The organism is Epilithonimonas sp., from assembly GCF_036780765.1.
Lineage (GTDB): Bacteria > Bacteroidota > Bacteroidia > Flavobacteriales > Weeksellaceae > Epilithonimonas.
The window spans coordinates 1-57,671 of the sequence record NZ_DAIQCG010000003.1 but is presented as its reverse complement, the minus strand read 5'-3'; the positions used below and the strand labels follow the sequence as shown (position 1 = coordinate 57,671).

At 35.4% G+C, this 57,671-nt stretch carries 52 protein-coding genes (1 of these 52 running past the window's edge); 22 read left to right on the top strand and 30 right to left on the bottom strand.

Annotated features, from left to right (window positions below):
- On the top strand, positions 1–631 hold the final stretch of the coding sequence (locus V7P73_RS06785; RefSeq protein WP_333852176.1) for an IS5 family transposase. The gene continues 716 nt to the left of window position 1, outside the view; only the last 631 of its 1,347 coding nucleotides appear in the window; the start codon falls outside the window, past its left edge; its stop codon occupies positions 629–631.
- A gap of 277 nt (positions 632–908) precedes the next feature.
- Here the strand turns inward: V7P73_RS06785 and V7P73_RS06780 are convergent, their stop codons facing one another.
- From V7P73_RS06780 to V7P73_RS06750, 7 genes are all read right to left on the bottom strand, one after another.
- Positions 909–1,061 carry a hypothetical protein gene (locus tag V7P73_RS06780; RefSeq protein ID WP_333852175.1) on the bottom strand — a complete coding sequence of 51 codons (153 nt, stop codon included), beginning with the start codon at positions 1,059–1,061 and terminating at the stop codon, positions 909–911.
- A gap of 92 nt (positions 1,062–1,153) precedes the next feature.
- Positions 1,154–1,696 (bottom strand): PH domain-containing protein, encoded by a 543-nt coding sequence (locus V7P73_RS06775; protein WP_333852174.1) that lies wholly within the window; start codon positions 1,694–1,696, stop codon positions 1,154–1,156.
- A gap of 93 nt (positions 1,697–1,789) precedes the next feature.
- Entirely contained in the window at positions 1,790–2,437 is a 648-nt protein-coding gene (locus tag V7P73_RS06770; RefSeq protein ID WP_333852173.1) for a cupin domain-containing protein, read from the bottom strand.
- 157 nt (positions 2,438–2,594) lie between these two features.
- Entirely contained in the window at positions 2,595–3,365 is a 771-nt protein-coding gene (locus tag V7P73_RS06765) for a type 1 glutamine amidotransferase domain-containing protein (RefSeq protein WP_333852172.1), read from the bottom strand.
- A gap of 94 nt (positions 3,366–3,459) precedes the next feature.
- Positions 3,460–4,026, bottom strand: a complete 567-nt coding sequence (locus tag V7P73_RS06760) for a Crp/Fnr family transcriptional regulator (protein ID WP_333852171.1) — start codon at positions 4,024–4,026, stop codon at positions 3,460–3,462.
- A gap of 21 nt (positions 4,027–4,047) precedes the next feature.
- The gene (locus V7P73_RS06755; RefSeq protein WP_333852170.1) at positions 4,048–4,806 is read right to left on the bottom strand and encodes a hypothetical protein; all 759 of its coding nucleotides are present in this window, start codon (positions 4,804–4,806) and stop codon (positions 4,048–4,050) included.
- An 87-nt stretch (positions 4,807–4,893) separates the two neighbouring features.
- The gene (locus V7P73_RS06750) at positions 4,894–6,831 is read right to left on the bottom strand and encodes an ABC-F family ATP-binding cassette domain-containing protein (protein WP_333852169.1); all 1,938 of its coding nucleotides are present in this window, start codon (positions 6,829–6,831) and stop codon (positions 4,894–4,896) included.
- Between the two features lie 384 nt (positions 6,832–7,215).
- On the opposite strand from V7P73_RS06750, the gene V7P73_RS06745 reads away from it, so the two are divergent.
- Positions 7,216–8,190 carry a deoxyhypusine synthase family protein gene (locus V7P73_RS06745; protein ID WP_333852168.1) on the top strand — a complete coding sequence of 325 codons (975 nt, stop codon included), beginning with the start codon at positions 7,216–7,218 and terminating at the stop codon, positions 8,188–8,190.
- A 261-nt stretch (positions 8,191–8,451) separates the two neighbouring features.
- On the opposite strand, the gene V7P73_RS06740 is transcribed toward V7P73_RS06745, so the two are convergent.
- Both V7P73_RS06740 and V7P73_RS06735 read right to left on the bottom strand, forming a co-directional pair.
- Positions 8,452–8,757 carry a DUF493 domain-containing protein gene (locus tag V7P73_RS06740; RefSeq protein WP_313099534.1) on the bottom strand — a complete coding sequence of 102 codons (306 nt, stop codon included), beginning with the start codon at positions 8,755–8,757 and terminating at the stop codon, positions 8,452–8,454.
- A 76-nt stretch (positions 8,758–8,833) separates the two neighbouring features.
- Positions 8,834–9,388, bottom strand: coding sequence for a ferritin (locus tag V7P73_RS06735; protein ID WP_124801780.1), 555 nt, complete (start codon positions 9,386–9,388; stop codon positions 8,834–8,836).
- 277 nt (positions 9,389–9,665) lie between these two features.
- On the opposite strand from V7P73_RS06735, the gene V7P73_RS06730 reads away from it, so the two are divergent.
- From V7P73_RS06730 to bglX, 5 genes are all read left to right on the top strand, one after another.
- Positions 9,666–12,482, top strand: coding sequence for a SusC/RagA family TonB-linked outer membrane protein (locus V7P73_RS06730; RefSeq protein WP_333852167.1), 2,817 nt, complete (start codon positions 9,666–9,668; stop codon positions 12,480–12,482).
- 4 nt (positions 12,483–12,486) lie between these two features.
- Positions 12,487–13,953, top strand: coding sequence for a RagB/SusD family nutrient uptake outer membrane protein (locus V7P73_RS06725; protein WP_333852166.1), 1,467 nt, complete (start codon positions 12,487–12,489; stop codon positions 13,951–13,953).
- Between the two features lie 78 nt (positions 13,954–14,031).
- On the top strand, positions 14,032–15,420 hold the full coding sequence (locus tag V7P73_RS06720) for a glucoamylase family protein (RefSeq protein WP_333852165.1): 1,389 nt from the start codon (positions 14,032–14,034) through the stop codon (positions 15,418–15,420).
- A 252-nt stretch (positions 15,421–15,672) separates the two neighbouring features.
- Positions 15,673–16,377, top strand: a complete 705-nt coding sequence (locus V7P73_RS06715; RefSeq protein ID WP_333852164.1) for a prolyl oligopeptidase family serine peptidase — start codon at positions 15,673–15,675, stop codon at positions 16,375–16,377.
- A 105-nt stretch (positions 16,378–16,482) separates the two neighbouring features.
- Positions 16,483–18,810: a beta-glucosidase BglX gene (gene bglX, locus V7P73_RS06710; RefSeq protein ID WP_333852163.1), complete on the top strand. Its 2,328-nt coding sequence runs from the start codon at positions 16,483–16,485 to the stop codon at positions 18,808–18,810.
- 135 nt (positions 18,811–18,945) lie between these two features.
- On the opposite strand, the gene V7P73_RS06705 is transcribed toward bglX, so the two are convergent.
- Positions 18,946–19,632 (bottom strand): DUF4197 family protein, encoded by a 687-nt coding sequence (locus tag V7P73_RS06705; RefSeq protein ID WP_333852162.1) that lies wholly within the window; start codon positions 19,630–19,632, stop codon positions 18,946–18,948.
- A gap of 276 nt (positions 19,633–19,908) precedes the next feature.
- On the opposite strand from V7P73_RS06705, the gene secD reads away from it, so the two are divergent.
- Entirely contained in the window at positions 19,909–22,818 is a 2,910-nt protein-coding gene (gene secD / locus V7P73_RS06700; RefSeq protein ID WP_333852161.1) for a protein translocase subunit SecD, read from the top strand.
- A 354-nt stretch (positions 22,819–23,172) separates the two neighbouring features.
- Here the strand turns inward: secD and V7P73_RS06695 are convergent, their stop codons facing one another.
- Positions 23,173–23,583 (bottom strand): hypothetical protein, encoded by a 411-nt coding sequence (locus V7P73_RS06695; RefSeq protein WP_333852160.1) that lies wholly within the window; start codon positions 23,581–23,583, stop codon positions 23,173–23,175.
- A gap of 44 nt (positions 23,584–23,627) precedes the next feature.
- Positions 23,628–24,173, bottom strand: a complete 546-nt coding sequence (locus V7P73_RS06690; RefSeq protein ID WP_333852159.1) for a hypothetical protein — start codon at positions 24,171–24,173, stop codon at positions 23,628–23,630.
- 153 nt (positions 24,174–24,326) lie between these two features.
- Between V7P73_RS06690 and V7P73_RS06685 the strand changes: the two genes are divergently transcribed.
- Entirely contained in the window at positions 24,327–25,544 is a 1,218-nt protein-coding gene (locus V7P73_RS06685; protein WP_333852158.1) for a TCR/Tet family MFS transporter, read from the top strand.
- On the opposite strand, the gene V7P73_RS06680 is transcribed toward V7P73_RS06685, so the two are convergent.
- A complete protein-coding gene (locus V7P73_RS06680; RefSeq protein WP_333852157.1) occupies positions 25,541–26,791 on the bottom strand; it encodes a chloride channel protein in 1,251 nt (416 codons plus the stop codon). The two genes, V7P73_RS06685 and V7P73_RS06680, sit on opposite strands and share 4 nt — an antisense overlap.
- 156 nt (positions 26,792–26,947) lie before the next feature.
- Here V7P73_RS06680 and V7P73_RS06675 point away from each other — a divergent pair, with 156 nt between their 5' ends.
- Both V7P73_RS06675 and V7P73_RS06670 read left to right on the top strand, forming a co-directional pair.
- Positions 26,948–27,271, top strand: coding sequence for a Sec-independent protein translocase subunit TatA/TatB (locus tag V7P73_RS06675; RefSeq protein WP_313099550.1), 324 nt, complete (start codon positions 26,948–26,950; stop codon positions 27,269–27,271).
- Between the two features lie 3 nt (positions 27,272–27,274).
- Positions 27,275–27,829 (top strand): phosphatase PAP2 family protein, encoded by a 555-nt coding sequence (locus V7P73_RS06670; RefSeq protein ID WP_333852156.1) that lies wholly within the window; start codon positions 27,275–27,277, stop codon positions 27,827–27,829.
- A 48-nt stretch (positions 27,830–27,877) separates the two neighbouring features.
- On the opposite strand, the gene rlmH is transcribed toward V7P73_RS06670, so the two are convergent.
- Entirely contained in the window at positions 27,878–28,351 is a 474-nt protein-coding gene (gene rlmH / locus V7P73_RS06665) for a 23S rRNA (pseudouridine(1915)-N(3))-methyltransferase RlmH (protein ID WP_333852155.1), read from the bottom strand.
- A gap of 30 nt (positions 28,352–28,381) precedes the next feature.
- On the opposite strand from rlmH, the gene V7P73_RS06660 reads away from it, so the two are divergent.
- Positions 28,382–29,305 (top strand): YihY/virulence factor BrkB family protein, encoded by a 924-nt coding sequence (locus tag V7P73_RS06660; RefSeq protein ID WP_333852154.1) that lies wholly within the window; start codon positions 28,382–28,384, stop codon positions 29,303–29,305.
- A gap of 200 nt (positions 29,306–29,505) precedes the next feature.
- Here the strand turns inward: V7P73_RS06660 and nhaA are convergent, their stop codons facing one another.
- The gene (gene nhaA, locus V7P73_RS06655) at positions 29,506–30,672 is read right to left on the bottom strand and encodes a Na+/H+ antiporter NhaA (RefSeq protein WP_333852153.1); all 1,167 of its coding nucleotides are present in this window, start codon (positions 30,670–30,672) and stop codon (positions 29,506–29,508) included.
- Positions 30,672–32,873, bottom strand: coding sequence for a RelA/SpoT family protein (locus V7P73_RS06650; RefSeq protein ID WP_333852668.1), 2,202 nt, complete (start codon positions 32,871–32,873; stop codon positions 30,672–30,674). Before V7P73_RS06650 ends, nhaA begins: the two co-directional genes overlap by 1 nt.
- 88 nt (positions 32,874–32,961) lie before the next feature.
- On the opposite strand from V7P73_RS06650, the gene V7P73_RS06645 reads away from it, so the two are divergent.
- Positions 32,962–33,405 (top strand): VanZ family protein, encoded by a 444-nt coding sequence (locus tag V7P73_RS06645; RefSeq protein WP_333852152.1) that lies wholly within the window; start codon positions 32,962–32,964, stop codon positions 33,403–33,405.
- Here the strand turns inward: V7P73_RS06645 and V7P73_RS06640 are convergent.
- The 6 genes from V7P73_RS06640 to V7P73_RS06615 form a co-directional block, all read right to left on the bottom strand.
- Positions 33,386–33,817, bottom strand: a complete 432-nt coding sequence (locus V7P73_RS06640; RefSeq protein WP_333852151.1) for a GNAT family N-acetyltransferase — start codon at positions 33,815–33,817, stop codon at positions 33,386–33,388. The genes V7P73_RS06645 and V7P73_RS06640 overlap by 20 nt on opposite strands.
- A 2-nt stretch (positions 33,818–33,819) precedes the next feature.
- Complete coding sequence (gene proC / locus V7P73_RS06635; RefSeq protein ID WP_333852150.1) at positions 33,820–34,623, bottom strand: pyrroline-5-carboxylate reductase; 804 nt, start codon at positions 34,621–34,623, stop codon at positions 33,820–33,822.
- 190 nt (positions 34,624–34,813) lie between these two features.
- Complete coding sequence (locus V7P73_RS06630) at positions 34,814–35,518, bottom strand: DsbA family oxidoreductase (RefSeq protein ID WP_333852149.1); 705 nt, start codon at positions 35,516–35,518, stop codon at positions 34,814–34,816.
- Between the two features lie 61 nt (positions 35,519–35,579).
- Positions 35,580–36,599: a UDP-N-acetylmuramate dehydrogenase gene (murB, locus tag V7P73_RS06625; RefSeq protein WP_333852666.1), complete on the bottom strand. Its 1,020-nt coding sequence runs from the start codon at positions 36,597–36,599 to the stop codon at positions 35,580–35,582.
- Positions 36,596–37,039: a hypothetical protein gene (locus tag V7P73_RS06620; RefSeq protein ID WP_333852148.1), complete on the bottom strand. Its 444-nt coding sequence runs from the start codon at positions 37,037–37,039 to the stop codon at positions 36,596–36,598. Before V7P73_RS06620 ends, murB begins: the two co-directional genes overlap by 4 nt.
- Before the next feature lie 115 nt (positions 37,040–37,154).
- Positions 37,155–38,363, bottom strand: a complete 1,209-nt coding sequence (locus V7P73_RS06615; protein WP_333852147.1) for a pyridoxal phosphate-dependent aminotransferase — start codon at positions 38,361–38,363, stop codon at positions 37,155–37,157.
- 83 nt (positions 38,364–38,446) lie between these two features.
- Here V7P73_RS06615 and V7P73_RS06610 point away from each other — a divergent pair, with 83 nt between their 5' ends.
- The 4 genes from V7P73_RS06610 (at position 38,447) to V7P73_RS06595 (ending at position 40,491) form a co-directional block, all read left to right on the top strand.
- Positions 38,447–38,902: a DUF1801 domain-containing protein gene (locus tag V7P73_RS06610; RefSeq protein WP_333852146.1), complete on the top strand. Its 456-nt coding sequence runs from the start codon at positions 38,447–38,449 to the stop codon at positions 38,900–38,902.
- Positions 38,880–39,521: a YiiX/YebB-like N1pC/P60 family cysteine hydrolase gene (locus tag V7P73_RS06605; RefSeq protein WP_333852145.1), complete on the top strand. Its 642-nt coding sequence runs from the start codon at positions 38,880–38,882 to the stop codon at positions 39,519–39,521. The genes V7P73_RS06610 and V7P73_RS06605 overlap by 23 nt, the downstream gene beginning before the upstream one ends.
- Positions 39,522–39,726: 205 nt before the next feature.
- Entirely contained in the window at positions 39,727–40,158 is a 432-nt protein-coding gene (locus V7P73_RS06600) for a DUF4395 domain-containing protein (RefSeq protein WP_333852144.1), read from the top strand.
- Positions 40,159–40,182: 24 nt separating this feature from the next.
- Entirely contained in the window at positions 40,183–40,491 is a 309-nt protein-coding gene (locus tag V7P73_RS06595; RefSeq protein WP_333852143.1) for an NIL domain-containing protein, read from the top strand.
- Positions 40,492–40,553: 62 nt separating this feature from the next.
- Here V7P73_RS06595 and murA read toward each other — a convergent pair whose 3' ends face one another.
- The 5 genes from murA to V7P73_RS06570 form a co-directional block, all read right to left on the bottom strand.
- Complete coding sequence (gene murA / locus V7P73_RS06590) at positions 40,554–41,861, bottom strand: UDP-N-acetylglucosamine 1-carboxyvinyltransferase (protein WP_333852142.1); 1,308 nt, start codon at positions 41,859–41,861, stop codon at positions 40,554–40,556.
- A complete protein-coding gene (locus tag V7P73_RS06585) occupies positions 41,861–42,514 on the bottom strand; it encodes a DUF4290 domain-containing protein (protein WP_333852141.1) in 654 nt (217 codons plus the stop codon). Before V7P73_RS06585 ends, murA begins: the two co-directional genes overlap by 1 nt.
- A gap of 113 nt (positions 42,515–42,627) precedes the next feature.
- Positions 42,628–44,316 carry a tetratricopeptide repeat protein gene (locus tag V7P73_RS06580; protein ID WP_333852140.1) on the bottom strand — a complete coding sequence of 563 codons (1,689 nt, stop codon included), beginning with the start codon at positions 44,314–44,316 and terminating at the stop codon, positions 42,628–42,630.
- A gap of 722 nt (positions 44,317–45,038) precedes the next feature.
- Entirely contained in the window at positions 45,039–45,464 is a 426-nt protein-coding gene (locus tag V7P73_RS06575) for a thiol-disulfide oxidoreductase DCC family protein (protein ID WP_333852139.1), read from the bottom strand.
- Positions 45,461–45,922, bottom strand: coding sequence for a heme-binding domain-containing protein (locus tag V7P73_RS06570; protein WP_312763140.1), 462 nt, complete (start codon positions 45,920–45,922; stop codon positions 45,461–45,463). The genes V7P73_RS06575 and V7P73_RS06570 overlap by 4 nt, the downstream gene beginning before the upstream one ends.
- Before the next feature lie 284 nt (positions 45,923–46,206).
- On the opposite strand from V7P73_RS06570, the gene der reads away from it, so the two are divergent.
- Together der and upp are read left to right on the top strand one after the other, a co-directional pair.
- A complete protein-coding gene (der, locus tag V7P73_RS06565; RefSeq protein WP_333852138.1) occupies positions 46,207–47,514 on the top strand; it encodes a ribosome biogenesis GTPase Der in 1,308 nt (435 codons plus the stop codon).
- Positions 47,515–47,596: 82 nt separating this feature from the next.
- The gene (gene upp, locus V7P73_RS06560) at positions 47,597–48,247 is read left to right on the top strand and encodes a uracil phosphoribosyltransferase (protein ID WP_333852137.1); all 651 of its coding nucleotides are present in this window, start codon (positions 47,597–47,599) and stop codon (positions 48,245–48,247) included.
- Positions 48,248–48,308: 61 nt separating this feature from the next.
- On the opposite strand, the gene V7P73_RS06555 is transcribed toward upp, so the two are convergent.
- Together V7P73_RS06555 and V7P73_RS06550 are read right to left on the bottom strand one after the other, a co-directional pair.
- Positions 48,309–48,965, bottom strand: a complete 657-nt coding sequence (locus tag V7P73_RS06555; protein ID WP_333852136.1) for a ComF family protein — start codon at positions 48,963–48,965, stop codon at positions 48,309–48,311.
- Positions 48,966–48,969: 4 nt separating this feature from the next.
- Positions 48,970–50,481 (bottom strand): helix-turn-helix domain-containing protein, encoded by a 1,512-nt coding sequence (locus V7P73_RS06550; RefSeq protein ID WP_333852135.1) that lies wholly within the window; start codon positions 50,479–50,481, stop codon positions 48,970–48,972.
- Positions 50,482–50,571: 90 nt separating this feature from the next.
- On the opposite strand from V7P73_RS06550, the gene aceB reads away from it, so the two are divergent.
- Complete coding sequence (aceB, locus tag V7P73_RS06545) at positions 50,572–52,146, top strand: malate synthase A (RefSeq protein ID WP_333852134.1); 1,575 nt, start codon at positions 50,572–50,574, stop codon at positions 52,144–52,146.
- A gap of 280 nt (positions 52,147–52,426) precedes the next feature.
- Positions 52,427–53,707: an isocitrate lyase gene (gene aceA, locus V7P73_RS06540; protein ID WP_333852133.1), complete on the top strand. Its 1,281-nt coding sequence runs from the start codon at positions 52,427–52,429 to the stop codon at positions 53,705–53,707.
- 113 nt (positions 53,708–53,820) lie between these two features.
- On the opposite strand, the gene glgP is transcribed toward aceA, so the two are convergent.
- Positions 53,821–55,473 (bottom strand): alpha-glucan family phosphorylase, encoded by a 1,653-nt coding sequence (gene glgP / locus V7P73_RS06535; RefSeq protein WP_333852132.1) that lies wholly within the window; start codon positions 55,471–55,473, stop codon positions 53,821–53,823.
- 415 nt (positions 55,474–55,888) lie between these two features.
- On the opposite strand from glgP, the gene V7P73_RS06530 reads away from it, so the two are divergent.
- Positions 55,889–56,668 (top strand): hypothetical protein, encoded by a 780-nt coding sequence (locus V7P73_RS06530; RefSeq protein ID WP_333852131.1) that lies wholly within the window; start codon positions 55,889–55,891, stop codon positions 56,666–56,668.
- The last annotated feature ends 1,003 nt before the right edge of the window (positions 56,669–57,671 follow it).

Sequence of the window (57,671 nt, the reverse complement as noted above, 5' to 3'; positions counted from 1 at the left end):
TACATTGTACACCAAGGTTGTCACACAAAAAAGAAACGATGCCGATAAAATTTACAGCATTCACAAGCCTTTTACCCGATGTATTGCCAAAGGAAAAGCGCATAGCCAGTATGAATTTGGGAATAAGGTAGGTTTGATAACCACCGCCAACAAAGGCAAGAAAATCATTCTCGGGATTAAAGCATTTTTGCAAACTCCTTACGATGGTCACACCATAGAACCACTTTTGGAACAGATGGAAACCGGTGGTCAAAAGCTCCCAAAAGAACTCCTTTACGATAGAGGTGGCAGAGGAAAATCAGAAATAAAGGGCGTGAAAATCTCCATCCCAAGCACTCCAAGAAAAAAAGACACTGCTTATCAAAAGCAAACAAAGCGCAAAAAATTTAGAACCAGAGCGGCAATAGAACCTATCATCGGACATTTAAAAACCGATTTTAGGCTGGCAAAAAATTACTTCCTGGGAGAAACGGGACCACAAATCAATGCATTACTAGCTGCAACCGCTTGGAACCTGAAGAAAATGATGGAACTACTGAAACACAAAATTATTTTCTTATTTTATAAGATACAAATTATGCTGTTTTCTAATCCTGTTTTTAAAAATAAATTAAATAGTGGGTTTTGTTAAGGAACGACTAAATAAAATTAAAAGAAACGTTTCCAATTCGGAAGCGTTTTTTTTGTAATAATTTGGGCGGACAATTCGCGCTGTTCAGGGGTTTCGTCTAGCAAGATTTTTGCAAAATATTGCTAGACCGCTCGCTGCGCTCGCGCCCTTACCATCACGGCCGCAAGGACGTCTTCGAAATTAACAATCCCCAACCAATTGAAGATTTTTTTAATTAACTTCGTTTTAAATTCAACATTTTTTGAGAAAACTATTATTTCCTTTCTATTTTTTAATATTAATTTTTATCGTTAGTTGTAATCCCAAAGAACAAAATCAAACTAATGAAATCGAAACTAAAAACATTGATAAAAAAGACTAAGTCTCGTTTCTTAAGACTTGTTGTGTAATCTGGGCGATTTCTTCCGTCATTTCCAATGCTGAATTTCATTCTACCTTATTACATTCTGTTCAAAATCTCTTTCTTTTTAGTTTCGTAATCTTCGAGAGAAATCAAATCATTGTCTAGAAAAGCTTTCAATTTCAGAAGTGTTTCCATAGGATCTTCTGTTGGTGTCTCTGCTTTTGGCTCTTGCGGTTCTGCAGGCTTTTCTTGATTTTCGTTTGGCGTATTGAGAACAATTCCTCCCGCTGCGGCTCTTCTTTCTTCCAGTTCTTTTCTCTGCGGTATTCTATCATTTCCTCTTCCTTGCCTTGAGCATATTGATAAAGTTTTCTGGCTTGAGATTTTGGAATATAATCTATTGTTTCAATGAATCCCGTGATTGCAGTCATTGTAAAAGTGGAGCCTAAAATAGCCTCGCTAATATGGCTCTCTGCAACATCTTTCCAAAGATAATCGTTGAAATCTGTCACCAATCCAAAGGATTTCGAGCGGAAAAACAAGATTCTTTTATTCGTAAGAACAATAGAATCTGGGGAGATATTGATTGCAGGTTTATTTTGTACTGCGATATACTCTACAGTTTCTCCGTTCGTTAGCAGGTCATTTACTTTTTCTATGATTTTTTCTACAGCTTTCGGGTATTGTTCTTCGTTGAGGTATTTCTTGAGATTATTAATCATTATGTGGATTTTTGTAATTGAGTTTTGTTTAAGTTCTTATCTAATGTGAAATTTTAAAAACCAAACCGAACGACTCTTGTCCATTCAAAAAAATTAACTCAAACCATATTTCTCAACCAACGGCTGAAGCTTTTCCGGATAATAAGTCAATCCGAATTTTTTATCAAGGTCAGCAACTTTTTTAGCAATATCTGGTTCTTCAAAAGTGACATTGCGTTTGATAACTTCGGGGATGATTTTGTGATAGATTTCCTCAAGGTAATCTTCAAAGTTTTGATTAAAATACATATCGACAAGCTTCAGGTCTTCGGTCCCGTTATTCCAAACAACGTGAATAATTCCTCGCGGTCTCAGATGCCAACTTCCTGCAGGAACAGTAACAACTTCTTCGCCCATCAAAATAGAAGCTGTCCCTTCTATCACAGACATCAGCTCATCCAGATTGTCGTGTTTGTGAGGCATTCCTGCAATTTTTTTAGATGCTAAAACTGCTTCTACACAGGAAAATTGCATATTGGTTTGGGAACTGTGTACCAAGGTTCTCATATTACTTCCCATTGGTCCGGCTTCCAAAGGTTCTTTTGGAGGAATCAGAAATGGTAATGGCGGTTTTTGAGTGTTGGCTTCCTTTTTATCTTCTTTTTCATTACAAGAAATAAGAGGCGCAAGAAATAATCCTGCAGTTACAAGTCCTAATTTTTGAATCGCATCGCGTCTGGAGTTGGAATTGTCTTTCATCATTATATTTTTTTGAATTAAAATTAATAATCGTAATCGGTTCTTTTTCAACGAAGTGAATGTACAAAAACAAAATGAATAAATCTAACCTGCTAATTGATGAAAACAAAAAAGCAAAACCAATTTCGGCTTTGCTTTTATATATTGAATGTTGTGAAGTTTATTTCTGTTTCAATTGTTTTAAGATTTCTTCTCCAACACTTTTTGCAGATTGTGGATTTTGTCCTGTGATTAGTCTTCCGTCAGCTACTACGTGATTCTGCCAAAGTCCAGATTTTTCAAAAATAGCACCTCTTTCTTTCAATTGATTTTCCAATAAGAAAGGAACTACATTTTCCAGTTTTACTGCGGTTTCTTCTTCATTAGTGAAAGCATTTATTTTTTTGCCATCAACCAGATATTTTCCGTTTGATAATTTAAGGTTCACAAGAGCAGAAGGACCGTGACAAACCGCACTTACAATGCCATTATTTTCATAGATTTTTCTTGCAATATCTTGGAGTTCTGTATTGTCCGGGAAATCCCACATTGTTCCGTGTCCGCCAGCGTAAAAAATTGCAGCATATTTTGAAGGGTCAACCTCGGAAGGTTTCATTGTGTTTTCAATTTTTGCACGATATTCTTTATTTTCCCAGAATTCTTTGTTCACAGCGTCTTCCAAATTAAGTCCGTCAACTGGTGCTTTTCCACCTTTTGGACTTACAAAATCGATGTCATAACCGGCAGAATGAAGAACTTGCCAAGGATGAGAAACTTCACCAAGGTAATAACCTGTTGGTTCATTTGTGTTTCCTTTTTTGTCGTGACTTGTGACCACGAATAAGATTTTTTTGTTCATAGCTTTTTTGGATTTCTTATTCTGTGCATTTGCAAAATTGAAGACAGAAACAACTGCAAATAAAACAGAGAAAATTAAAACGTTGGTTTTCATTATCACAATTTTAAAATTTAATACTGCAAAATTCTAAAAAAGAGAGACAGAAAGAAAGGATGTAGATCAATGTTTTTTTGTGATGTACATCACATTATTTTGATAACCTGCTGAGAGTTTCTCTGGAAACACCGAGATAAGATGCGATGAGGGATTTTGGAACGCGTTGAAAAAGAGAAGGATAGTTGCTGAGCATTAGCTCATAACGTTCTTTTGCATTGTGGGTCAAAAGTGAAAGAATCCGTTGCTGAAGTGCAATGTAACCGAAGTTTGATTTTTTTCTGAAAAAATGTTCAATCTTATGAAGGTCTGCACATATCTTTTCGCGATTTTCCAATGAAATGGAAAGAACTTCTACATCTTCTATACAATCTATATTAAGAGTAGAATTGGTCTGGTTAAAATAGGCCTGAAAATCGGTAACCCACCAGTTTTCCCAAGCGAACTGAAGAATGTGCTCTTTGCCATCATCAGGATTGATGTGATATGCTTTCAGCAAACCGGAAACTACAAAATGGTCGTTTCTAACAAGCTCACCTTGCTGAACCAAAAACTGATGTTTCTTAAGTATTTTGACAGAAAAATGAGATAACAGATAATCGAATTCTCTATCCGTAATCGGAGTGATTTCTTCGATATGTTTTCTTAGTTTGTCGCTCATTGATTTTGTATTTATAATATTTTAAGCAAGTCCAGCAATGTTTAGTATTTCTATTTTTCCTGTTGTAAGGTTTAACCGAATGTAAACATTACAATTTCCTCCATCCTCCATTCCAATTTTATAAAACTGAAAACTTTCTTGTAAATCATCATCTTTGCAATAACAATGAATACCAACAATCTCTTCATTTTTTTCATTTTTTAATGAAGTAACTTGTTTCAAATAGTCAGAGTATTTTCTCAAATGTTTATTTTTTTGAAACTCATTTTTTAAAATAGTTTCAATTTTCATTAAATCCTTAGCTGTTAAATCAAAGCTTTTATAGCTATTGTCGTTTTCAAATTTTTTGTAATCTGTAAAAACCGCGTAATCTTTGAAGCTTTTAAAATCAATTAAATTATTAACTTTCAAAGTTGTTTTCTCGATTTTCATCCTATCAGGAGCTTCCCCATCTGTAAATTCTATAAAACCATTTTTAAGAACAGCAGTTTCGGCTTCATTATAATCAAGTTCAAAAGGGAAGAAATTAATTGTATCGTTTTTAATTTTCAATATTCCTTCGAAGCTTTCTTCTTTACGGTGATTAGTTTCTTTTAAATAATCATTGAAGATATAGGAGCTGTCAGAAAAGATTATGAAAGTCCTATTGATTTTATTAAAGTTAGAAAACTCTTGTTTGGCAATCAATAATGTGTCTTTTTGTGTTATTCTTTCAGATATTTTTTCAAGTTTTTTACAACTTAAACATAGAAAGAGAATTAATAATCGATTGAATTTCATTGATTTTAATTAATAATTCAAATATCTTAAATTATTCTTTCCAAACAAAAAATCCATTCATTTTGAATGGATTTAAATATTTTAAAATTAATTCTCTAATTGACTTCCAAGATATTCCCATTCTTGAAGCGTCAAATCCAATTCTTCTTTGGTTTTGTTATAAGTTTCCAAAACTTCCTCAGAAGGATTGTCTTTGGTAAAAGAACTTTCGAATTCTTCAATCTTAAGTTCTAATTCTGAGATTTTTTCTTCTACTTTTTTAAGTTTATTTTGGATGTTTTTATGTTCCTTACTAACTATGGTTGTAGGTTGAGTGTTGTTGGTTGCCGGTTTTGATTCCTGTATTTTTTGTCTTGGCTCTTCAACTTCTTCCTGATGTAACTTCGCTCTTTCTGCAGAGACTTCTCGGATGCTTTCTTTTTGTCTGTATTCCAAGTATTCATCAATGTTTCCAAGGAATTCTTTCATTTTTCCATCACGGAATTCGAAGATTTTGTCTGATAAACCTTGCAGGAATTCACGGTCGTGAGAAATCACAATCAAAGTTCCTTCATATTTCTGAAGCGCCAACTTGATAATCTCCTTAGACTGAATGTCCAAGTGGTTCGTAGGCTCATCCATAATCAACGTATTGAACGGACGAAGCAACAATTTACAAAGTGCTAAACGGTTTCTTTCGCCTCCGGAAAGTACTTTCGTTTTCTTCGTTACATCCTCGCCTTGGAATAAGAAAGAACCCAAAAGGTCACGAACTCTCGGTCTCGTTTCTTCCGTTGCGGAATCTTCCGCTTCCTGAAGCACCGTTTTGTCCGGTGTCAAAACTTCTTCTTGATTCTGTGCAAAATAACCGATACTTACGTTGTGACCAAGATTCCATTCTCCGGAATAATCTGTGATATCGCCAGCAAGAATTTTCGCCAAAGTCGTTTTTCCTTGTCCGTTTTGTCCCAAAAGAGAGATTCTGTCGCCACGTTCTACAAAGAAATCTACATTGTCAAAAATCTGTTTGTCGCCGTAAGCTTTTCCTAAATTTTTAGCTTCGAAAATTACTTTTCCTGGTGTTACAGAAGGCTGAAAACGAATATTGAATTTAGATACATCTTCATTCTCCACTTCGATGCGTTCTACTTTTTCCAATTTCTTAATCAATGACTGCGCAAAAGATGCTTTGGAGGCACTCGCACGGAATTTATTGATTAATTCCTCGGTATGTTTTATCTCTGCATCCTGATTTTTCTTAGCCTGGATGAGTTTTTCTTTTCTGTCTTTTCTTAGTTCAAGATATTTGGAATAATTAGCCTTATAATCATCAATTTTCTTGTTGTTCACATCGAAAGTTCTGTTACAAGTAGAAGTCATAAACTGCTTGTCGTGGCTTACCAATAACATTGATCCGGGATAATCTTTCAAAAAGTCCTCCAACCAAATGATAGATTCCATATCCAAGTGGTTGGTCGGCTCATCCAGAAGCATCAAATCGTTTTTCTGAAGAAGCAGTTTTGCCAATTCGATTCTCATTCTCCAACCTCCGGAAAACTCGTCGGTTATTTTGTGAAAATCACTCGCTTTGAAACCTAATCCAAATAATATTTTCTCTACATCGCCTTCCAGATTATACGCATCGTGATTCATTAACAAATCATTCAAATCCGTCATTCTGTTGATAAGGTCTGTGTAAGCATCACTTTCGTAATCGGTTCTTGTCGCCAATTGATTATTGACTTCTTCCAACTCATCTTTCAAAGCATTAATTTGCTCAAAAGCCTGCATTGTCTCATCCCAAACGGTTCTTCCTTTTACAAAATCTAAATCCTGTTTTAGAAATCCGATGGTGATATTACCTTCTGGCACTACATTCCCTTCGAAGAAGTTGATTTCTCCGGAAAGAATTTTGAGAAGCGTAGATTTTCCGGCTCCGTTTTTCCCGACCAATCCAATTTTATCGCCTTTTTTGATGGTGAAATTGGTGTCTCTGAAAAGATAATTTCCTGCGTGATGTAAGCCTAATCCCTGAACCGAAAGCATTGTATTCTATATTTTGTTTGAATTTGCAAAAGTAGTGAAATATGATGGAAGTTGGAAGATGGATGTTGGAAGTTTTTATTTGGTTAATAACTAAGGTGTTATTGAAGGAAATAGATGGCTTCGAGAGCCTCAGCCTGACAAGCATTAATCAAATATTGTCAACTATTTTTAATGACAAAAGTTGATTGGACAACAAATCTGCAGCCAGACTTGAGCGGAAATCCTTTTTTGCTTGTCTTCAAGTTCTATTTATCTGAAAGTTTCTGCAAAAAAGATTGGGAGCGGAAGGCGGATGAAGCTGCTCAAATAATTTAGCTAAATGTATCAATTGCTAGAGTTTCGACATCCAAACAAATCCTTATCTTTGCAAAAATCTTAAACAAAATGAGCAAACCGATTACTGAGTTCATAGAAAAATATTATTTGCACTTCAATGCAGCAGCATTGGTAGATGCTTCCAAGGGATATGTTGCGCATCTTAAAGATGGCGGGAAAATGATGATTACGCTTGCAGGTGCGATGTCCACCGCAGAATTAGGAAAAATCTTGGCAGAGATGATTCGTCAGGATAAAGTCGATTTCATTTCTTGTACAGGCGCAAACCTTGAAGAAGATTTGATGAATCTTGTAGCGCATTCTCACTACGAAAGAGTTCCCCATTACAGAGATCTTACGCCGCAAGAAGAGTGGGCACTTTTGGAACGAGGTCTGAACAGAGTAACTGATACTTGTATCCCTGAGGAAGAAGCGTTCAGAAGATTGCAAAAACATATCTATGAGATTTGGAAAGATGCAGATGATAAAGGAGAGCGCTATTTCCCACACGAATATATGTACAAAATGATTTTGTCTGGTGTTCTTGAGCAGTATTATGAGATCCCAAGAGAAAATTCCTGGATGATTGCTGCGGCAGAGAAGAATTTGCCAATCGTGGTTCCGGGATGGGAAGATTCTACAATGGGTAATATTTTCGCATCTTATTGTATCAAAGGAGATTTGAAATTCTCTACAATGAAATCGGGAATCGAATATATGGCATATTTAGCTAATTGGTACACGAAAAACTCAGGTGGAAAAGGCGTTGGATTCTTCCAAGTGGGAGGTGGAATTGCTGGTGATTTCCCAATCTGTGTGGTTCCAATGCTTTATCAAGATATGGAAATGCACGATATTCCTTTCTGGAGTTATTTCTGTCAGATTTCTGATTCTACAACATCTTACGGCTCCTATTCCGGAGCGGTTCCGAATGAGAAAATCACTTGGGGCAAACTGGATATTACGACGCCAAAATATATTGTGGAAAGTGATGCAACAATCTGTGCACCATTGATGTTCAGCTACATTTTGGAGAATTCTTAATTGAATTAATCATATAATAAAAAAAGCGTTCAAATTATTTTGAACGCTTTTTTATTTTAAACTGATGAGTTGTTAGTCTAATGAATTGATTAAAACCAAATATCTATAACCAAAAATAGCTTTTTGAAATTTATTCAGTTTTGTGAAATCTCTTTTGCTGTATTTGGGTAAAATAGCAAGATTTATTTTATTCAGAAATTTAAAAAATGACTTTTTCATAAGCTTAAATTTGATTTTAAAATACAACATTCAAACCAAAAATTACAACATCATAACACCTTCGATGGTTGCTACTTTTTTATAAATGCTGATAACTTGGTCTGCATCCAGTACAAAACAATCAATAGAAACGGAAGTGTATTTTCCTGTGGAGCTTTCTTTGTTGGATAAAGTATATTTCAAATTATCGAAAGCCCTTAAGATTTCCGTAATTTTCTCAGGATCACTTGTCACAATGAATTTGAAGAGGTATTCTTCCGGAAAGTTATGTTGTTCTTCCAGTTTTTCTTTCAATGATTTGTAAAACTCTTCTGGATTTGCGTGATTGCTATCTATGATATCTGCCATCTAATTTTAAGTCTTGGGTTAATAAAAAAATCTCCGTAAAAAACGGAGACCAAAGTTAGTGATATTTATTCTTCTTTTAAGAAGGATTTTCTGCGGTTGCTTCCTGAGGTAATGAAACTTCATCTGCGGCGGCTTCCAAGGCTTTGTCCAAAGTAAATAAGGATTCGTCCGTAGCTCTGTCTCCACCAGCGATTTTCAATTTGTCAATCAATTCAAGGGCTAACTTTTCTTCTTCAATCTGTTCTTTTACAAACCACTGCATAAAATTCCAAGTGGCCCAGTCTTTCTCTTTAAATGCCAGATCTACTATACTGTAAATGGCTGTGGTATTATCTACCTCGTGTTGGAAGACCTTATTAAAACAGTCTGTAAGATTTTGAGGATTTTCTGGTGGAGCAGGAATTGCTTCTACTTTAGCTTCGCCACCTCTGTCTAGAATGTAGCGCATGAACTTAATCATATGATTTCGTTCTTCCTGAGAATGTCGATACAAGAAATTAGCAATTCCGCCATAACCTTTTACATCTGCCCAACATCCGTACGAAAGAAATATTTGTGAAGCGTGCGCCTCTTTTGTCATTTGTTTGATCAATGCATTTTGCATATTGTTAGACAATCTGTTAGTGTTCATAATTTATATGTTTAGTGATTTTTGTTGATGTTAAAAAACCAAGACGAGATGTGTTTAATATAATACCTCATTTTGAGTAATTAAAGTCTTGATTATGTTAAATAGACAAATATTGAGCCACAAATTGGGGAAATAATTTTTTATTAAATCATTGATTCGTTATAAATCAATGGTGTAAATATTTGATTTTCAATATTTTAAAATTTTATGTTAAAATTAACATTGTGGTTACAAAAAGATATATATTCGGTGTAAGAAAATAATACTTAAGAATATTATGAGAAAAAATTATGTAAAATTACCATTGTTGATTGCTGCTTTGTACTTTGGCGGTGATTTGCATGCACAATCTACACAGGACACTGTTTCGAAAGAAAATAAAATCGAAGAGGTTGTTGTGATTGGTTATGGTACAAGAAAAAAAGTAGATAACACTACTGCGATTAGTTCTATTGGAGCGGATGAAGTTACCAAAACAAAAGTTCTAAACGCTTCACAAGCGATCCAAGGAAAAGCTGCTGGTGTTCAAATAACAGCATCTGATAATCCTGGTTCTACGCCTACAGTTATGGTAAGAGGTTTAGGAACTGTGACGGGAGGAAGGGAGCCTCTTTTTGTTGTAGACGGAATGTTTACAAATAACATTAACAATATCAACTCAAACGATATCCTTTCTTATGATATTTTGAAAGATGCTGCTGCTCTCGCAATCTATGGTAACCGAGCTGCAAACGGAGTAATCATCATTACTACTAAGTCTGGTAAAGGAAAGCTGAGTGTAGAATATGATGGAATGGTGGGTGTTAGAAATCCTTTGAAAAAGGTAAAAATGGCTAACGCTCAAGAATTTGTTAATTATAATAATATTGCAAATAGCTACTTAGCTACACCAGGTAGATATTTTTCTACTGATCAGCCATATAATACAGATTGGTTCAAAGAGATTACTAGAACAGGAATTTACAATCAGCATAACTTATCAGTATCTGGATCATCTGAAAGTGCAAAATATTTCTTTAGTTTAAATAATTATGATGAACAATCAATTCTAAAAGGTACTGATTACAATAGAACTACTTTTAGAACGAATAACGAATTCAAACTATCTAAAAGAATTACTTTATCTCAGAATCTAAATGTTTCTTTTACCAATGTAACACCTAAGCCTTTGAGTGCTTTTACCAATGCTTACAAACAATCTCCATTGGTTCCAGTTCGTTATCCATCGGGTCAGTATGGTATTCCATTTATTGATGCTAATGGAAACTACGCAATGTCAGGTTCTAGATTTAATAATGTTGGAAACCCAATAAGCCAATTAGACTTCAATAATGAGAAGAATAAAACTATGCTTATGCAAGGGATGTTAAAGTTGGACGTGGAAATTATGAAAGGACTGAAATTTACCTCTAATTTTAACGGAGAGTATTCCAATTTTAAATCTTACAACTTTACTGACGCATTAGGTATTTTCCTTGCAGGAGATCCTAATCGTTTGGCTTCGCAATATACAGATAGTGCGAGAAACACGTTAAGTAACACAAAGCGGGATTATTATAATTGGTTGTTATCTAATGTTTTAAATTATAATAGAACCTTTGGTAATCACAACATTGATGCGATGATTGGTACAGAGGCTTCTGTAAAAAATGGTGAAGATGAGACTTTTATTTCAAGAAAAAATCTAGGAACAGTTTCTAATTATTGGAATCTTGATGGTCAAAATTATATTAATGATATTGTAACTCTTAATTCAAAACAAGGAAATAGAAATACAACAATTTCTTATTTTGCAAGAGCTCAATATAAATTTATGAACCGTTACCTTTTAAGTGCTACGGTGAGACGAGATGGATCATCTCAGTTTGCCGAAGGTAATAAATGGGGTACATTTCCGTCATTCGGAGCTGGATGGATTATCTCGGAGGAGTCTTTCTTGAAAGATAGTTTTTTCAACTTATTGAAGTTAAGAGGAGGCTGGGGTAGATTAGGAAACCAAAATGTTCCGTTAAATTATTTGCCAATTTCTTCTGGTACTTCTTATAATTACGCTTTTGGTGGCAATGCCGTAAGTAATGGTGTGACAATCAATAAAGGGTTAGATCCAAATTTAGGCTGGGAGATTACGGAGGAATCGTCATTAGGATTGGATTTTGGTGTTCTTAATAATCGTCTAACAGGTACTTTTGATGTTTATGATAGAAAAACAACAAATCTGATTCTGGGTGTTAAAAATTTTATCACATCTGGACAAAATATTGAGTTTTTTTCTCACGTAGGATCTGTAACAAATAAAGGTTTTGAAGCATCTTTGAATTGGGCAGATAAAGTAGGAGAAGATTTTAGTTATTCTGTTGGAGCAAATTACTCGTATAATCAAAATGAACTGACAAGAGTAAATGATTCTAATATATCCCAAATATCAGGAGGTAGTTTAGGTAACGGACAATGGACTAAATTGTTTAATAACTCGACAGTAGGTCATGCTTTAGGAAGTTATTATCTTTGGGAAGCAGATGGTTACGATGCTAATGGAAATCTTAAATATAAAGACATTGATGGTGATGGTGTAACTGGTTCCGCTGATGCTGATGACAGAAAGTATTTTGACTCGTATATTCCTAAATCTACTTTGGGGTTGAATATTTCCATGAATTATAAAAACTTTGATTTTAATCTTAGTGGTTATGGTGCATTTGGTTTCAGTGTTTACAATGGTAAAAAAGCACAGAGAATTTCTGGCGAAAACATTGAAGCTTCTGTAGCAAATGACTTCTGGACCACTTCAAATACTAATGCAGGTAATCCAAGACCATACACTACCATTCCAATTGCTTCAACATTCTTCTTAGAAAAAGGAGATTATTTTAGAATAAATAATATTTCTGTTGGTTATACTTTCAAAGATGTGGTAGATTATGTAAAATCAGTTAGATTTTATGTAAGTGCAATTAATCCGATAATTTTCACAAAATATTCAGGATATACGCCTGAATTAAGTGGTGATGGAAATCCATATGGTTCTGCAGGAGTAGAATTGGATTCTTATCCAGCACTTAGAAGTTTTGTATTTGGTTTAAACGTTAATTTTTAAGAAAATGAAAAAGAAATATATAATAATATCAGCACTTGTTCTTACAGGATTGTTTAACCAGAGCTGTAGTGAAGATTTTATAGATGTTGCACCAACAGAGCAAGTAAGTGCAGAAGATTTGTCGCTTTATAATAATAATGAAGGAGCTACAAATTTCGTTAACTCTATCTATGCTAAATTTTTGGATTGGGATATGAGTACTTTCTCATGGATTGGTGTTACCTCTATCACTTCTGATGATGCAGATAAAGGTAGTACGCCGGGTGATACTGGATCGGATAAAGATATTTTAGATGCTTTGACATTTACACCATCTACTCCGTCATTTGAAAGTTTATTCTCGTCTAATTATCAAGGGATTAATAGGGCTAATCAAGCACTAAAATATCTTCCTCAACTTACTAATGCTGATCAAAATTTAAGAAACAGATTAACAGGTGAAGCCAAATTTCTACGAGCTTTCATGTATTTTACCTTAGTAAGATCATTTGGTGATGTACCTCTAATTGACCACGTTCCTGTATTAGGAAATGAAGAGGATGTGGACATGCAGTTAACAAGAAAGAGCAAAGAAGAGGTTTATGCTTTTATTGAAAAAGATCTACTTGACGCGGCTGCCGCTTTGCCAAATAAGTCAGAGTATGGAACTGCTGATATTGGGCGAGCTACTAAAGGAGCTGCACATGCACTTTTAGCAAAAGTCTATTTGTATCAGAAAAAATGGCAATTAGCTGTTGATCAATGTAATTTAGTAACTGGGTATTCTCTTACACCTAGTTTTATTGAGATTTATAAAGTAACAGGTGAAAATAATGCAGAATCTATCTTTGAAATTCAAGGATCTGGTATTGAAACCGGTAAGGGAATTCAGCAATATACACAAGTTCAAGGCGCTAGAGGAACTGGCGGTTGGGGCTGGGGCTTTAATACACCAACTCAAAACCTATATGATGCCTTTACAGCGGAAGGGGATACAGAGAGAAGGGACGCTACAATTATGAAAAGAGGAATGACTTTGTATGATGGTAGAGTGGTTGGTGCAGATGCAGATAATCCTTATTACAACTATAAAGCTTATTCTTCCGCATATACAACACAATCTTCTACTGATACAAATATTCGTTATCTAAGATATGCAGAAGTTTTATTAATTAAAGCTGAAGCCTTGAATGAGTTAGGACAAACGTCTGCAGCAATTCCTTTGTTAAACCAAGTAAGACAAAGAGCTAAAATTAATGATACTACAGCTTCTTCTCAAGCAGATGTTAGACTTGCAATTTGGAAAGAAAGAAGATTGGAGTTAGCATTTGAACATGACAGATGGTTTGATTTGGTAAGAACTGGTCAGGCAGAATCTGCCATGGCCGCTAACGGTAAAACATTTATTGTAGGTAAACATGAAGTGTTCCCTTTACCTCAGACATTTATTACTGAAGCCAAAGGGCGTTCTAAACAAAATCTTAATTACTAAGTTAGAAGTTTTTAATATTTTCAAAGAGGAGAGTTTTGGTCTCCTCTTTTTTTTAATTTTAATATGAAATAGGACCTTATGAAAAACCTACTATCAATATCAATCATATCCTTATCAGTTTTACTTTCCTGCAAAAATACTCAGGTCTCAAAAACATTTACAGAAACAAAACCGATTTCAAAAAAACTCACCGACAATCAACTAATGAACAAAGTTCAAAGTGATGCACTAAAATATTTTTGGGACTTCGCAGAGCCTAATTCATTATTAGGGAGAGAGCGTTATCACGAAGACGATATCTATCCGGATAATGACAAACATGTGATTACAACCGGAGGGTCAGGATTTGGGTTGATGACAATTTTAGTTGGTGTAGACAGAAAATTCATTCCTCGCCAGGAAGCTGTAAAAAGACTGACTCATATTGCGGATTTCTTAGAAAAAGCAGATCGTTTCCACGGCGCTTGGTCGCATTGGATTAATGGTGAAACAGGAAAAGTTGTTCCGTTTGGAAAAAAAGATAATGGCGGGGATTTGGTAGAAACAGCTTTTCTTACTCAAGGAATTATCTGTGTTCGCGAATATTTCAAAAACGGAAATACAGAAGAAAAAGCACTTGCTGAAAAAATGGACAAACTCTGGAAAGGGATAGAGTGGAACTGGTACACAAAAGGCGGAGAAAAAGTACTGTACTGGCATTGGTCTCCATCGTACGGTTGGGAAATGAATTTCCCACTACAAGGCTATAACGAATGTCTCATAACCTATGTTTTAGCAGCGTCTTCACCCAATTATTCCATCGACTCCGAGACTTATAACAAAGGCTGGTCAAGAAACGGAACTTACACAACAGACAAAACCAAATACGGATTACCACTTTATGTAAAACACAACTATGCAGAAGAATTCGGGGGGCCATTATTTTGGTCACAATATTCCTATTTAGGTTTGGATCCAAGAGGACTTTCCGACAGATATGTAAAAAGTTACTGGGATTTAAATAGAAATCACGTCCTTATAGATTACAAATATTGCGTAGAAAATCCATTGAATTACAAAGGTTATTCCGAGAAATATTGGGGACTGACGGCTAGCTATTCAAGGAACAAAGATGGTTCCGTTGGTTATGCGGCACATCAACCTATGAAAGAAGATTTCGGAGTAATTACTCCCACGGCTGCGTTGAGTTCTATGCCCTACACACCAAAAGAATCTATGGCTGTTTTAAGGTTTTTGTATGATGAAAAACCAAATTTCATTGGACAAGCCGGACCATATGATGCAACTTCCATCAATTTTAATGATTGGACCACACCTCGCTATCTCGCTATCGATCAGGGAACTATTGCACCAATGATAGAGAATTACCGCACAGGATTATTGTGGTATTTGTTTATGAACGCGCCTGATATTAGAGAAGGACTCAAAAAAATTGGATTTAAGTCCACAGAACATAAAATCCAATAGCCAAAAAGTAGTATCTTTAAACACTAAAAATCATTGTCTCAATTTGAAATAATATAAATTTTCAGGAGCTATTTCCCGCTTTCCACTATATCTTTTTTTGTTTAGAAAATTCAGTCATAGAGAATAAATTATCAACAAAAACAAAAAAAGGATGCCGTTGCAATCGGGGCTATGGCCTTAGATATACAATAAAAATTCAACAATTTATAGAGAATTCAAAACCTCAAATAACTTATTTTGAAAATTAAAAAAATGAAATTAAAAAACATCATTCTTCTCTTACTTGGGTTTTCATCTTTTGTAACAGCACAGGAAATCAAAGCCGAATTCAATAAAGAAGTCAAAATTCAGAAAAAGTTATCCTACATTCTGGATATTCCAAAAGATGTCAAAACCAAAATTCCTTTAATTGTTTTCCTCCACGGTTCCGGTGAAAGAGGTAATGATTTGGAAATGGTAAAAGCGCACAGTCCGTTTACATACAGAAATTTGATCAAAGAACCTGTTGCGATTTTAGCGCCTCAGTGTCCAGCAAATACTTGGTGGGATACAGACGCAGTTTATTTCCTCATCAAAGAGATTTCAGAAAAATATAAGATTGACAAAGACAGAATCTACCTCACCGGATTGTCAATGGGCGGTTGGGGAACTTTGAAATTGGCTGGTGAACATCCCGAAATGTTTGCAGCGGTTGCATCAGTTTGCGCACCGACAGACCGAGTAATGTGGGCTAATATTCAGAACTACAAAGATATGAACCTGAAAATTTTCCACGGCGGTATGGACGATGTTGTTCTTCCGGAAAATGCTTTCAACTTCTATCAAAAATTACATCCAATTAATCCAAAAGCAGAATTAACGATTTTCCCAAATGACAATCACAATTCTTGGGATTCCACCTATTCTGACCCAAAATTATGGGAATGGATGTTATCTTTCAAGAAAATTAAAAATTAAGAAAAATTAAAAATATAAATGAAGTCGCTATTGCCATCATTGATATCAAATATTGATTGTTAGTAAGCGATTCCATATGACCTTTAAAAATAATAAATATAGCATATGAAAAAGTTTGTAATTCTAGCTGCCTTGGCGTTATCGCCATTCTTTTTGGCGCAGGAATTGGTGACTAAACCGGTTCAGTCTTATCAAACCGAAAAATACCAGTCTAAGAAAAAAGTTTTCGTAGATCAATTGATTTCCAAAATGACTTTGGATGAAAAAATCGGTCAGCTAAATCTACCTTCATCAGGTGATTTTACGACTGGTACAGCCCAAAGTTCTGATATTGGTAAAAAAATAGAACAAGGCTTGGTTGGAGGTTTATTCAACATTAAAGGTGTTGATAAAATCCGCGATGTACAGAAAGTAGCAGTGGAGAAAAGCCGTCTGAAGATTCCAATGATTTTCGGGATGGACGTTATCCACGGATACGAAACTTCTTTCCCTATTCCATTAGGTTTAGCGTCATCTTGGGATATGAATTTGATCCAAAGATCAGCTCAGATTGCTGCTCAGGAATCTACAGCAGACGGAATCAACTGGACTTTTTCTCCAATGACCGATATTTCCAGAGATCCAAGATGGGGTAGAGTTTCTGAAGGTTCTGGTGAAGATCCATACTTAGGAAGTGAGATTGCAAAAGCAATGGTTTTTGGGTATCAAGGGACAGATCTTTCAAAAAATAATACAATGCTAGCTTGTCTTAAACACTTTGCACTTTATGGTGCGCCAGAAGGTGGACGAGATTACAATACGGTTGATATGAGTCACGTATCAATGTTTAACAATTATTTTCCGCCTTACAAAGCTGCCATTGACGCTGGAGTTGGTTCTGTAATGGCTTCTTTCAATGAAGTGGATGGCGTTCCTGCAACAGCAAACAAGTGGTTGATGACAGATGTTTTAAGAGATCAATGGAAGTTCAAAGGTTTTGTGGTAACAGATTACACCGGAATCAATGAAATGGTAGATCACGGGATGGGAGATTTGCAACAGGTTTCTGCATTGGCAATGAATGCAGGTGTTGATATGGATATGGTTGGAGAAGGTTTCCTTAAAACTTTGAAAAAATCAATCTCTGAAGGAAAGGTTTCTGAACAAACGGTGACGGATGCAGCAAGAAGAATTCTGGAGGCAAAATATGACCTGGGTCTTTTCGACGATCCTTATAAATATATAGATTCCAAAAGAGCTCAGAAAGAAGTTTTCAGTCCAAAACATTTGGAAGCAGCAAGAACTATTTCTGCAAATTCTATGGTTTTGATGAAAAATGACAAGCAAGTTCTTCCGCTTAAAAAATCTGGAACGGTTGCTGTGATTGGTCCATTGGCAGACAACTCAGTGAATATGCCGGGAACTTGGAGTGTTGCTGCAAAACATTCTAATTCTATTTCTTTGTTGAGAGGGCTTAAAGAAACTGTTGGTAAAGATGTGAACTTCATTTTTGCAAAAGGAAGTAACATTTACGAATCTGCAACAATGGAAGAAAGAGCGACGATGTTTGGTAAAACTGCAGGCAGAGACAGTCGTTCTGCACATCAAATCAGAAAAGAAGCTGTAGAAGTTGCAAGCAAAGCAGATGTTATTGTTTTGGCAATTGGAGAAAGTGCAGAAATGAGCGGAGAATCTAGCTCCAGAACAGATATCGGAATTCCGGAAACTCAAAAAGAATTGTTGAGAGAACTTAAAAAAACAGGAAAACCAATTGTTTTAGTTCTATTTACTGGTCGTCCATTAGTTTTAACAGAGGAGTCTGAATTGGCAGATGCTATGCTGAATGTCTGGTTCCCAGGAAGTATGGCTGGATATGCAGTTTCTGATGTACTTTATGGAAAAGTGAATCCTTCCGCAAAACTACCGATGACTTTCCCAAGAAGTGTTGGTCAGATTCCAATTTATTATAACGCAAAAAATACAGGTCGTCCACTGAGTGCAGATCATACAGAGAAATGTACGTTTGATAAATTCCGTTCCAATTATCTGGATGAGTGTAACACGCCACTTTATCCATTTGGATATGGTTTAAGTTATACTCAGTTCAATTATTCTGATTTTGCCGTAAGTAATACAAAACCAACAGGCGATACTTCAATCGAGGCTACAGTTACTTTGACGAATGGTGGAAAATATGATGGAGCAGAAGTGGTTCAGCTTTATATCAGAGACTTAGTTGGAAGCATTACAAGACCAGTTAAAGAACTGAAAGGTTTCCAAAAAGTATATTTGAAGGCTGGCGAAAGTAAAAAAGTAACTTTCAAAATTTCTCCGGAAGATTTGAAGTTCTATAACAGTCAGTTGAAATTTGATTGGGAAGCAGGAGATTTTGATGTGATGATCGGAACCAATTCTCACGATGTGAAAACGACTAGAATCACTTGGACAAAATAAAATTTAATTCAAATTAATATTACAAAAGCCTTTCAGATACAAGTTCTGGAAGGCTTTTTTTATGAAAATGTATGTAACTAATTTGAATGAAAATCAAACTTAATTTTTGTTACCAATTCAAATGATTGATTGTTATTATTTTATAATTTGAGTTCCAAAAGCCTGATTTATCTTGTTGGCATTTTGCTGTTCGTAATTCCCAATGATATTGAATAAACCATTTACAATCTGCTCAGAAGCCAGTTGACTAATGCCATTGCTTGCAAGATTCTGACTTTGGTTTCCAAATAGGCTACCTAGTATAGATGAGCCTTTCAAAGCATTGTTAAGCGTATTTACAAGACCAAATTCATTTAGTTTTGCATCTACCTTCGGTGTAATAGCTGCAATAAGTTGGGATTGTGTCTTTTCTTTCAAAATTTGAGTAGCCATACCAGAACCACCTTGTGCAATTCTTGTAACATCATCTGCCGTCAAACTATTTACGGCGTTGTTTAGTATTGGTTCTGATATATTAGCCGTAAAATACGCAGCATCTGCGATGTATTGTTTTTCTTTTTGCACAATACTACTCAGACCCAAAGATTGTAACGTATTATTAATACTTTTCAGTTGAGATGGTATAGCCTGATCTATCAATGTACTATTCATAAAAGCTTCTTTGTCTTTTAAAGTAGCCATACCTTTGGAAATACCTCCCAATAGAATATTTTTTATAATGGTTAATCCAATACTAGATGTTGCTACTGCCATACAAGAATTGGTAACTACTGCACCTGAAACTGCTGCAAAGCCTGCAACTATAAAATATTTAGTTCTCATAATTTTTTTAAATTCAAAATTTGAACCAAAGTTAAGATTATTAGACAAAACGATGTGCCGTCTATTATATCAGAAAATATTGAAATTATGACTATTAATATTTTAATCTTCTACACTGTCAATTTGTTTTATAAAGTCAGGATTAATTAAATTTTATTCGAAAAAAATAAATTTAGATACAAAAAAAAATACATATTCATATTTCTCATTTTCAAATTCTTATTTCCACTATAAATCATTATATTTGCCGACTAAAATTATATATATCGTAAGAAAATGCAAGGAAAAGGACTCGTTACACTAGTTGCCATCGTTCTTGGATTGATTTGTCTCAATGAGCTTCTGCCTTCTTTCTATGCCAATAAAATAGAAAAAGAAGCAAGAGCCGTTGCAGGTGAGAATCAGGTGAAATACCAAGCCGAACTCGACCGACTTTCTAAAGACACGCTTAATTTAGGCTTTACAAAACTGGATTATGCTTCTGCTAAACAGAAAGAAATGAAACTCGGATTGGATCTTAAAGGTGGTATCAACGTATTGCTAGAGATTAACCAAAGAGATTTGGTAAACGATCTTAGTAATTATTCTACTAATGCTACTTTAATAGAAGCACTTAACAGAACGGACAAAGCTCAGAAAAACTCAAGTAAACAATACATCGAGGATTTCTTCACACAGTTCGAAGCTGTTAATCAAGAAAAAGGAACCAACCTAAAACTTGCAGATCCTGAGATCTTTGGTAATACTAATCTTTCTGAGATTAAGTTCAACACGCCGGATGAGCAGGTAAAAAATATCGTAAGAAAAAAAATCGAAGCGTCTGTAGGGACTGCTTATGAAGTTCTTAGAACGCGTATCGACAAAATGGGTGTTACGCAACCAAACGTTCAGAGAGTTCCTGGAACTGGAAGAATCTTGGTAGAGATGCCTGGTATCAAAGATATCGACAGAGTTAAAAAAATGCTGGCAACGTCTGCAAAGCTTCAGTTTTGGGAAGTGCAAATGATGCAGGAAGTTGTTCCTTATTTTTCTCAATTGGATCAATTGGTAAAAGCAAAAGGAGATTCTATCGGAGTTGCAAAAACTACGAATTTGATGAATTTGATTCAATTGAATTCTACACCTGGAAACGCTGTTGCTAATGTAAAATTGTCTGATACTGCAGTTGTAAACAAATTACTTAACAGCGATATCGCCATCAAAGCGAGACCTGTTAACTTGAAATATACTCAGTTTATGTGGGGTTACAAGCCTGAGAATAACAATTCTAATAGCCTTGTACTTTATGCAATCAGAGGTAATATCACTCAAAAAGCGCCAGTTGACGGTGCTGTAGAATCTGCTAATATCAGCTATGACCAATTCGGTCGTATCGTGGTAGATATGCAGATGGATTCTCAAGGAGCTCGTGACTGGAAAGTAATGACTGAGAAAAACAAAGGTAAAGTAGTAGCAGTAACGCTTGATAACAGAGTTTACACAGCACCTTCTGTAAGTAATGTAATTCCAGACGGAAGAACGCAGATTTCCGGGAACTTTACTCAGGAAGAAGCTAAAGATTTGGTTGATGTTTTAGGAGCTGGTAAATTACCTGCAGGTGCAAAAATTGTACAGGCAGATGTTGTAGGTCCATCTCTTGGAGCAGAGTCTATTAACGATGGTATTATGTCATTCCTTATTGCATTTGCGGTAATCATCGTTTACATTATTTTCTACTACGGTGGAGCTGGTGTTTACGCAGTAATTGCGATGACAATCAACTTGTTCTACATCTTCGGAATTATGGATTCTGTAGATGCTACGTTAACGCTTCCTGGTATTGCGGGTATCGTACTATCTATGGCGATGGCAGTAGATGCGAACGTTATTATCTACGAAAGAACCAAAGAAGAATTGTTCCTTGGAAAAGGAATTATGGAGGCTTACAAAGATGGTTTCAAACACGCGATTTCTGCGATTATAGATGGTCACGCTACAACTTTCATCACGGCATTGATTCTTTATGTCTTCGGAACAGGGCCTATCAAAGGTTTCGCTGTAACGTTAATGATTGGTTTGGTAATGACATTATTCACTTCGGTATTATTATCAAGAGTAATGATCTTCAGCAGGCTGGAAAAAGGAAAATCTCTTTCTGTTTGGACTGCACCAACTAAAAACTTGTTCAGAAATACTTGGATAGATTTCATCGGGAAAAGAAAATATTCTTACATCGTATCAGGTATCTTGATGGTAATCGCTGTTGCATCTATTGCAATCAACGGATTCAAATTCGGGATCGATTTTACAGGGGGACGTAACTATGTTGTTAGATTCGAAAAGCCTGTAGATGCTGAAAAAATTGAAGCTAATATCGGTAAATTGATGGTAACTGCAGATGGTCAAAACAACATCGTAGAAGCTAAGACATTCGGTAACTCTTCTCAGTTGAAGATTACAACCGATTATTTAATTGATGATGAGTCTCTACAAGCTGACCAGACTGTAGAACAAAAAATATACGAAGGATTGAAGTCTGAGTTACCAGCAGGTATGACTTTGGCAGATTTCAAATCAGCAGATAAAGGACACGCAGGAATTGTTTCTTCTACGAAAGTAGGACCTACAGTTGCGGATGATATTCAGACACACGGTATGTTGGCAGTAGCTGCATCATTGCTTGGTATCTTCATCTATATCTTGGTGAGATTTGATAAGTGGCAGTTCTCTCTTGGAGCGGTTGCTGGTCTATTCCACGATACAGTTGTTATCCTTGGGGTTTATTCATTATTCTATAAAGTGATGCCGTTCAATATGGAGATCAATCAGGATTTCATTGCGGCGATTCTGACGGTAATTGGTTACTCAATTAACGATACCGTAATTATCTTCGATAGAATTAGAGAATACCTACGTGAGAAGAAAGCGTTGACTTTGGCTGGTTTGTTTGATGATTCTATCTCAAGCACAATTGGTAGAACGTTCAACACATCTTTCACGACGATCTTAGTAATCCTTGCGATTTTCATCTTCGGTGGAGATAACTTGAGAGGATTTATGTTCTGTCTATTGATTGGTATCGGATTCGGTACATATTCATCGATCTTCATTGCATCGGCTACGGCTTATGACTTCCTAAAAGGAAAGAAAAAAGAAGACAAGGTAACAGGGAAATCTTCTATCAGCAATGCTGAAATAGTGAATTAATTTTCTTAAAATATATAATGAAAGCTCTCAAGAAATTGAGAGCTTTTTTTTGTTCTTTTCATTAATTAAAATAACATGAGCTTGGGTTAATAATTTACTTTAATTTATTGAATATCATTATAAGATTATTATCAATAGAGTCGGGCTTCAGCCAGTTGTGTAAAATTGTAATTAAAAAAGGCTTTAGTCCATTTCTTTTGCTCAGATTAAAATAATAATTGTATTAAAAGTATTTTGTCATTCCGGAGGAATCTAAGCAAAGTTGGTCGTTATAAATGATGCAATTAAATGCCGAGATTCTTCTCCAATAACATATCATCAATAGAAGTTCTATTTGCAAACCGCAGAGCGAGCTTATTGTTTTGTAAGTGTCCAAGAACCTTGCTTATCCTTATTTTTCCAAGTACCTTTTTTTTCGATGAGGCTTCCGTACATTAAAAATATTGGCGTATCGGAAAGCACAGGATTTAATGCGCCATCATCTCTCACGGAACTCATGATCATTTCGTTGTTTGGTCCGTAGGTTCCTGTGATGTTTCCACTTTTTGCTACGCTGAGGATTAAGTTACCACTTTCGTTACCTTGATAAGAGCCTACCCATTTTCCCATATAGGGCGAGGTGTAGTTTTCCTGCTCTTTCTTTTCCCAGTAATTGTCTGTGATTTGGTCGCAGGATGTGATGGCGAGGAGTAGGGCTAGGATTAGGGGGATTTTTGTTTTCATTGGGTGGTTGTTTTTTTTACTAAATTTTGTTAGCGCGAGCATCTTGCTCTTGTCTTATTAATTCAAGCATGAGCGGGACGCTCGCGCTATATAATTTTGTTTCCATTTAATTTATCCCATTCATCTAATACTATTGATTCTGCAAAATTTTCAATAGCACTACTGTCGACAGTTTTTAAAGCATTTTTACAATTGTCAACTGGACAACGATTCCACAAAAATTTAATAGGTAATTCTCCATGCAAAGTGCAGAAACAATTTACATCCGAAACAAAAGGTTTATCCATTGATGAAAAATGAACATTCCATTTCATCATAACACCTTCTCGCTTGTCAATTGTCATATTAATTTTTCGTAGAGTATTTTTATTATATTCAAGAAGTTTATTTTCAACACTTATTTTTTTAGAAAAAATAATAGTGTATATCCATTTTAAGATCCAGAATGAGATTATCATAAATGGAACATATATTATTTTAATTTGATAATTCAGAATGTCATTAAATGAATCACTAAAGGTTTGTGACTCACATACACTTTTTATGATTGCTAAAATTAAACCTCCTAAAGAAATAATTATAGCTGATATAACTTTGCTCCAAACTGGATCTTTCCAAATTTTACTGATCATTAAATTGATGTTTTTTAGTTAATAGTTCTATTCCAATAATCTAAATGTAAAATTATGTATTTTCTTGTAGAAATATTTTTTTTGTTCAGTGAATCTATGTGAAAAGATTTTTATAAAAATACTGAAATCAAAAAATTCCTATCTTCGCAATCTATGAAAACAAACCAAAAATCAGCAGCTATAGGATTTATATTTATCACTTTGTTGATAGATATTACAGGTTGGGGCATCATCATCCCCGTGGTGCCAAAACTAATAGAAGAACTGATCCACGCTGATATCAGCGAAGCTGCCAAGTATGGTGGTTGGCTGAGTTTTGCTTATGCTTTCATACAGTTTGTTTTCTCACCCTTGGTCGGGAATCTGAGTGACAAATACGGTAGAAGACCCGTGATTTTGCTTTCATTGTTTGGGTTTTCTATAGACTATATTTTTCTGGCGTTGGCGCCAAGTATCTGGTGGCTTTTCGTCGGCAGAATCATTGCCGGAATCACCGGAGCAAGTGTGACGACTGCGAGTGCGTACATTGCCGATATCTCTACGGATGCAGACCGTGCAAAGAATTTTGGATTGATAGGGGCGGCTTTTGGTTTAGGCTTCATCATCGGTCCTGTTTTAGGTGGTATTTTGGGACATTATGGATCGAGAGTTCCGTTCTACGCCGCAGCGCTTTTGTGTATGATCAATTTTATTTATGGTTATTTCGTTTTACCGGAGAGTCTTAGCAAAGATAACCGAAGAGAGTTCAGCTGGAAAAGAGCGAATCCGATCGGGTCTTTCAAATTCCTAAGAAAACATCCTGAGATCTCTGCCCTTACCACTGCTTTGATTTTGATTTATATTGGCGGTCACGCCGTGCAAAGTAACTGGAGTTTCTATACGATGTACAGATTTAGCTGGGACGAAAGAATGGTGGGGATTTCGCTGGGAGTTGTAGGTCTTTTGGTTGGATTGGTACAAGGTGTTTTGATCCGATGGATCAATCCTAAAATAGGTGATCAGAAAAGTATCTTTTATGGACTGATGCTGTATGCGGCGGGAATGTTGCTTTATGCCTTTGCGATGGAAGGCTGGATGATGTTGGTTTTCACGATTCCGTATTGCTTGGGTGGGATTTGTGGTCCTGCGTTGCAGTCTATCATTACAAAGAATATTCCGTCCAACGAGCAAGGTGAACTGCAAGGTGCGTTGACGAGTCTGATGAGTGCGACTTCTATCATTGGCCCGCCTTTGATGACGAATCTATTCTATTACTTCACGCACAAAGATGCGCCGTTCCTGTTTCCGGGAGCGCCATTTTTCTTAGCTTTCTTGCTGTTTTTAGCAGGAATGTATTTTGTCTATATCAGTTTTACGAAGAAGAAAGGTTAGGCTTTCGGAACGTAAGTGTAAACGTTGTAAGGGATAATTTTCTCTGCGGTTTTTTTAGCAATCAAACTTCCTAGAAGAATTGGGAAGAATAATTCGTAGCCATTCGGAACTAGACTGCAAGTCAAAATCAATGCGGTAAATGGTGCATAAATAGCTGCTGATAGAGTAGCGGCAATACCAATCAATACAAAGTTGATGTAAATCAAAGAGGTTCCAAAAAAGGTGTTGCAAACAATTGCGAATGCCAATCCCAAATAGGCGCCCGCCACGATACTCGGTGCAAAAACACCACCGTCTCCACCAGCTCCCAGCGTCAATGACGAAGCTAATGGTTTCAATAATACTAAGCCTAAGATGAAAAGAATAGAATAACTTTGAGGATGAGAAATCAATTCATTCAAAGAATGGTAACTATCTCCATACAGAAAAGGAAAAAGGCAAATCAAAATCCCAACTGATAGTGCGCCAAGATTGACTCTTATAAAATTATTATTGATTCCGGAGAAAAAATCCTTCATTTTAATGACGAGTAAAGTAAAATAAACAGAGAGTGTTCCACCTAATAAACTTAGAATCATCATAAACGGAACTGCCATCCAATTCCATTGCGTCACAGGGAAATTAATCAATGGTTTTGAAGGGAAGAAGTAAAGAAAAATCCAAGAAATCAAAGCCGCAGAAGCGCAACTAATGAGGACAGTTTTGTTAATTTTTCTAGCAATCACTTCCAAAGCGAAAAGACAACCGACCAAAGGATTTCCGAAAAGTACAGCGACTCCGGCAACCACTCCGGCACAAATTAATTCCAATTTATAAACATTAGCAGCAAACTGTTTCTCGTAAAGAGAATTACCAACCGTAGCTGTTGCAACCACTGTAGAAACTTCGATACCCGTAGAGCCACCAAAAATAACAGTCAAAAATCCATTGAAATAATGGGAAGGAATTTTAAAAAATGGCAAATGGTCTTTTCTCTGATCTATCGTTTTATAAATCTCTGTGATCCCTTTGTTCTTTCTGTTTTTGAAAAGATATTTTCTCAAAAAGTAAATAATGGTAATCCCAGTCGTTGGTAGGATGATGAATAATAATGAATGGTTTTTATCCGCAAATTCAAATAAATGGTCCTGACAAAACTCGGTGATTTTCTTGAGTGTCAATCCTAAAATGGATGCGATAACGCCGATGAATAATGATGAAATAATTAATTTGAAATAATTGTGCGCCTGTACTTTCTGTCTTTTCATTTTCCCAATCTCTTAAAGATCACAAATTTACGTCAAAAAAAATGGTTAGAAGAAAATGCTAATCTCCATCATCAGAAATTATTTCTAAGCAATTTTTAAGTAAAAATTAATAAAATTCTCTGTATCAATTCTCTAAATGTTTCATAATTTTGCCAAATGGAATTGAGTATTGGAGAAATGCTGATGATTGCCTTGGCAATCGTTGTTTTGTTCGGACCAGATAAATTACCCGAGATCGCAAGAGGTCTTGGCGAAGGCGTCCGTAAAATGCGTGGCGCGGTAGATGATATCAAAACCGAGATTATGAAAGAGGCAGACAATCCGCTTTCTGAAATCAAAAAAGAGATTGAAAATGTGAAGAAATCTGCACAGGAATTCAATCCTTTGGAAGATAAAAAAAGTGTTGATTTCCAAAATACAGTGGCTGAAAAAATAGATCTTTCTGAAGACGAATCCCACGAAGGTCCTGTAAGCCGATAATCTATGAACGAACTGATATCTCTCGATCAACAATTACTTTTGTTTCTCAATGGATTAGGGAATTCTACATTCGACCCGTTTTGGTTGTTAGTTACTGGAAAATGGTTCTGGATTCCGTTTTACGTGATTTTATTGTATTTGGTTGTCAAAGCTGTTCCTCGTAAAAAATTATTATTTGTATTGATTTTCATTGCTATTGGAATTACAATTTCCGATCAGTTGGCTGGTGTTTTTAAATATGGCATTGCCAGATTACGGCCGTGTCACAACGAGTTATTGATGGAAAAAATGCGTTTGGTGACTTGTGGCGGACAATTTGGATTTTACTCTTCTCACGCCTCCAATTCTTTTTTTCTGGTTAGTTTTCTATCGATTCTGATGGGCAAAAAATATAAAATCCTGCCTTACATTTTATTATTTTGGGCAGTTTTGGTTTCCTATAGCCGGATCTATTTAGGAGTTCATTTTCCGTTGGATATTGCCTTTGGTGCCGCCGTCGGATTTCTTCTAGGAGGTGTTTTAGCTAATCTTACTAAGAAGGTTGTTAATAAGAAATAAGAAATAAGAAATAAGAAATTAATTTTGCTAACATCTAACATCTAACATCTAATCATTATGATAAGGCTTTCCTTGAAGGATTGTAGCCGCACGATAAATCTGTTCCACAAAAAATAATCGAATCATTTGATGCGTGAAAGTCATTTTAGATAGAGAGATTTTTTCATTAGAACGTTGGTAGATTTCCTCAGAAAAACCATAAGCACCACCAATCAGGATATTCACTTTTTTCACAGAACTTCCCATCCAATTATCAATCTTTTCAGAAAATTCCCGACTTGTGAATTGTTTTCCTTTTTCGTCTAGAAGAATCACCAAGTCAGAAGAATCGATTTGATTTTGGAATAATTTTGCTTCTTCTTTTTTCAGTTGGTCGGGACTTAGGTTTTTAGCATTCTTCACATCCGGAATTTCCAGTAATTCGAAGTTCCAATGTTTCGGGATTCTGGGCAGATAATATTTGATAAGAGAGATAATTTCTTTATCATCCGTTTTCCCGATGCAGAGTAAATTAATACGCATTTAGTATATTTGTGGTGCAAAGATAAATGAATGGTAAAAAAATTACAGCGTTTTTTTCTCAAAATCAAGAACTTTTTCGATGGGATTCATATTCCTGTTTTGGGGATTTCTCTCTGGAAAATGTTGACGATTTATACTGATGCTATTTTCAAAAACCCTTTGGGAAGACAAGCTGCCAGTATCTCCTGGAGTTTTTTTCTTAGTCTGTTTCCGATGATTCTGTTTTTACTTTCTGTTTTGCCTTTGATGCCGCATTACGATAAGTTGCAGTTTTACATTTTTGAAGTGTTGATGCCCCGCGTTTTTCCTTCTCATATGCAAAACGATGTTGCCGGATATATCCAGAACAGCCTTATTCCTAATATGAAATCTATTAGTAACTTGACGATATTGTTGTCTTTTGTGTTTGCAACCAACGGCTGTTTTACATTTATAAATGGATTTAATAGAAATACAGAATTACAACGAGGATTTGTGAAAGAATATGCATTGGCAATGTTGGTTACAATTTCTTTTCTAACATTGGTTTTTCTCTCGATTTTCGGAATTTATTACAGCGAAGTTGTGCTGAAGCTTTTCACCCCAACTTATGATATCGGCTGGTTTACCAAAAACCTGACGAAAATTATTGGTTTTATTTCGTTTCCGCTTTTCTATTTTATTTTACTGACTTTATTTTATTGGGTAGGTTGCCTTAAAATTACAAGGCTTAGAGAGGCGGTTCCAGGTGCTGTTTTGACGACAGTTTTGTTTGTGATATTGACTTATTTCTTCGCGATTTATGTGGCGAATATTGCAAGATATAATGTTCTTTACGGCTCTATTGGTTCCATTATTTTGGTAATGGTTTGGGTTAATATCAATGTGTTCCTTGTTTTGATGGGTAATGAGCTGAATCTTGCAATCAAGAAAGTGAAATTAGAAAAATTGGTTAGGGAAGAAATGTATTTGTAAATCAGTTTATTGAATTGGATATTTAATTATATTTACAAAAAGTAATTTTACTAACACCAAAAAGACATCGCAATGGCAAAAGGTCAAGACGCTAAAAAAGCCGTGAAAAAAGAACCGCAGAAAACGGCCAAGGAAAAGAAAGAAGCTAAAAGAGAAAAGAAAAATGCTTCTAAAAAAGATTAAAGTTAACAACCTTTCAATTAATTATTGAAAGGTTTTTTATTGAATTTTAATATGAAATAGCCCGTAATTCCCGACAAAACCGAAGCAATCAAAATACTGATTTTAGAAACATCCTGAATTTCGATTTCATTAGGAAAGGCTAAAAGAGACACAAAAATTGACATTGTAAATCCTATTCCGGCCAAGAATCCAACACCAATCATTTCTTTCCAAGCAGAAAAAGCAGGTAGTTCTGCCCATTTTAATCGGATAGCTAAGAATGAAAACAAGTTGATTCCTAAAACCTTTCCAACAAACAAACCACCGATAATTCCTAAACTTAAAGGATTGATAAAACCTTCAAAGATTTCTTTGTGAAAAGTTATATTAGTATTAGCCAAAGCGAATAAAGGCATTATTACAAAACTTACAGGAATGTGAAGTTTTTGTTCCAATTTTTCTAATGGAGAAATCTCAGTTTCTGAAATATTCGTCGGAATTGTAAAAGCTAGAATAACCCCTGCAATCGTTGCGTGGATACCAGAATGATGCATAAAATACCAAAGAAATAATCCTGGAACTATATAAAATAAAAGATTTTTGGTCCCGATTTTATTTAGAATAATCAACAAAATGCTAATTGCACCACAAATTCCTAAAGAAATCCAATCTATAGAATCTGTGTAGAACAGAGCGATCACGATAATTGCCCCCAAATCATCTACAATCGCCAACGCACTTAGAAAAATTTTTAAAGAATTGGGAACGCTTTTTCCGAGCAAAGAAATGATAGCTAAAGAGAACGCAATGTCTGTTGCCATCGGAATTGCCCAGCCATTTTTATATTCTGTGTTATGATTGAATCCGAAATAAATAATTGCAGGAATCAACATTCCGCCAACCGCTGCGAAAATGGGAAGACTTGCTTTTTTGATGTCAGATAATTCGCCTTCCAACAGTTCTCTTTTGATTTCTAAACCAACCAAAATAAAGAAAATCGCCATCAAGCCATCATTAATCCAAATAGAAACAGAATAATCCAGATGAAATAATTCTGTTCCGATTTTTGTATCCAAAAGGTTTTGAAAACCTGCTGAAAGTGAGCTGTTTGCAATCAACAAAGAAATCAAAACACATACAATCAGAACAATTCCTGAACTTTTGCTACTATGAAAAAACTGCTGAAAATATTTGGTTAAAATCATTAAACACGTTTTACTTTAGAAACTCCTTTGATACTTTTCAGTTGTTTGAAAGTCTCTTCCAATTGGCTTTTATTTTTCACTTCTAGGTTGATATTACCTGTAAAAATACCATCATTAGAAGCAATACTCATGCTTTTCATATCCATATTCATAGATCCACTGATAACCGCTGTAATATCATTTATCATTCCCATTCTGTCCAAACCTTCGATCTCGATTTTGATTCTGTTTTTAAAGCTTTCAGCATTCACCCATTTGGCTTGCAGTACTCTATAATCATAATTAGCTCTCAGGTTGATTGCGTTGGGGCAAATCTCGTTATGAACTTTTATACCTTCTGAAATGGTAATAAAACCGAAAATTTTGTCACCAGGAATCACCGTACAACATTTGGCGAAAGAATAATTCAGTTTTTCCTCATCTTTCCCAAAGACAATCATATCAAGATTAGAATCAACCTTTTCTACAAACTGTTCTTTGTTAGAAGTTTTTCTGAAACGTTGGAATAGATTGCTAAGGATGCTTTTTCCATCAACATATTTTTTGATATCACCAATGTCAAAAGTCCCGTTTTGGAAACCTAGAAATAAGTCTTGGGATGTTTTAAGATTCAGATGTTTTTGCAAACCATTGATTTCATCCTCATTGAAATTCAGTTTTGCATGGCGCATTTTTCTTTGCAGAATCTCTTTCCCTTCCGCCGTATTTTGATTTTTTTCTGAATTAAGAATATTCTTAATCTTCGATTTAGCCTTAGACGTTACAACAAACTCCAGCCAGTCCGCTTTCGGTTTTTGATTCTGAGAAGAAAGAATGTCAATCTGATCTCCATTTTGTAGGACATAACTTATGGGAACCAATTTCCCGTTAATCTTCGCCCCAAGACATTTTGTTCCCAAATCTGAGTGAACAGAAAATGCAAAATCCAAAGCTGTTGCGCCAGTCGGAAGAATTTTAATTTCACCTTTTGGTGTGAAAACGAAAACTTCTTTGGAATAAAGATTTAATTTAATATTATCAAGAAGTTCCGATGTAGAAAGGTTTTGCTGTTGTTCCAAAACATCACGAATCTCGGAAACCCAATTTTCGAATCGTTGGTCATCTGTATTTTTTCGGTAACCTTCTTTGTATTTGTAATGTGCAGCAACCCCTTTTTCTGCAATCTCGTTCATTCTTTCAGAACGGATTTGGACTTCTATCCATTTTTTATCCGGCCCCATCACGGTAAGGTGCAAACTTTCGTAACCTGTTGATCTTGGTTGAGAAATCCAGTCACGCATTCTGGAAGGATTACTTTGATAAAGGTCTGTTACGATCGAATAGATTTTCCAAGCCAAAAATTTCTCATTTCTAGGATCGGATTTGTAAATAATTCGGATTGCGTAATTATCATAAACTTCTTCAAAAGACACATTCTGCTTTTGCATTTTTCGATAAATTGAGCTGATGGCTTTTGCGCGTCCTTTTATCGTGAAATTCAGATTTTCTTCTTTCAGTTGCTCAGAAACCTCTTTGGTAAACTCTTCTACATATTTTTCACGGCCTTCTTTTGCCGTTTCCAATTTGCTAAGAATATCATTATAAACCTCAGGATTATTGTATTTCAGAGAAAGATCTTCCAGCTCAGATTTGATAGAATAAAGCCCAAATCTATGAGCCAAAGGTGCATAAATATAAACAGTTTCTGCAGCAATCTTTTTTTGTTTGATAGGATGCATACTTTCCAGCGTTCTCATATTGTGCAATCTATCTGCAATTTTGATGAGAATTACTCGGAAATCTTCTGAAAGCGTCAATAATAATTTTCTGTAATTTTCTGATTGAACCGAGATATTCTGCTGGTTCATCACAGAAATTTTAGTCAAACCATTAACGATATCCGCAATGGTTTCTCCGAAGATTTTTTTCAAATCCTCATAAGTATATTCAGAATCCTCAATCACATCGTGAAGCAATGCGCAGGCAATACTGGTTGCTCCCAAACCTACTTCATTGGCTACAATTTTTGCCACTTCTATCGGATGATAGATGTATGGTTCACCTGTTTTTCTTCTCTGATCTTTGTGTGCATCCAAAGCAATATCAAAAGCTTTTCTGATAAGTTTGTTCTGCTCCTCATCCAAAGTTCTGTAGGTATTGGTAATGAGGTCTTTATATCGTGCAAGGATTTCCTTGTTTTCCTTCTCTAAATCGTAGTTCATCATAGAATGTTAACTATAACGAATATAAGAAAATTAATACAAATTATCAAGCTATCTTTGCTATGGTTTTTTACAAAAGCTTGATTTTATGAAGGAAAAATATCAACAGATATTTATAACATTTTACAGATATTCGATCCCGTTTTATACTGTTTTTTTGCTGTATCTGATGTTTTTCGGATTCGGTAGAAGACAATACGATATTAATATTGTAAGATTGTTGCCTATGATTTCTACCTTTAATTTCGTTAAAGAAACTATTGTTTTGAAGACGGTTATGAGCAATGTTTTTGGAAATATGTTGATGTTTATGCCTTTCGGTTTTCTAGGAATTGTTTTTCCAAAACTTAATAATTTTCGAGTATTAATTTTGGATTTTCTCTTTGCAATTATTCTTGTAGAAAGTCTTCAATATTTTACAAAATTAGGTGTTTTCGATATCGATGATGTGCTTCTGAATACTTTTGGTCTTGCGATTGGATTTTGGATATATCGATGGTTGAATAGAAAGTTTATTGGTAAGGATTTTTAGTATGAACTTCCATCCATCTTGCTGGTTCTTTAATGTTATTCCAACCAAATTTTTTATAAAGTTCATGCGCATCAGCAGTTAAAAGAATCCATCTTCTCAAACCTTGTAATTCCGGATGAGTCATAATGTTTTCCATTAATAATTTTGACAAACCTAATCCACGAAATTCATCCAAAATGAATACATCGCCCAAATAAGCAATCGTCGTAAAATCTGTAATTACTTTTGCAAAGCCAACTTGTTTGTCTTTGTAAAATACACCGAAACAAAAGGAATTTGCAACAGATTTTTCAACAATTTCTCTTGGAACTCCTTTTGCCCAATAGGATTCTTCGTATAGATATTGATGAATGGTTTCTATGTCCATTTTGGATTTATCAGTAGAAATATAAAAATCTTGTTGATTGTACATTGTTATGAGTTTAATTCTTTGGCACGATTTTCTGCGGCTAAAATTCCTTTCTTCAATATCGACTTCAATTGATTCTCATCAAAAGTTTTCAATGCAGCTTCCGTTGTCCCACCTTTGGAAGCGACATCTTTTATCAGTTCTTCTAAAGATTTATCCGAATTATTAATGAGATGATAAGCGCCCAACATCGTCTGTTTTACGAATAATTTCGAAAGATTTTCATCAATTCCCATTTCTGTTCCGGCTTTTATCATTGCATCTACGATGTAGTAGAAATAAGCTGGGCCACTTCCGGAAAGGGCGGTTACGCCGTTCAAAAGACTTTCGTCTTCCAAGTAAACAGAGCGTCCTGTTGAGTTCAACAACCGCTCAACATTCATCAATTCTGAGAAAGAAATTCCGTCTGCGGCTGTGTAACCTGTGATTCCCATCCCGAGAAGAGTAGGGGAGTTGGGCATTGCTCGAACCACAAATTTGTGATTCAAATAGTTCTGAATTTTCTCAATAGAAATTCCGGCCATTATCGATAAAACCAAAGATTTTTCCGGAATTTTAAACGTCAGATTTTCTGCAACGAAAGCAAAATCCTGAGGTTTCACCGCAATGATAATCAAGTCAGCTTCCAGGTTTTTAACTACATCAAAAGACGAAACTTCAGATTCTGGAAAGGCAGATTTTATCTTTTCTTTTTTATTTCGACTTCTGGTGATGAGGTGTAGATTTTGCGGTGTTATCAATTCATATTTCAAAAAAGATTTTGAAAATGACAAACCCATATTTCCGGCTCCTAAAACTGCAATTTTCATTTGTGTATTTATATTTTTATTTATCGAATTTATGTTAAACACAAAAGCAGAAGAATAATTTTCTTTGATTATAGATTAAGGCACGAGGAAAATTAAAAAATTGTTAATTTTATAGTATAAAACTTTGTGCCTTAAAACATAATATTTTTAATCTAATTTTTGTGTCTTTGTGTTTTTTTAAATTAATTATTTAGCAATTATTTCCATCAACATCACAAGAATTACCATCACTGACAACATTGATTTTTGAATTGTTTTCTAAAAACTCTGACAAACTTTTTTCCAGAACTTCAGAAAACAAATGTGTCGGTTGAGCCCCAGAAATCGCATATTTTCTGTCAAAAACAAAAAATGGAACGCTGTTGATTCCAAGTGCAGAAGCTTCTTCGATATCATTGTTTACCAATTCTGTTAATTCAGGAGATTGAACTGCGTTTTGTATTTCATCTTTTGTAAAACCTAATTTTTCTCCAATTTCTGAAAGAACTTCAGTATCATCAATGTTTTTTCCTTGAAGAAAATACGCTTCGAACAAAAGCTCTTCCATTTCGTTAGCTTTTCCCTTTTCTTTAGCTAGCTGAACCAATATTTGACTTTTGAAAGAATTAGAAACTTTCACTTCATCAAAGTTGAAATCAATCCCTGCATTTTTTCCTATTTGGATCAGATTTTCGTGCATTTTGATTGTCTCTTGTAAAGAATGACCTTTGATATCAGACAAATATTCATAATGATTTCTGCTAAGGTCAGTTTTCATTTTTGGGTCTAATTGGAAAGAATGCCAATTAACCTCAATTTTTTCATTTTGAGCAAAATTCTGAAGTGCTTTTTCAAAATTCTTTTTTCCAATAAAACAAAAAGGACAACGTGTGTCGCTCCAAATATCTACTTTCATTTTTTTTTATTTAATTTTTTAACCATTTGAAAACCTTCAACAATCAACCAAAAACCAACAACTAAATAATATTCACTTCCCGTTCCAACTCGATTCCGAATTTTTCTTTTACAGAATCAATAATCATTGTAGAGAAATCAAAAATCTCTTTTCCGGTAGCATTACCAGTAGCGTTGATGATAACTAAAGCTTGCAATTGATTTGATGCTACATTGCCTATTTGTTTGCCTTTCCAGCCGGCTTGTTCAATAAGCCAACCTGCGGGAACCTTTACAAAATCGCCATTCGGATATCCGGGAATGTTTTCGAATTTTTGTTTTAAAGCTTCAAATTGTGACATTGCAATGGTTGGGTTTTTAAAGAAACTTCCTGCATTTCCAATCACTTTTGGGTCAGGTAATTTGCTTTTTCTGATGTTAATCACCGCTTTCGAAACATCCTGAATGGTTGGATTAGTAATTCCCATTTTCTCCAATTCTGATTGGATTGCGCCATATTCAACATCAATTTTATGATTTTTCCTTGTCAATCTAAAAGTCACTTCCAAAATCACATATTTCCCTTTGCTTTCTTGTTTGAAAATTGAATCTCTGTAACCAAATTTACATTGTTCCAAATTGAAAGTTTCAATTTCTAATGTTTCAAGATTCAGAACTTTGCAGCTTTCGAAAATGTCTTTTATTTCTGTTCCGTAAGCGCCTATATTTTGCATCGGAGAAGTTCCAACGTTCCCTGGAATTAATGACAAATTCTCTAATCCACCATAATTTTTATCCAAACAAAACATCACAAACTGATGCCAATTTTCACCAGCTTTTGCGGTAACAAGAATTTGATTGTCGTCAATTATTTCTTCTGTAATTCCTTTTAAATTTAATCGAATTGCTAATCCTTCAAAATCTTTAGTCAACAAAATATTACTTCCTCCACCCAAAAAAAGGAGTGGAAGTTTTTTAGAGTTTGAGAATTTGAGCGTTTCAATTAATTCCTCAAGGGAACGAACTTCAGCGAAATATTTAGATTGTACATCAACACCAAAAGTGTTGTAGGGTTTTAGGGAAATGTTTTCCTGCATTTTTATTTGTACTTTGCAGTTAGTGCGGTCAGTTTTGTTTTAAGCTTTTCCAATTGTTTGTAATTATTAGCATCTCCGGAAGCGTTGAAAATTTCATATTCTTTTTCTGCAGTTACAATACGAAAGATCTCATCGTGTCCGTCATACACACCTTTTCTTTCTCCACTTTTTGTCTGGCTAAGCATTTTAAGGTCAAGACCTGCAGTGAGGCTGTTCCAGTCTGCAACAGCCATTTTTTTGGAATAATTTGGGAAGTCTGTTACGCGGCCACCTCTTCCCGTAGTTTCAATAGAGTCTTTAGTAACTTTTACAGATGTCATTCCGCCTCTTCCGTATGTATTGGTATAGGATATAGATTTGATGTTGGAATTCTGAGCTACCGTTTTGCAGCTGACAAGGAAAATGGCAAATACAGACAGTATCAGACCGGATTTTAGTAATTTCATCTTATTAGATTTATGATTGGTATAAATTTAAAAATAAAACCACATAGAATTTTAAATTTTAAATAGATTTTCAAAACGATTCTATGTGGTTATTATGAGTAAACGGGCCAGAGGATTAATTCAGACCAAATTCAGTTCTGTATTTTTCTATTGCATCTTTCAGAAGTTCCGCACTTCTTCGGAGATCTTCCTGTTTCAAAACATACGCAATTCTTACTTGTTTTTTTCCTAATTCCGGATTGCTGTAGAAACCGCCCATTGGCGCTACCATAATGGTTTCGTTATTATTGGAATAGCTTTCCAAAAGCCATTGTGCAAATTTTTCTGTATCGTCTACAGGCAATTCTACACCACAATAGAATGCTCCTTTGGGTTTTGGACAGATTACTCCAGGAATCTCATTCAATAAGCTTACCAAAAGGTCTCTTCTTTCTGTATATTCTTCTCTAACTTTAGCAATGTATTCTGCATCGTTTTTATGTGCAGCTGTTGCAGCAATCTGTCCCAAAAGAACTGGACTCAATCTTGCCTGAGCAAAAAGAATCGCTGCATCGTGGATTTTCTTTGAACGTGTAATCATACAGCCGATTCTCGCACCACACATCGAATATCTTTTTGATTCTGAATCGATAACAATAACATTGTCTGCTACTTCTGGAAACTCAAACATTGAGATTTGCTTTTCACCATCATAAACATACTCTCTGTAAACTTCATCAGAAATAATCACAATGTCGTGTTTTTTTGCAATTTCTGCGAGTTTTTGTAGTTCTTCTCTTGAGTAGAGATAACCTGTCGGATTTCCCGGGTTACAAACAACAATCGCTCTTGTTTTGTCTGTAATTCTTTTCTCAAATTCTTCAATTGAAGGTAAAGCAAATCCAGTATCAATTGTTGATGGAACAGCTACGATATTAATGTTGAAAGTACCAGCAAATCCATTATAATTAGCATAATAAGGCTCTGGAATAATAATTTCGTCGCCGTCATCACAAAGGGTAGAGATTGCGAAATTCAAAGCTTCGGAACCTCCGTTTGTAACGATGAACTTGTCGGTCGTTAAATCTGTAAATCCTAATGAATGGTAATAATCTCTAAGCGCAATTCTGTAATCCAAATTACCTTCCGAAAGTGCATATTCCAAAACTTTTAAATCGATATTTTTCACAGCATCCAAAGCCGTTTGTGGCGTTTCGATGTCTGGTTGACCAATGTTCAGATGATATACTTTGATTCCCTTTTGTTTTGCAGCGGTTGCAAATGGAACTAATTTTCTTACAGGTGATGCAGGCATATGCTGCGCTCTTTGCGATATTTTCGGCATTATTTTTAAACTTTGAAGTACAAAAATAAGCTTTAATTTTTCAACAAAAAAATTAGTATTTTTGATTTAAAATAAATCCTCTAATGCAGATTTTTGTTGATACCGTAGAAGAATATATTTCCCAGATTCCTGAGGAAAGACGAGATGCTTTCAGAAAGCTTTTGGAAACCGTAGATAGTAATCTTCCGAAAGGTTTTCAGCAGACGATGCAGTACGGAATGGTCACTTGGGTTGTGCCTATGACAACTTATCCTGCTGGTTATCATTGTGCGAAAGATACGCCTTTGCCTTTCATAAGTGTGGCTTCGCAAAAGAATTTTATTGCTTTTTATAATATGGGTATTTATGCTGTTCCAGAGATTTTAGATTGGTTTGTAGCTGAGTTTCCAAATCATTCTAAAAAGAAATTGGATATGGGCAAATCTTGTATCAGGTTCAAAAAAGTGGAGGATATTACTTATGATTTGTTAGGTGAACTTTGTCAGAAAATATCTGTAGATGAATGGATAGCGATTTATGAGAAGAATTATAAAAAGTAATTTAGTTTACGTTATTTTTGCGCTGCTTTTTTTAACAAGTTGCAAAACTTACAATACTTCTATTTTGGAAAACGGTGATTTGCTTTTCGTGCCATCTGTGGATTCTGGATTGTCTGGAGCGATTAATAATGTGACACAGACAGAGAAGAAAACTTCGTATGACCATATAGGGATTGTGAAAAAAGAAGACAATCATCTTTATGTTCTTCACGCTGCGCCAAAAGGTGGTTCTCAAAAACAAAAACTTCACTCTTTTCTAAAAGAGCAAACCAAGTCCGGTCAAAAAATTGATGTTTACAGATTAAAATCAGAATTTCATTCATCGATTCCAAATTCGGTTTCCAAAGCTGAAACTTTGATTGGCAAACCTTATAATTTCAATTATATTTTGGATGATAATTCTTATTACTGTTCAGATTTTGTAGAAAGGGCATTTCGTGATAATCAAATTTTCACTTTAGAACCAATGACTTTTGTCGACCCAAAGACTGGAAAAACTAATGCGTTTTGGGAAAAATTTTACCAAGACAAAAACCTCAATGTTCCTGAAGGCTTACCTGGTTGTAACCCCAATGGATTAGCAAATTCTAATAAAATTGACAAAATAGGAGAACTTTAATCCTATTTTTTTTTCAAATTTAATTCATACTTATTTGGTGGGAATTAAATAATTTCTATATTTGCAATGTAATTAAGAAATAATGAAACAGATTTTCTCACAGATGGCGATGATGTGTAATACGAACTGAAGAGTGCGGTGAGAAGGCTATGACATAAAGCTTCATCTTACCGATGGAGCTTTTTTTATTTTAAAAATTTCAATTATGGACCAGACTAAAAAATATTATACAGACGAAAATACCGTAAGACTCACCGCATTTTTTGTGATTGTCGTGGTTTCTGTATCTCTGTTTTTTAACTTACCATATTTATTGTTGCTCTTAGTTTTTGATTTTATTATTAGGGCTTCTGGCTTATTATTTTCGCCTTTAGCTCTTTTTTCAAAATCGATTTTAAAAATATCAGGATCGAAACCAAAACCAATTTTTGCTGCTCCGAAAAGGTTTGCGGCGATATTAGGTTCAATTTTTACACTGACAATTGCTGTATTGTTGCTGTCTGGATTTTACAATATTGCATTAGGATTTGGATTTATAATAATTCTTCTGGCTGCTTTGGAAAGCTTTTTCAAAATCTGTGTCGGTTGTTACATCTTCCAAGTCGTGGTTGTTCCAATCCAAAATAAACTTAAATAATTCACCAAATACCAAAATATTACTATGATTTACAAACAAGAAACTACCGGCAAAACTTTTTTTTCCAAATCGACGAAAGAAATAATCCTTGAAATAGAGCTGAATGGGAAAATTAGATTCGATATTTTGCTTTACACGATTTACAACCATTATAACGTGAGTTACAAAATCGTCAATGCTAATATCGAATATCTTAATGGAAGCAATTTCGGGAACGTGAAACTGCTTTTGAACATTAACCAAGACCAAATCGAGAAGATAGAAAACTATCTGAGAGAATATAAATTGCTGAGCAGCAGAATAGATGTTCTACAAAAAAAGGAAGCTTCTTAACAAGCTTCCTTTAATTTTTATAGTATAAGTCTAGATTCTAATCTCTAAAATCTAACTTCTAATTAGATTCTTCTGATATCCGCGCCAATCGCTCTTAATCTCTCATCGATATTCTCGTACCCGCGGTCGATTTGCTCAATATTTTGAATGACTGATTTTCCTTCTGCAGAAAGCGCGGCAATCAATAATGCGTTACCAGCTCTGATATCTGGCGAAACCATTGTAGTTCCACGCAAAGGTGTTTCCTGGTTCATTCCGATAACTGTTGCTCTGTGCGGATCGCAAAGAATGATTTGTGCGCCCATATCAATCAGTTTATCAACGAAGAATAATCTGCTTTCGAACATTTTTTGATGAATCAAGACTGAACCTTTTGCCTGAGTTGCCACAACCAAAATAATGGATAACAAATCTGGGGTAAATCCTGGCCAAGGCGCATCCGAAACAGTTAAAATAGAACCATCGATGAATTTCTGTACTTTATAATTTTCCTGAGAAGGGATATAAATATCATCACCTCTCTGTTCCAATTCTATTCCTAATTTTCTGAAAGTATTTGGAATAACTCCTAACTGATTCCAATTCACATTTTTGATGGTAATCTCAGATTTTGTCATTGCTGCCAAACCAATCCAAGAACCGATTTCCACCATATCCGGAAGCATTGTGTGTTCTGTTCCGTGCAGTTTGTCAACCCCTTCGATAGTGATTAGGTTAGAACCAATTCCTGTGATGTTGGCACCCATTCTGTTCAGCATTTTACACAATTGCTGAAGATACGGTTCGCAAGCAGCATTGTAGATTCTGGTCTTCCCTTTTGCCAAAACTGCAGCCATTACGATGTTCGCAGTTCCAGTTACAGAAGCTTCTTCCAACAGGATGAATTTCCCAATCAATTCTTTGGCTCTCAAAGAGTAGAACGCTTCTTCTTCGTCATAAGAAAATTCAGCACCCAATTCTACGAAACCTTGGAAGTGTGTATCCAGACGTCTTCTTCCGATTTTGTCTCCACCTGGTGTAGGCAAATAAGCTTCACCGAATCTCGCCAACATTGGACCCAAAATCATTACAGAACCTCTTAGCTTAGCACCATCTTTTTTGAATTCCTTAGATTTAATATAATCGAAGTTAACTTCATCTGCTTTGAAGGTGTAATCGCCTTTGCCGTTTTTAGTCACTTTGACGTTGAAGTCCTGAAGAATCTCAATCAGCTTATTGACATCTTTGATGTCTGGGATATTATCAATTCTTACCTCATCTTCAGTCAGCAACACTGCACAAAGAATTTGCAAAGCTTCATTTTTTGCTCCTTGAGGCGTGATCTCTCCGCTCAATTTCTTTCCTCCTCTTATCTCGAAAGCACCGTCCATTATCTTCTTTTATTTTTATGGTTTTGGAAATTGTTTTTCCTATTATTGTTATTGTGGTTTTGATTTCTGTTGCTGTTTCTATTATTGTTGTTCCTGTTGGTCGCATAATAGATTTTACTTTTGTCCAGAGAATCCAAACCGGTAAGGTCTAGTCTGTTTTTGGAAAGTTCCTTCAGGTGACGGAAGATCACATCATCCTGCACGTGCTCTTTGTTGTACACGTTGTAGGACTTCTTCATATTATTAGCAATCACTTGGATCAGGGCATCTTTCTCATCGCCTTCTTCTAATGCAATCGCAGTTTCGATTAACTGAAGAATACTTTTTCCGTAGAATTTGTAATCATTTTCCAAAGATGGATAATCCATTTTCCTTGGTTTTGTGATTAGTTCTTCTGCGGTTAATATTGGGTAAGGAGAATCTACATCCAGGTTATGATCTGCTAAGATGAAAAGATGATCCCAGAGTTTATGTTTGTAGTTTTCTTCGTCGCGAAGGTGTGGGTTTCTTTGTCCCATGAACTCGATGATTGCAAGCGCCATTTCATTTCTTTCTTCCTTGGTCTGAAGCGTTTTGCAATGCTCTACGAGCTGTTGTATGTTGCGCCCATATTCGGGCATTAGTAGTTGTGGTCTGTCGGTATTATATTCCATAATATTGCAAATATAAAAATAAACTTATAATGTTTTGAGAAGATATTTCTCCGAATTTTTACAGCAGTAGATTTACAGGGGATTGTGGGTCTCAAAACCTTAGCAATCGTAGATTATAACTCTTCCAAAATAGAATCATAATCTGAGCCAATTTTTTTCTTGAGTCGTTGTTTGGCTTTTTTAACAGCATCTACAGTAACACCAAGCAGCGATGAAACATCCTGATTGGACAATCCCAATTTTGAAAGAAGAATTATTCTAAGGTTGGATTCTGTAAAATCCGGAAAATCCGAAATCAATTGATTGTAGAAATCCTTTTGCTCATTTTGGAATGCGCTCTTGAATTTTTGCCAGTTGTCATTCGTCATCAAGTGTGAGTCCAAAAGTGTCTGAAGCTTTTGTTCCCTCTTTTCCAGAATAGAGAAGGAAGACTGCGTTTTGGCGATTGATATTTCTTTGTTGAGGTTTTCTATCTGCATGTTTTTTTCTGTAAGGTAGGTGTTCAGAGACTCCAGAGTAATATGAGCATTATCCAGTTTTTGTTCTGATTCTACTTTATCCAACTGCAACTGTAGAACCTTTTTTTCGTATTCATTTTTTCTGTTTTTCTCCTGTTTTTTATTGATGAAAACAATCAGGACTAATAATAACAAAAGCAAAGTGGCAATCACGATGAAGGCTCTGGTTTTCAGTTGTTCCTTTTCATATTGGGCATTAGCAAGACTCAGTTTGCTCGCATACCGCTCTTTTTGAGCCAGGATATTATTTCGGTCCAGATTTTTTTGGCTGTCCAGATGGGCTAAGGAGTCTTCCAAAACATCCAATCTTCTCCTGGCAGATAATTCTTGAGGGACGTTCTTTTCTCGAATGGCAATTTTAAGATTCAGTTCCTGAATTTCCTTTTCGAATTTCATATAATAAAACTTCGATCGGGCATAATTAATCGCCTCATTAAGATAGGCTTTGGCTTCTGCAATTTGGTTGTTATCAAATAAGACTTTGCTCAGCTCTATGTGGGCAAACATCGTATTCTTAGCTGCTTTGGCTTGTTTAGAAAATTTTAAATCATCCTTATAATATTGTATAGCAGCAGCGTAGTTTTTTTGCTGGTGGTTTAGTCGTCCGTAATTTCCCAAAGCTTTGGCATAGCGCTCGTAATCTTTGATTTTAAGGGAAATATCCAAAGTCTCACGGAGGTACTTTTCTGCGGCAGAAAACTGATTGATAGTGATCAGGTAATAAGCGATATTATCTTTTATAGAAGCCAATTCTCGGGAATTGGGCTGGGCATATTTCTCTGCATTTTTAAGATAGCTGATGGCTTCTTTGGTATCGCCGATTGTTCCGAAAAAGTATCCCAGATTTTTATAACATAAGCTAGGGAAAATCAGTTGGGAGGTCGCGGTTTTATTTATTTTTTGATCCACATCCATATAGATTTGGAGCGCTTCCGTTATTTTGGAGTAATCATAAAGATAGAAGGCGTAGTTAACCAGTGCCCAAACTTCTAATCCAGGATGTTGGCTAGCTTTGGCAGTTTCTATGGATTTTTTATAGTAATGGTCACTTTGAAGATTAACTTTATCAATGGCTTTGGACAGCCCGTTGGCAAGCAGGTTATAATAAACAGACTGCAGTTTTTTGTCAGAAGAATGCAGTAGTGGCGCTAGATACGACTTGAGTCTCAGTGTATCTTTCCCAAAATCTCTATACTGAAGAATGATTTTTTCTATCTTTTTGTTGCTTTTCAGACTATTGTCGATAGTGATAGTTTGGGAAAAGACCGAAACCCAAGACAACATAACAAAGCATAAACAATAGAGAAGCTTCAATAGATTTAATTTTCTATTGCAAATAAGAGAAAAATAATTGATAAATCTATAATAATAGTCAGTTATTATTGAGAAATTAAAATTAATAATTGAAACAATTCTTTTGATGTGTTATATTTACATTTTATCCGTTATTTTTATTGTTTAATTCCATTATTTTGGAAGATAGGAGGACGCTGCTGTATGGCTTTTGTTTTCTTTATCAGGTTTAGTAAAATTCATTTTACAAATGCCTATCACGAAAATAAGTTGGTCTGGTGGCAGAGTTTCCTTGGTCCATATTGTTGCAGGAGAGTCTATGCGGGTGGATATTTTTATAGTAAATTCAGAGCAGACCTGTACAGACGGGTAGGAACGGAAGTCCAACAACCACCACTCAGCCTCATAGCGGACTCACGCCCACACAGTTTATCAAAGTAGGACATGGTTTCATTGTTCAGGTCAGAGACAAAATCTATGAACATTTCAAGAATGATGGCGATGATGAGATTATTACAGAAGAGCAACAGAGTAACGCCTCAGTTCCCGGTGCTCCCGGCGAACCAGTACCAATAGATGATAAAATTATCATCCTCTTCTTCACAGCTATTACCCTGTTAATCTTCTTCAAAAAACAACTATACAAATTAAATATTACTAACCATAAGAACTAACTTTAACCAAAAAGCCATCTCATTTTTGAGATGGCTTGATTATTTTTCTATAAACTTTTTCCGTTGTTCCACATTGGGTAAGAAGCATTGGTTTTCTGCTAATTTCTTTCTGTTTCGCGAAACCAAATTATAAAACTGATTGCCTATAAAATCTGGCAGAATCTTTCCAACATTTGATAAGGAATAAACACCACCCAACTCGCTCGCAATCCTTAAAATCGCCTGATATTTGGACAAATAAAAACTCTCGGGTTTCCAAAGATAAAGTGTATCAAAAACTTCATTAGGAAGATTTCTCTCATTCAAAAACTTTTGTCCGAATTCAGATTGCAATGATGAAAACAGGAACTTATCTTTTTTGTCTCTTTCCAAAATCCATTGTACCCAATGGTTGCAAAAACCACATTCTCCATCATAAAAAACAATGAATTTATCTTTCAAACTAACGGAAACTTCTGGCGTCATAATGTATTGGCTTGCTGTATTTGTTTCTGAACCATTCTAAAATAATCAACAAGTTGTTTCCGTTGTTCATCAGATAATTTGGCATCAGAATGACCAAGAGTATAACTTTCCAAAGGCATCTTTTTCTGCTCAACATATTCCGCCGCTTCTTCCAGTTTGTGTGCTTGTCGTTTCGGTTCGTACGTTGCAAATGTAGAGAAATTTAGTTCTTTTCTACCTTCGTCAATATGATTTTTCAACAGCCAAGCAACAGGCTGGATATTACTGTAAAAAGGGTACTTGGTTTCGTTAGAATGGCAGTCGTAGCAAGAGTTTTTGATCAGTTTTGCAATCGGTTCTGGCGTGTTTTTAATTTTCAGAAAATCCATTCCTTCATTTGTCGTTGGATTGGTTTTGTCTATCGGAAAAAATTGAATGATAATAAATACCACAAGTAATCCAATTAATATTTTTTTCATAGTTCAGATTTTCAGATACAATTGCAAAAAGCTTTCCAATTTTTGGAGCTTAATCCCGCTATCCGCTATATCTTTTTCTTTTTTTGCAAAAAAAGAAAAAGGATGCCGCTACTATCGGGGCTAGTGAGCACTTCGGTATTTACGATTCACAATCAACTATCAACTATCAATCAAAAAACGTATATTTGCAAAAATTTTGGGCTTCGAAAGTCGAAGTAACCCATTCTTAATCAAGTCTTATGCTCATTAATCTAAATTTGAGCTGAGACCAAGAAACAAATTTTATGAGCAATATTGTCGCTATTGTTGGGCGTCCCAATGTTGGAAAATCCACATTATTTAACAGATTATTAGAGAGGAGAGAAGCTATTGTAGATTCTACGGCTGGTGTTACACGTGACCGTCATTACGGAAAATCCGACTGGAACGGTGTAGATTTTACAGTTATCGATACAGGTGGTTATGATGTAGGGACTGAGGATGTCTTCGAGATGGAAATTCGTAAACAAGTTCAATTGGCTGTAGACGAAGCAACTTCCATCGTTTTTATGGTAAACGTAGAAGAAGGTCTTACCGATACAGACGAGGAAATTTATCAATTACTAAGAAAAGCCAATAAGCCTTTATATTTAGTTGTAAACAAAGTAGATTCTTCAAAAGAAGAATTACCTGCAACTGAGTTCTACCAATTGGGCGTTGAAAAATATTACACATTATCTTCTGCAACCGGTTCTGGAACCGGAGAATTGTTGGATGACGTTGTGAACGATTTCCCAAATACAGAATACAAAGACCCTTTCGAAGGTTTGCCAAAAATTACCATCGCAGGTCGTCCAAACGTAGGGAAATCTACAATGACGAATGCTTTGCTGGATGTTGAAAGAAATATCGTAACAGACATCGCTGGGACTACGAGAGACAGCATCCAGACTTTATATAACAAATTCGGACATGAGTTTGTGTTGGTAGATACTGCTGGGATGAGAAGAAAATCTAAGGTAAACGAGGATTTGGAATTCTATTCCGTAATGCGTTCCATCCGTTCCATTGAGTTTTCTGATGTTGTAGTTCTAATGGTAGATGCAACTCTAGGTTGGGAATCTCAAGATATGAACATCTTCGGACTGGCACAGAAAAACAGAAAAGGAATCGTTATCGTTGTGAACAAATGGGATCTTGTGGAAAAAGATACCAATACGATGAGAGACTTCGAAGCTGCAATCAAAAATAAAATAGGACAGTTTACAGATATTCCAATTGTCTTCGTTTCTGCATTGACAAAACAAAGAATCTTGAAAGTAGTAGAAGTAGCGATGGAAGTCTATGAAGCAAGAGCAAAAAAAATCAAAACTTCTAAACTGAATGAAGTAATGCTTCCAGTTTTTGAAGCGATGCCGCCACCAGCTATTAAAGGAAAATATGTAAAAATCAAATATTGTGTGCAGTTGCCAACGCCATCGCCACAGTTTGTATTTTTCTGTAATCTTCCACAATATGTGAAAGAGCCTTACAAACGTTTTACGGAAAATCAACTGAGAAAACACTTTGGCTTTACAGGTGTTCCAATCGAAATTTACTTTAGACAAAAATAAAAACTCAACCCTTTCAGAATGATTTCTGAGAGGGTTTTTATTGCATTAATTTCTTAAATTTAAAAATACTAAAACAACATAAATGCTTACAATACTTTCAGATAACTTCTCGCTTGTCAATTCTTGGATTAATGATTTAAGAAATGTTGATGTCCAGCAAGATCGAATGAAATTCCGTAGAAATATGGAAAGAATCGGAGAAATTGCGGCTTTCGAAATCAGCAAAACTTTAGACCAAAAAGAAATCGAGATTACTACGCCTCTTGATACAATCAAAGTTAGAGAAATAGAAACCCAGCCTGTTATTACTACTATTCTAAGAGCTGGAGTTCCATTATTCCAAGGGATTCTTAATTATTTTGATAAAGCAGATTGCGGATTTGTTGCAGCTTACCGTAAGCACGATGCAAACGACTATTTCTCAATTAAACAAGATTATTTGACTTGTCCGAAATTAGATGGTCGTCCACTAATAGTTGCTGATCCAATGTTGGCAACTGGCGCATCACTTATTGAAGCAATTAAAGATTTGTTGACCAATGGAAAACCAACTTCAATTCATATTGTGGCGTCAATTGCAAGCAGGCAAGGAGTGGAAACAATAGAAAAAGCTTATCCTGATGCGAAAATCTGGATTGGTGCTTTGGATGAAAATCTTACCTCAAAAGGTTACATCACGCCAGGTTTGGGCGATGCAGGAGATTTGTCGTACGGGGAAAAACTACAGAGATAATGGTTAATGGTCAATTATCAATTGTTAATATGATAATTAATCATTAATTATCAACAATTAATCAGACGTCCATCGCCATTACAAGAATACTGATTTTTACATTCTTGGAATTATTGAGAATTTCCCACGCGATATTCGATATTGTGTTTCCGGTTGTGTAAACGTCATCAATTAAAAGAATATGCTTACCATTGATATTTTGCGTCAATTGGTAAGCATTTTTTGTTTTCAGTCTTTCGTTTTGATCTTTCTTTGCCTGAGCTCTTGAGTGTTTGATTCTTTTTAATAAAGTATGATTAACCGGAATGTTATAATGCTTCGATAATTCATTTCCGAAAAGATGAAGCTGATTATAACCGCGTTGTTTTAATTTTTTATAGTGGAGCGGAACTGTGACTAATAAATCAGGTTTGCTGTTGCTGAAATCAACCCTTTCAGTAATCCATTTGGCTAAGACTTTTCCGATTTTTTCTCTGTGATTATATTTGAGTTGATGAATAATTCTCTGCGCCAGACTTTCTTTTTCATAAAACAATAGCGAATAAGCGTTTTCAATAGGAATCTGCAACATAGCTTTGTCCATCAAAGAATTATTTTCAAAGTAATTATGGTTGGAGAAATTGACTTTATCTTGACATATTTCGCAAACGATTTCCCTTTTGTCAATCAACTGATTGCAATCCAGACAACGATTTGGGAAAAGAAAGTCAAAAATCATTGTCCTAAATTAATGATTTTCTGATTTTCTCAACCGATTTTTTCATATCAAGATTAAACTGCTCTTTTTCTAATCTTATCGGAGGAGCTTGCCGCACATCACAATTCTGAATACTGCAGCTTTCACAAGTCACACCAACTTCAATGGTTTTTAAAGAAGAAGATTTGGCAAAATTCAACTTTTTAATCGTTTGATTATTCAGTAAAATTCCCAAACAATAACTTCTGTTACTTCCGTCGGAAAAAGGATTTTTTTGTGAAGTAGAAATTACTAGATAGCTCACGCCTTGGTCTTTGTAATGCGAGATTTGAGCATCTGTCAAAGTTTCATTTTCTTTGAGATGATGAAGGTTTTTTACAGCAATCCATCGCCTGCAGTAATGTTCATTGGTTGCGTTAGAATGTGGTGCTTGCTGATGATTAAGATGCAATTCTTTCAAAATTTGAATTTTATCCGAATCATCTTTTTTCACAAAACACAAATAAAACAAATCTCTGATTCCGAATTCCGATGTTAAAACGTTGGTTAAGCGATAATAAAATGTTTCCGGCGAATCTGTAAAATGATTGATTAATGATTCAAAATCCTGAGATTCCCATTGTTTTTGGTCAAAGAAATCTGAGGTTTTTTCAATCAATTCTTTTTTAGAAATCAAGAAACAACCTGCAAAATAGGAAGCATAAAAATTATTGAGAATTTCCTCAAAACTTCCGAAATCCAACCAAGAATAAGTATTAGGTCTTGGATTCAGTTTTAAAACATTGAAACCTATTTCTTTTGCCAGAATGAAAGTTTTTTGATTAATATCCAATCGCTCATTCAAAAGCAATAATTTCTTCTCCGGAATATATAATGAACGAAGTTTGTTCAAAGCATAATCCTCCGAAAAATCTTTTGACTGAATATGATAACCGAATTTCTCTTTCAATAAATCTTCAAGAATTTCTGTTTTGAGATTTTTATTAAGTTCCAGTTGATTCTCATTCGCAAACTGAATCGCTTTTTCCTCAACTTCCGGAAAATAATTGTCATACAATTCCTGAAAGGAACGCATCACAGCAAAATAAAATCGCTCTTTTCCCAAGTTGTAATTCTGGGAAATTTCAATTAACGCATTGATAAAAGCCGTTACTTTTTTCGGCGCATCGCTAATGATACTGATGAGGTTGTTCTTGTTAATCCCAAACAAATCCAGCGGAACTTCTTTGAAAAAATCTGACTGCAAAACATCATTGATTGGTGTCAGGCTTTTATCCAATTTAGTTGAAACCAAATCATCAAAAGTACAATGCAAAGCTTCTGAAAGCTGAATGATTTTGTCGTGTTTCGGATACTTTTTTCCATTTTCTATTTCGTTAAGATAGGATTTGGAAAGTCCGGTTTTGGTTGCAAGTTCTTGCAGGGACCAATTTTTTTTCTGTCTCTGTTGTTTTAGTTTTAGTCCAAAAACCACGCGTATATAGTCGCTCTCTGCAATCATAGAATCAAAGATAAATATTAAAGCGATTATCCGCATAATAATTTTTGAAAAAAAATAGCGAACGTTCGCTAATTGTGAAAATCTTTTTTATATATTTGTCAAACCAAATCACAAATTATTTTAATTATGGAAACAATGAGCCACTTAAAAATTTCCCCAGATACCAAGTTTCAAGAGGTTTTTACGGATGAATTGATTGATTTTTTAATCAAACTTCACAGGAATTTTAATCATACTAGAATTGAATTATTAGAAGAAAGAAAAAAGACACAATTGAGATTTGATTCAGGAGAATTGCCTTCTTTTCCATCAGAAACAATTCATATCCGAAATGGAGAGTGGACTTGTTCAGAAACTCCAAAAGATTTGCTGGATAGAAGAGTGGAAATCACTGGTCCGGTTGATAGAAAAATGATTATCAATGCGCTTAATTCTGGAGCTAATACTTTTATGGCAGACTTTGAAGACAGTAATTCTCCGACTTGGGAAAACTGTATTCAAGGGCAGATTAATTTAACGGACGCTATTAATAGAAACATTGATTTTACTAATGAACAAGGCAAATCTTACAAGCTGAATGATGAAATTGCAACATTGATTGTTCGTCCCAGAGGTTTACATTTATCCGAAAAAAATATTGAAATAGAAGGTGAAAACACATCGGGTTCTTTGATGGATTTCGGAATTTACTTTTTCAGAAATGCTAAAACTTTGATTGAAAAAGGAACCGCGCCTTATTTCTATCTTCCAAAATTAGAACATTATAAAGAAGCCCGTTGGTGGAACGATGTTTTCATTTTTGCTCAGAATTATCTGGAAATTCCACAAGGAACAATCAAAGCGACTGTTTTGATTGAAACCATTACGGCTTCTTTTCAGTTGGACGAGATTCTTTTCGAACTGAAAAATCATAGTTCCGGACTCAATTGTGGACGTTGGGATTATATATTTTCTTATATCAAGAAATTCAGAAATCAAGCTCAGTTTTTAGTTCCTGACAGGGATCAAGTGACGATGACTTCGCCTTTTATGAGTGCTTATTCCAAAAGAGTGATTGAAGTTTGTCACAAAAGAAATGTCCACGCAATGGGTGGAATGGCAGCACAAATTCCTGTAAAAAATGATGATGAAGCTAATGAATTGGCTTTTGAAAAAGTTAGAAGCGATAAAGAAAGAGAGGTTCGAAATGGGCACGACGGAACTTGGGTAGCACATCCGGCTTTGGTTTCTGTAGCTAAGGAAATATTTGACCAATATATGCCGGAGAAAAATCAGATTGATAAAAAGTTTGACCATAAAATAAAAGAATCCGAATTGCTGGAAGTTCCTGCTGGTACAATCACTGAAAATGGCGTTAGAAAAAACATCAACGTCGGAATCCTCTACATCGAATCTTGGTTAATGGGCGTTGGAGCAGCAGCACTTTATAATCTGATGGAAGATGCGGCAACGGCGGAAATTTCCAGAACTCAGATTTGGCAGTGGCTGCATCACGAAGTTGTTCTGGACGATGAAAGAACTTTAACAAGAGAATTGGTTCTACAATGGGAAAAAGAAGAGCTTTCCAAAATCAAAAAATATGTTGGAGAAGAACGATTTACAAAAGGAAAATTCAATCTCGCAAAAGAGCTTTTCAATGAGTTGATATTCTGCGATAAGTTTGAGGAGTTTTTAACATTAAAAGCGTATCCATTTATATAGTTTTTGGATTTAAGAAATTTTGTTTTAGATGATATTTATCGCGAAGATTTTTAAAGTCTAAAGTTTCCAAAGTATAAATAAATTGATATTATGATGAAGTTAAATTTTTATAATTAGCTTTTTAAATCAACTAGTTGATTCTTTGGCTTCTTAAAAATTCTTAATTCTTAAAAAAAACTTTGCGGTAAAAAACTTTGGAATTTTAAAATCAAAATTTCTTATTTCTAAAAACTTAGTAACCTCAATTTAAAAATAAAATCACACCAAATCACTAAATATTATGCAAACAAAACAAGAACAAATCCAGGCTTTGGAAAAAGACTGGTTGACGAATCCGAGATGGATTGGCGTTACAAGACCTTATTCAGCAGAAGAAGTACTGAAACTGAGAGGTTCTTACAAATTAGATTACACTATTGCGACAGAAATGTCCCAAAAACTTTGGGATAAACTTAATAATCAAGATTGGGTTGCGGGACTAGGCGCTTTGACAGGAAATCAAGCGGTGCAGGAAGTAGATGCAGGATTGGAAGCTATTTATCTTTCCGGTTGGCAAGTTGCAGCAGATGCAAATCTTTCTGGCGAAATGTATCCTGATCAATCTCTTTATCCGGCAAACTCGGTTCCATCTGTGGTTAAGAAAATCAATAATGCGTTGCTGAGAGCAGACCAAATCCAATCTGTCAATGGAGGTGGGGAAAAAGAATATCTTGTTCCGATTGTTGCTGATGCAGAAGCCGGTTTCGGCGGAAATCTGAATGCTTTTGAATTGATGAAACAAATGATCGAAGCCGGTGCTGCAGGCGTTCATTTTGAAGACCAATTGTCTTCTGCTAAAAAATGTGGGCATCTCGGCGGAAAAGTTTTGGTTCCGACTCAGGAAGCGATTAATAAACTGATTGCGGCTAGATTAGCGGCGGATGTTTGTGGCGTTCCGTCTGTGATTGTTGCAAGAACTGATGCTGATGCGGCAGATTTACTGACTTCTGATATCGATGATAGAGATAAGAAATTTGTGACTGGAGAAAGAACTTCAGAAGGTTTTTATGTGGTGAATAATGGCGTGGAACAAGGGATTGACAGGGGTTTGTCTTATGCGCCTTACGCAGATTTGATTTGGATGGAAACTTCAAATCCGGATTTGGAATATGCAAGACGATTTGCAGAAGGAATTCATGCTAAGTTTCCAAACAAAATGCTGGCTTATAACTGTTCTCCGTCTTTTAACTGGGCTGCAAAATTGACGGTTGAAGAAATGGAAAACTTCCGTGAGGAGTTGGCGAAAATGGGATATAAATTCCAATTCATAACGTTGGCTGGCTTCCACGCGTTGAATACTGCGATGTTCGAATTAGCATTAGCTTACAAAGAAAGAGGAATGGCTGGTTATTCCGAATTGCAGGAAAGAGAATTTGCATTACAGAAGAAAGGTTTCCGTGCAGTGAAGCATCAAAGTTTTGTTGGAACAGGATATTTTGATGAGATTCAAACGATTGTTACCAGCGGAAAATCTGCAACTGTAGCGATGAAAGATTCTACAGAAACAGCACAGTTTCATTAAGGCTCATTAATCCATATTATAATTGTTGAATTTTCGAAATAGGTCAACAAAAAACCCTGATTTCAAAGAAGTCAGGGTTTTGAATTTTATAATTAATAATTCATCATTAATAATTAGTAAAGCAATTTGTAATATTCGTCCGCCATTCTATCACTTCCGAATTGGGTTTTCACATCATCCATTGCTGTATGAACGATTTTTCTCCATTCTTCTGGTTTTTCATAGTAAGTTGGGATGATTTGGTTTTCCAAAACATCATATAGATTGTTCAGGTCGAATTGATCCTGCTCTATCGTTGGCCAGTTGTTGTAATCTGCTTGTGGAACTACGAAAGCGTTTATTCCGTTTTTTGCAAACTCCGGAATCCAACCGTCATCTGTAGAAAGATTGACAGACCCATTCATAGAGGCCGTCATTCCACTGGTTCCAGAAGCTTCTCTTGGAACTCTTGGGTTGTTTAACCAGATGTCAGAACCTTGTTTTAGGGATTTACTTAAAGCTAATTCATAACCTGTAAGAACAGCCATATTTTTATAATTCTTGCTTTCTTCCACTAGGTGATTGAAGGTAGAAATTGCACCGTAATCCATTGGGTAAGGTTTTCCTGCCCAGATAATCTGCACCGGATGCTCTTTGTTTTCCAATAATCTTCTGAAACGCTCTTTGTCTGCCAATAGAAGATCTGCTCTCTTGTAACCTGCAAAACGTCTTGCCCAAACAATGGTTAATACTTTGGTGTCGAAGATTTTCCCTGTTTGGTCTGCTACAATTCTGAAAGCTCTTTTCTTAAGATAAGCTTTTCTGATATCAAATTCAGTAGAGTCATTATCTTCTTTATGCTGATAAAGTGCCTTATCGCCCCAATATCCAAATTCCTGAGCATTAGTAATTGATTTGATTTCACAAATCCCTGGATATTTGTTCCACATCTCTCGGGAAACGACACCGTGCAACTGAGAAACGCCATTCGCAATTCTAGCCATTCTCAAAGCACAAAGCGAGTGGTTGAAACGGTCATCATTCACGCCTTCGATTCTCTTAACTTCGTCGATGGTTAGGCCGCAGAAGTAAGACATATCGTGGCAAAGGTGGATATCGTGCTTCTCGTTTCCTGCTTCTTCTGGTGTGTGGGTTGTGAAGACTAATTTTTCTTTCACTTTGGAAAGATCACCACCGTATTTTCTCAATAGATAGAACGCTGCTGGCAAACCGTGTGCTTCGTTCAAGTGGTAAACATCTCTTTCAAGATTGATTTCGTCTAGTAACTTAGCGCCACCTTTTCCAAGAAGTATGTACTGTGCTACTTTAGTAGACTCATTGGCGTCGTATAGTTTGTGTGTGATAGTTTTTGAAAGGTGATCGTTTTCTGGAACGTCTGTACTCAAGAAAAACATTGGGCAGGTTTTGAAGGTTTCTGGATTAAGGTACCACACTTTTACCCAAACCGGAGCATTGTGGATCTCAATCTGAAATTTAATCCCTGTATCTTCTAAAAAACTGTACATTTTTTTGGTCCAGATCGGGTTTAGGGTTTGGTCCATATTTCGGCTTTGGTCGTAGTAACCATATTTCCAAAGAATCCCGATCCCTACAAAATCTTGCTTTAGGTTGTAAGCACTTTTCATGTGAGAGCCAGCTAGAAATCCTAAACCGCCGCTATAGATCTTCAAAGCTTGATCTATCGCAAATTCCATAGAGAAATAAGCTGTTTTTTTGGTGTAATCTGGATTGATGCTATAAGGCATCTTGAAGTTTTTAAAATCCATTAGTTTAATTTTTAAGGTCTTGTCTATATGGCTGCAAATATAACAAATTGTTTTGGGATGGGATGTAGTTAGCAGGTTGTAAGGTTGCGAGATGTAAGTTGTAGGGCTCTTGGTTTGCGGATTTTGGTGGGAATGCTCTTAGATTGGTGTCTTGAATCTCGTACTTCGCATTTTGCAATATTTTTATACGGGATTATAGGGACTATCTACGGGGTATGTACGGATTATCTACGGAGTATGTGTGTTTGTGTTGCGGGTTGATGGCTGCAGGTGGGTAGGATGCGGTTTTTAATGGGGGTTCATAAACCTATAGCTTGCAATTTTGTATCTCATAATATTAATTTTAATTCATATAAGTATTTTGTAATCAATAATTTATTAAATTTAGAAAGGTTTAATTTCTAAGACAATCAACATGATTTACAACGAAGACCTTGAAAAGAATTTGAACATCTGTGTTGCTTCCAAAAACGGAAGGACTGATGATTTGGTTAAATGGTATGATGCTATCAGTAAGGCTAATCTTTGTGAACGCGAAGAATATCAAAAAAAAACAGAATTGCTGCTACTGAACAGTTTGTTTGCTCATTATCCAGATATTGAAATCGAAAACCTGACTGGGGAGAGCCCGGATTTTATCATCAATTATAAAGGAAAGCAGATTGGGATAGAAGTTTCGGAGGTGATTAATCATTTGGAGCTTAAAAAAAAGGAGAGTTATATTAATCATATCTTTCGCACCGTAGAAAAACTGTTGACAGAGTATAAAAGTCTTTACGGCATCTATCATCTTAATATAGACTATACACAGGACGATTTTTACCAGCAACCTGAGCAATTAATCAAAGAAATCTCGTCTGCGATTACCAACAACAAAAAAACCAAACTCGTAAAACATATCAGAAGAACGCCCCATCAGAGAGGCGTTCTTTTGTTTTTAGAATATCGCTTTTCTTTGTTTGATGAGCTGCATTCGGACAAAATATTGGAAGTCATTGAAAAGAAAAATACCAAATATCCTCTGTACAACAGCAAAGCGAAAGAATGCTGGCTGGTACTAGTCTCCAATATGCACAACATCGCTTCCCGATACAGCTACATCCACGCTAAAGAAGAACTGAAAAAAGTCAAAAGTCCGTTTACAAAAATCCTGCATCTTGAGAATCTTTACAGCCAGATGATGGTTATCAAATAAACCTTTCTGTTTTTGTTAAAAATCTGATTTATTTTCCGCCGTTCATCGCTTCCGGCAGGATGTTTTTTTTGCTTCAATAGTTCTATGCGATGTTTCAACAGAAGTATTTCGTCATCTTTACTGGTATCCGTAGGTGTCGTTTTGTTAAAATGTGTTGGGAGCATGATGGTGATATCTGCAAAGAAATTATGCTTCAGCTCCTGGCTCAGTTTCCATTACTTTTTTAAGACTTTTATATACTAAAAAGAGAATAGTTATTACAGTTTGGATAATAGAAGTTCGGTTTAGAGACTAATGGAATCAGTTTGATGAAAATTAGATACAAAAAAGTGAATAAATGATACCATTAGCAAACCAGATGGTTTTTTTTGAAGGATTATAATCACGAGGTCAACTGTGGTTTTTGTTTTTTACATGCTTTTAATATGTAAATTTGATGTTGAAAAATACTTCGTTAATACCTAACATGTAAAACTGATGAAAAGAATTTTTTGCAGCAACCTGTTAAGGCCCGATTCTGTGGCATCCAATTGATCAAACAGTGTAATATCTGTCTGGATGTTGCCTGTGATCATACAAGGTGGGATGATGCTGGCACCATTCATAGTCATCTCTGTAATCACATCTTCGACAAAATTGTTATCGAAGCCAATGCTCTACCGCGCGTTGTTTATATAATAAAAGCATAAAACTCTGGTAACTTAAGAAAAAAAATGATTAAGGAGAATTCAAGTACAATTCAATTACAACTAGTCTAATAGTAGATATTAATTTAGAATATTACAGAAGAGCTGGAAAACATACTTTCCGGCTCTTCTTTTTTCTTTAATGTTACAATAAAGTGTAATTATCCCAAACTTGTTTCCTAATCAAGATTTTTAAGATCGTTTATTATGCAGATTTTTCGATCATTAATAATATTTCAGGCTAAGCTTATCATTGTTTAATAAATTAAACTCTTTACAAACCAGAGTTATAAGATAAAATTGGATAAATAAGTTTA

Coding starts and splice junctions, on each gene's coding strand:
- V7P73_RS06595 (WP_333852143.1), top strand. CDS start 40,183: ATGATTTACAAACAAGAAACTACCGGCAAAACTTTTTTTTCCAAATCG.
- V7P73_RS06620 (WP_333852148.1), bottom strand. CDS start 37,039: ATGAAATTACTAAAATCCGGTCTGATACTGTCTGTATTTGCCATTTTC.
- rlmH (WP_333852155.1), bottom strand. CDS start 28,351: ATGCGTATTAATTTACTCTGCATCGGGAAAACGGATGATAAAGAAATT.
- upp (WP_333852137.1), top strand. CDS start 47,597: ATGCTTACAATACTTTCAGATAACTTCTCGCTTGTCAATTCTTGGATT.
- murA (WP_333852142.1), bottom strand. CDS start 41,861: ATGGACGGTGCTTTCGAGATAAGAGGAGGAAAGAAATTGAGCGGAGAG.
- V7P73_RS06715 (WP_333852164.1), top strand. CDS start 15,673: ATGAAATTAAAAAACATCATTCTTCTCTTACTTGGGTTTTCATCTTTT.
- V7P73_RS06555 (WP_333852136.1), bottom strand. CDS start 48,965: ATGATTTTTGACTTTCTTTTCCCAAATCGTTGTCTGGATTGCAATCAG.
- V7P73_RS06680 (WP_333852157.1), bottom strand. CDS start 26,791: ATGAAAAGACAGAAAGTACAGGCGCACAATTATTTCAAATTAATTATT.
- V7P73_RS06755 (WP_333852170.1), bottom strand. CDS start 4,806: ATGAAATTCAATCGATTATTAATTCTCTTTCTATGTTTAAGTTGTAAA.
- V7P73_RS06550 (WP_333852135.1), bottom strand. CDS start 50,481: ATGCGGATAATCGCTTTAATATTTATCTTTGATTCTATGATTGCAGAG.
- V7P73_RS06745 (WP_333852168.1), top strand. CDS start 7,216: ATGAGCAAACCGATTACTGAGTTCATAGAAAAATATTATTTGCACTTC.
- V7P73_RS06770 (WP_333852173.1), bottom strand. CDS start 2,437: ATGATGAAAGACAATTCCAACTCCAGACGCGATGCGATTCAAAAATTA.
- V7P73_RS06725 (WP_333852166.1), top strand. CDS start 12,487: ATGAAAAAGAAATATATAATAATATCAGCACTTGTTCTTACAGGATTG.
- aceA (WP_333852133.1), top strand. CDS start 52,427: ATGCAAACAAAACAAGAACAAATCCAGGCTTTGGAAAAAGACTGGTTG.
- secD (WP_333852161.1), top strand. CDS start 19,909: ATGCAAGGAAAAGGACTCGTTACACTAGTTGCCATCGTTCTTGGATTG.
- V7P73_RS06605 (WP_333852145.1), top strand. CDS start 38,880: ATGAGAAGAATTATAAAAAGTAATTTAGTTTACGTTATTTTTGCGCTG.
- V7P73_RS06735 (WP_124801780.1), bottom strand. CDS start 9,388: ATGAACACTAACAGATTGTCTAACAATATGCAAAATGCATTGATCAAA.
- V7P73_RS06580 (WP_333852140.1), bottom strand. CDS start 44,316: ATGTTGTCTTGGGTTTCGGTCTTTTCCCAAACTATCACTATCGACAAT.
- V7P73_RS06695 (WP_333852160.1), bottom strand. CDS start 23,583: ATGCTCGCGCTAACAAAATTTAGTAAAAAAAACAACCACCCAATGAAA.
- V7P73_RS06750 (WP_333852169.1), bottom strand. CDS start 6,831: ATGCTTTCGGTTCAGGGATTAGGCTTACATCACGCAGGAAATTATCTT.
- proC (WP_333852150.1), bottom strand. CDS start 34,623: ATGAAAATTGCAGTTTTAGGAGCCGGAAATATGGGTTTGTCATTTTCA.
- V7P73_RS06640 (WP_333852151.1), bottom strand. CDS start 33,817: ATGTACAATCAACAAGATTTTTATATTTCTACTGATAAATCCAAAATG.
- V7P73_RS06740 (WP_313099534.1), bottom strand. CDS start 8,757: ATGGCAGATATCATAGATAGCAATCACGCAAATCCAGAAGAGTTTTAC.
- V7P73_RS06530 (WP_333852131.1), top strand. CDS start 55,889: ATGATTTACAACGAAGACCTTGAAAAGAATTTGAACATCTGTGTTGCT.
- V7P73_RS06675 (WP_313099550.1), top strand. CDS start 26,948: ATGGAATTGAGTATTGGAGAAATGCTGATGATTGCCTTGGCAATCGTT.
- V7P73_RS06650 (WP_333852668.1), bottom strand. CDS start 32,873: ATGAACTACGATTTAGAGAAGGAAAACAAGGAAATCCTTGCACGATAT.
- V7P73_RS06705 (WP_333852162.1), bottom strand. CDS start 19,632: ATGAGAACTAAATATTTTATAGTTGCAGGCTTTGCAGCAGTTTCAGGT.
- V7P73_RS06780 (WP_333852175.1), bottom strand. CDS start 1,061: ATGAAATTCAGCATTGGAAATGACGGAAGAAATCGCCCAGATTACACA.
- V7P73_RS06585 (WP_333852141.1), bottom strand. CDS start 42,514: ATGGAATATAATACCGACAGACCACAACTACTAATGCCCGAATATGGG.
- glgP (WP_333852132.1), bottom strand. CDS start 55,473: ATGGATTTTAAAAACTTCAAGATGCCTTATAGCATCAATCCAGATTAC.
- V7P73_RS06575 (WP_333852139.1), bottom strand. CDS start 45,464: ATGACGCCAGAAGTTTCCGTTAGTTTGAAAGATAAATTCATTGTTTTT.
- V7P73_RS06610 (WP_333852146.1), top strand. CDS start 38,447: ATGCAGATTTTTGTTGATACCGTAGAAGAATATATTTCCCAGATTCCT.
- V7P73_RS06630 (WP_333852149.1), bottom strand. CDS start 35,518: ATGAAAGTAGATATTTGGAGCGACACACGTTGTCCTTTTTGTTTTATT.
- V7P73_RS06670 (WP_333852156.1), top strand. CDS start 27,275: ATGAACGAACTGATATCTCTCGATCAACAATTACTTTTGTTTCTCAAT.
- nhaA (WP_333852153.1), bottom strand. CDS start 30,672: ATGATTTTAACCAAATATTTTCAGCAGTTTTTTCATAGTAGCAAAAGT.
- V7P73_RS06775 (WP_333852174.1), bottom strand. CDS start 1,696: ATGATTAATAATCTCAAGAAATACCTCAACGAAGAACAATACCCGAAA.
- V7P73_RS06570 (WP_312763140.1), bottom strand. CDS start 45,922: ATGAAAAAAATATTAATTGGATTACTTGTGGTATTTATTATCATTCAA.
- V7P73_RS06660 (WP_333852154.1), top strand. CDS start 28,382: ATGGTAAAAAAATTACAGCGTTTTTTTCTCAAAATCAAGAACTTTTTC.
- V7P73_RS06760 (WP_333852171.1), bottom strand. CDS start 4,026: ATGAGCGACAAACTAAGAAAACATATCGAAGAAATCACTCCGATTACG.
- bglX (WP_333852163.1), top strand. CDS start 16,483: ATGAAAAAGTTTGTAATTCTAGCTGCCTTGGCGTTATCGCCATTCTTT.
- V7P73_RS06720 (WP_333852165.1), top strand. CDS start 14,032: ATGAAAAACCTACTATCAATATCAATCATATCCTTATCAGTTTTACTT.
- der (WP_333852138.1), top strand. CDS start 46,207: ATGAGCAATATTGTCGCTATTGTTGGGCGTCCCAATGTTGGAAAATCC.
- V7P73_RS06645 (WP_333852152.1), top strand. CDS start 32,962: ATGAAGGAAAAATATCAACAGATATTTATAACATTTTACAGATATTCG.
- V7P73_RS06685 (WP_333852158.1), top strand. CDS start 24,327: ATGAAAACAAACCAAAAATCAGCAGCTATAGGATTTATATTTATCACT.
- aceB (WP_333852134.1), top strand. CDS start 50,572: ATGGAAACAATGAGCCACTTAAAAATTTCCCCAGATACCAAGTTTCAA.
- V7P73_RS06690 (WP_333852159.1), bottom strand. CDS start 24,173: ATGATCAGTAAAATTTGGAAAGATCCAGTTTGGAGCAAAGTTATATCA.
- V7P73_RS06600 (WP_333852144.1), top strand. CDS start 39,727: ATGGACCAGACTAAAAAATATTATACAGACGAAAATACCGTAAGACTC.
- V7P73_RS06615 (WP_333852147.1), bottom strand. CDS start 38,363: ATGCCGAAAATATCGCAAAGAGCGCAGCATATGCCTGCATCACCTGTA.
- V7P73_RS06765 (WP_333852172.1), bottom strand. CDS start 3,365: ATGAAAACCAACGTTTTAATTTTCTCTGTTTTATTTGCAGTTGTTTCT.
- V7P73_RS06730 (WP_333852167.1), top strand. CDS start 9,666: ATGAGAAAAAATTATGTAAAATTACCATTGTTGATTGCTGCTTTGTAC.